Annotated in this window: 39 protein-coding genes, 1 tRNA gene and 1 other RNA gene (1 of these 41 only partly in view); 11 read left to right on the forward strand and 30 right to left on the reverse strand. The window is 52.9% G+C overall.

The features are described from left to right. From ACT3UM_RS20460 to betI, 5 genes are all read right to left on the reverse strand, one after another. Positions 1–684 carry the 5' portion of an ABC transporter ATP-binding protein gene (locus ACT3UM_RS20460; protein WP_498901913.1) on the reverse strand. 414 nt of this gene lie to the left of the window's left edge, so the window shows 684 of its 1,098 coding nt (coding positions 1–684); it begins with the start codon at positions 682–684; the stop codon falls past the left edge of the window. Between the two features lie 232 nt (positions 685–916). Continuing rightward, positions 917–3,403: an acyl-CoA dehydrogenase gene (locus tag ACT3UM_RS20465; RefSeq protein ID WP_498901914.1), complete on the reverse strand. Its 2,487-nt coding sequence runs from the start codon at positions 3,401–3,403 to the stop codon at positions 917–919. A gap of 222 nt (positions 3,404–3,625) precedes the next feature. Then, positions 3,626–5,299, reverse strand: a complete 1,674-nt coding sequence (gene betA / locus ACT3UM_RS20470) for a choline dehydrogenase (protein WP_498901915.1) — start codon at positions 5,297–5,299, stop codon at positions 3,626–3,628. Positions 5,300–5,523: 224 nt separating this feature from the next. Continuing rightward, a complete protein-coding gene (betB, locus tag ACT3UM_RS20475) occupies positions 5,524–6,993 on the reverse strand; it encodes a betaine-aldehyde dehydrogenase (RefSeq protein WP_498901916.1) in 1,470 nt (489 codons plus the stop codon). Between the two features lie 27 nt (positions 6,994–7,020). Continuing rightward, positions 7,021–7,641 (reverse strand): transcriptional regulator BetI, encoded by a 621-nt coding sequence (betI, locus tag ACT3UM_RS20480; protein WP_498901917.1) that lies wholly within the window; start codon positions 7,639–7,641, stop codon positions 7,021–7,023. Positions 7,642–7,803: 162 nt separating this feature from the next. On the opposite strand from betI, the gene ACT3UM_RS20485 reads away from it, so the two are divergent. From ACT3UM_RS20485 to ffs, 3 genes are all read left to right on the forward strand, one after another. Continuing rightward, positions 7,804–8,742: a choline ABC transporter substrate-binding protein gene (locus ACT3UM_RS20485; protein WP_081899056.1), complete on the forward strand. Its 939-nt coding sequence runs from the start codon at positions 7,804–7,806 to the stop codon at positions 8,740–8,742. A gap of 100 nt (positions 8,743–8,842) precedes the next feature. Next, positions 8,843–8,919 (forward strand) — tRNA-Met (locus ACT3UM_RS20490). A gap of 73 nt (positions 8,920–8,992) precedes the next feature. Then, positions 8,993–9,089, forward strand: an RNA gene (gene ffs / locus ACT3UM_RS20495) — signal recognition particle sRNA small type. 176 nt (positions 9,090–9,265) lie between these two features. Here ffs and ACT3UM_RS20500 read toward each other — a convergent pair. The 5 genes from ACT3UM_RS20500 to ACT3UM_RS20520 form a co-directional block, all read right to left on the reverse strand. Continuing rightward, complete coding sequence (locus ACT3UM_RS20500; protein ID WP_498901918.1) at positions 9,266–10,480, reverse strand: acetate/propionate family kinase; 1,215 nt, start codon at positions 10,478–10,480, stop codon at positions 9,266–9,268. After that, positions 10,477–11,907 carry a bifunctional enoyl-CoA hydratase/phosphate acetyltransferase gene (locus ACT3UM_RS20505; protein WP_498901919.1) on the reverse strand — a complete coding sequence of 477 codons (1,431 nt, stop codon included), beginning with the start codon at positions 11,905–11,907 and terminating at the stop codon, positions 10,477–10,479. Before ACT3UM_RS20505 ends, ACT3UM_RS20500 begins: the two co-directional genes overlap by 4 nt. Next, positions 11,894–12,703, reverse strand: coding sequence for an enoyl-ACP reductase FabI (fabI, locus tag ACT3UM_RS20510; RefSeq protein ID WP_498901920.1), 810 nt, complete (start codon positions 12,701–12,703; stop codon positions 11,894–11,896). The genes ACT3UM_RS20505 and fabI overlap by 14 nt, the downstream gene beginning before the upstream one ends. Next, positions 12,700–14,484, reverse strand: a complete 1,785-nt coding sequence (locus tag ACT3UM_RS20515) for a PHA/PHB synthase family protein (RefSeq protein WP_498901921.1) — start codon at positions 14,482–14,484, stop codon at positions 12,700–12,702. Before ACT3UM_RS20515 ends, fabI begins: the two co-directional genes overlap by 4 nt. 124 nt (positions 14,485–14,608) lie before the next feature. Beyond that, on the reverse strand, positions 14,609–14,845 hold the full coding sequence (locus ACT3UM_RS20520) for a hypothetical protein (protein WP_498901922.1): 237 nt from the start codon (positions 14,843–14,845) through the stop codon (positions 14,609–14,611). A gap of 155 nt (positions 14,846–15,000) precedes the next feature. On the opposite strand from ACT3UM_RS20520, the gene ACT3UM_RS20525 reads away from it, so the two are divergent. Beyond that, complete coding sequence (locus tag ACT3UM_RS20525; RefSeq protein WP_498901923.1) at positions 15,001–15,735, forward strand: Crp/Fnr family transcriptional regulator; 735 nt, start codon at positions 15,001–15,003, stop codon at positions 15,733–15,735. A gap of 45 nt (positions 15,736–15,780) precedes the next feature. On the opposite strand, the gene ACT3UM_RS20530 is transcribed toward ACT3UM_RS20525, so the two are convergent. Genes ACT3UM_RS20530 through atpD form a run of 9 tightly spaced genes read right to left on the reverse strand, consistent with a single transcriptional unit; the run spans position 15,781 to position 22,372 of the window. Then, positions 15,781–16,662, reverse strand: a complete 882-nt coding sequence (locus tag ACT3UM_RS20530; protein WP_498901924.1) for a F0F1 ATP synthase subunit gamma — start codon at positions 16,660–16,662, stop codon at positions 15,781–15,783. A gap of 16 nt (positions 16,663–16,678) precedes the next feature. Continuing rightward, positions 16,679–18,196: a F0F1 ATP synthase subunit alpha gene (locus ACT3UM_RS20535; protein ID WP_498901925.1), complete on the reverse strand. Its 1,518-nt coding sequence runs from the start codon at positions 18,194–18,196 to the stop codon at positions 16,679–16,681. Next, on the reverse strand, positions 18,186–18,923 hold the full coding sequence (locus tag ACT3UM_RS20540; RefSeq protein WP_498901926.1) for a F0F1 ATP synthase subunit B: 738 nt from the start codon (positions 18,921–18,923) through the stop codon (positions 18,186–18,188). The genes ACT3UM_RS20535 and ACT3UM_RS20540 overlap by 11 nt, the downstream gene beginning before the upstream one ends. A gap of 4 nt (positions 18,924–18,927) precedes the next feature. Next, positions 18,928–19,173: a F0F1 ATP synthase subunit C gene (locus ACT3UM_RS20545; RefSeq protein WP_498901927.1), complete on the reverse strand. Its 246-nt coding sequence runs from the start codon at positions 19,171–19,173 to the stop codon at positions 18,928–18,930. After that, entirely contained in the window at positions 19,173–19,886 is a 714-nt protein-coding gene (locus ACT3UM_RS20550) for a F0F1 ATP synthase subunit A (RefSeq protein ID WP_498901928.1), read from the reverse strand. Before ACT3UM_RS20550 ends, ACT3UM_RS20545 begins: the two co-directional genes overlap by 1 nt. Beyond that, positions 19,883–20,239 carry an N-ATPase subunit AtpR gene (locus ACT3UM_RS20555; protein ID WP_498901929.1) on the reverse strand — a complete coding sequence of 119 codons (357 nt, stop codon included), beginning with the start codon at positions 20,237–20,239 and terminating at the stop codon, positions 19,883–19,885. Before ACT3UM_RS20555 ends, ACT3UM_RS20550 begins: the two co-directional genes overlap by 4 nt. Next, entirely contained in the window at positions 20,194–20,502 is a 309-nt protein-coding gene (locus ACT3UM_RS20560) for an AtpZ/AtpI family protein (RefSeq protein WP_498901930.1), read from the reverse strand. Before ACT3UM_RS20560 ends, ACT3UM_RS20555 begins: the two co-directional genes overlap by 46 nt. Further along, positions 20,499–20,909 carry a F0F1 ATP synthase subunit epsilon gene (locus ACT3UM_RS20565; RefSeq protein WP_498901931.1) on the reverse strand — a complete coding sequence of 137 codons (411 nt, stop codon included), beginning with the start codon at positions 20,907–20,909 and terminating at the stop codon, positions 20,499–20,501. The genes ACT3UM_RS20560 and ACT3UM_RS20565 overlap by 4 nt, the downstream gene beginning before the upstream one ends. Further along, entirely contained in the window at positions 20,906–22,372 is a 1,467-nt protein-coding gene (gene atpD, locus ACT3UM_RS20570; protein ID WP_498901932.1) for a F0F1 ATP synthase subunit beta, read from the reverse strand. Before atpD ends, ACT3UM_RS20565 begins: the two co-directional genes overlap by 4 nt. A gap of 473 nt (positions 22,373–22,845) precedes the next feature. Here atpD and ACT3UM_RS20575 point away from each other — a divergent pair, with 473 nt between their 5' ends. Together ACT3UM_RS20575 and ACT3UM_RS20580 are read left to right on the forward strand one after the other, a co-directional pair. After that, the gene (locus ACT3UM_RS20575) at positions 22,846–23,790 is read left to right on the forward strand and encodes a DnaJ C-terminal domain-containing protein (RefSeq protein WP_498901933.1); all 945 of its coding nucleotides are present in this window, start codon (positions 22,846–22,848) and stop codon (positions 23,788–23,790) included. A 3-nt stretch (positions 23,791–23,793) separates the two neighbouring features. Further along, a complete protein-coding gene (locus ACT3UM_RS20580) occupies positions 23,794–24,099 on the forward strand; it encodes a chaperone modulator CbpM (protein WP_498901934.1) in 306 nt (101 codons plus the stop codon). Positions 24,100–24,295: 196 nt separating this feature from the next. Here ACT3UM_RS20580 and ACT3UM_RS20585 read toward each other — a convergent pair whose 3' ends face one another. The 5 genes from ACT3UM_RS20585 to ACT3UM_RS20605 form a co-directional block, all read right to left on the reverse strand. Then, positions 24,296–24,640, reverse strand: coding sequence for a hypothetical protein (locus ACT3UM_RS20585; protein WP_498901935.1), 345 nt, complete (start codon positions 24,638–24,640; stop codon positions 24,296–24,298). Between the two features lie 70 nt (positions 24,641–24,710). Further along, positions 24,711–26,381: a phosphoethanolamine transferase gene (locus ACT3UM_RS20590; RefSeq protein ID WP_498901936.1), complete on the reverse strand. Its 1,671-nt coding sequence runs from the start codon at positions 26,379–26,381 to the stop codon at positions 24,711–24,713. Between the two features lie 24 nt (positions 26,382–26,405). Then, complete coding sequence (locus ACT3UM_RS20595; protein ID WP_498901937.1) at positions 26,406–27,092, reverse strand: phosphatase PAP2 family protein; 687 nt, start codon at positions 27,090–27,092, stop codon at positions 26,406–26,408. After that, positions 27,074–27,451, reverse strand: coding sequence for a diacylglycerol kinase (locus tag ACT3UM_RS20600; RefSeq protein ID WP_498901938.1), 378 nt, complete (start codon positions 27,449–27,451; stop codon positions 27,074–27,076). Before ACT3UM_RS20600 ends, ACT3UM_RS20595 begins: the two co-directional genes overlap by 19 nt. Before the next feature lie 74 nt (positions 27,452–27,525). Beyond that, positions 27,526–28,719 (reverse strand): glycosyltransferase family 9 protein, encoded by a 1,194-nt coding sequence (locus tag ACT3UM_RS20605; protein ID WP_498901939.1) that lies wholly within the window; start codon positions 28,717–28,719, stop codon positions 27,526–27,528. 290 nt (positions 28,720–29,009) lie between these two features. Between ACT3UM_RS20605 and ACT3UM_RS20610 the strand changes: the two genes are divergently transcribed. Next, positions 29,010–29,672 carry a response regulator gene (locus ACT3UM_RS20610; protein ID WP_498901940.1) on the forward strand — a complete coding sequence of 221 codons (663 nt, stop codon included), beginning with the start codon at positions 29,010–29,012 and terminating at the stop codon, positions 29,670–29,672. Further along, positions 29,669–31,060, forward strand: a complete 1,392-nt coding sequence (locus tag ACT3UM_RS20615; RefSeq protein WP_498901941.1) for an ATP-binding protein — start codon at positions 29,669–29,671, stop codon at positions 31,058–31,060. Before ACT3UM_RS20610 ends, ACT3UM_RS20615 begins: the two co-directional genes overlap by 4 nt. A gap of 79 nt (positions 31,061–31,139) precedes the next feature. Here the strand turns inward: ACT3UM_RS20615 and ACT3UM_RS20620 are convergent, their stop codons facing one another. The 5 genes from ACT3UM_RS20620 to dctP form a co-directional block, all read right to left on the reverse strand. Beyond that, positions 31,140–31,298, reverse strand: a complete 159-nt coding sequence (locus ACT3UM_RS20620; protein WP_498901942.1) for a thioredoxin family protein — start codon at positions 31,296–31,298, stop codon at positions 31,140–31,142. A 421-nt stretch (positions 31,299–31,719) separates the two neighbouring features. Beyond that, a complete protein-coding gene (locus ACT3UM_RS20625; RefSeq protein WP_498901943.1) occupies positions 31,720–32,187 on the reverse strand; it encodes a type II 3-dehydroquinate dehydratase in 468 nt (155 codons plus the stop codon). A gap of 22 nt (positions 32,188–32,209) precedes the next feature. Then, entirely contained in the window at positions 32,210–33,502 is a 1,293-nt protein-coding gene (locus ACT3UM_RS20630) for a TRAP transporter large permease (protein WP_498901944.1), read from the reverse strand. A gap of 2 nt (positions 33,503–33,504) precedes the next feature. Next, positions 33,505–34,026, reverse strand: coding sequence for a TRAP transporter small permease (locus tag ACT3UM_RS20635; RefSeq protein ID WP_498901945.1), 522 nt, complete (start codon positions 34,024–34,026; stop codon positions 33,505–33,507). A 57-nt stretch (positions 34,027–34,083) separates the two neighbouring features. Continuing rightward, positions 34,084–35,073: a TRAP transporter substrate-binding protein DctP gene (dctP, locus tag ACT3UM_RS20640; protein ID WP_498901946.1), complete on the reverse strand. Its 990-nt coding sequence runs from the start codon at positions 35,071–35,073 to the stop codon at positions 34,084–34,086. Between the two features lie 211 nt (positions 35,074–35,284). Here dctP and ACT3UM_RS20645 point away from each other — a divergent pair, with 211 nt between their 5' ends. The 3 genes from ACT3UM_RS20645 to ACT3UM_RS20655 all read left to right on the forward strand — a co-directional run bounded on the left by ACT3UM_RS20645 (position 35,285) and on the right by ACT3UM_RS20655 (position 40,458). Then, positions 35,285–36,658: a GntR family transcriptional regulator gene (locus tag ACT3UM_RS20645; RefSeq protein WP_498901947.1), complete on the forward strand. Its 1,374-nt coding sequence runs from the start codon at positions 35,285–35,287 to the stop codon at positions 36,656–36,658. Between the two features lie 351 nt (positions 36,659–37,009). Beyond that, positions 37,010–38,731, forward strand: coding sequence for a hypothetical protein (locus tag ACT3UM_RS20650; protein WP_498901948.1), 1,722 nt, complete (start codon positions 37,010–37,012; stop codon positions 38,729–38,731). Beyond that, positions 38,728–40,458, forward strand: a complete 1,731-nt coding sequence (locus ACT3UM_RS20655) for a hypothetical protein (protein WP_498901949.1) — start codon at positions 38,728–38,730, stop codon at positions 40,456–40,458. Before ACT3UM_RS20650 ends, ACT3UM_RS20655 begins: the two co-directional genes overlap by 4 nt. 118 nt (positions 40,459–40,576) lie before the next feature. On the opposite strand, the gene ACT3UM_RS20660 is transcribed toward ACT3UM_RS20655, so the two are convergent. Continuing rightward, on the reverse strand, positions 40,577–40,990 hold a 414-nt coding region (locus ACT3UM_RS20660), incomplete at its 5' end, for a tyrosine-type recombinase/integrase (protein ID WP_498901950.1).

Genomic DNA, 40,990 nt, shown 5'->3' on the forward strand with positions numbered 1-40,990 from the left:
AAAGCGGCCATTAGGTTCGCGATAGACTTGCTCGGTCGGGCCGTATTGAAGCAGTTTCCCTTCATGGAGAACCGCCGTGTTGCCCCCCAATGCTAGCGCTTCATTGGGCTCGGTGGTGGCGTATACGGCGATGCAGTTACGCGCTTTAAACAGCTCGCGCAGTTCATCGCGTAGCTCTTCGCGGAGTTTGTAATCCAGGTTGACCAGCGGCTCATCAAACAGGATCAAGTCGGCGTCTTTGACCAGTGCCCGCCCCATGGCAGTGCGCTGCTGTTGGCCGCCGGAGAGCTCCTGGGGGTAACGATTAAGCAGCTGTTCGATATGCAGCATTTCAGCGATTTCGCCAACTCGCTTATCAATTTCGTTTTTAGGCTGCTTGGCTAATTTCAGTGGCGAGGCAATGTTGTCGTAAACGGTGAGGCTGGGGTAGTTGATAAATTGCTGGTACACCATGGAGACATTGCGTTTACGCACCGAGACGTTAGTGACGTCTTTGCCATCCATCATCACTTTGCCGCGGGTGGGTGGCTCAAGCCCCGCCATTAAGCGCATCAACGTGGTTTTCCCGGCCAGCGTTCGACCCAACAGTACGTTAAAAGAGCCTGGCTCAAGGGCCAAGTCTATTCCGCTGATATGCGGCACACCGTTAACGATGTGATCGATATTTTGCAAATGTAAGGACATGCCGATCTCGCTAGCGTCATTGTTGTTGGGAGTGTTGTTGGAAAGTTTTGTAGATTTATTAAATAGTGTAGATCGTTTTCGTTTACGAAAGGCTAGTTGATCGTTTGCGAACTTGCAACGCGTTTTTGGCGCATTTGACTACGCATTTAGGCGTATAAAGTGAACACAAAAAAGCCGACCCCTGGGCACAGGAGTCGGCTGTCTTTACAGATAATACCTTGAAAAATAAGTATTACTTAACGTTTTCTTGTTCCCGCTTAGGCGCTGGTTCAGGTTTCGCGTTGTGATCGATCAGTGTGGACTTGTTCTTGGCAAAGGCATCGTAGGAGAAATCGTCCACGGTGAGCATTTCCAGAACTTCGGCCTCGAAGGTGCGCATAAACTCGGCATCCTCGGTACTGATCAAGCCTTTTTCCAAGCCAGCCTCAACACGTGCTTCAGGGTGCAGCGCCGTTTGTGGCAGCTCGCCTTTAGCGTAAGCCTTGTTCACCGTGCGGTAGATCGCTTCAGCGCGGTCATAATCGACCAGCAGGGCGTTATAGCGTGCCAGCGGGTTACTCTGTTCACCGTCGTCCGCGTCCCAGGTATTCTCAAGCAGTTTTGTACGCAGGGCGCTGTGTGTAGAGACTCGGTGAGCAATATCACGGGCCAGGTCATCGTGGGGCTTATTCCAGCGGCGGCCAGTGGGCATCACCACGGCGTTAAGCGTTTTGCCCAGCGCACGGTTGGGTAGATTATCGAAAATCTCCACAAAGGCCTGCTCGGCACGCTGGAGCAGGAAGCGACAGCTGTAGTGCAGCAGGGCCTCTTCGCCTTCTACCTTGCTGCCTGACTGCCACTGCTTGAGTACCATGGAGGTGAGGTAGAGGTTAGACAGCACATCCCCGAGGCGAGCAGAGATCATTTCGCGTTTCTTAAGTGCTGAACCCAGGCTCGCCATGGCGGCGTCGGCACACAGGCCAAAGCCAGCGGAGAGGCGGGCAATATCCTGGGCGTAGACGGCGGCGGGGCCATCAAAGGGTACGCTGGCTTTACCGATGCCAAAGCCGAGGGTAAAGGCGCGCGCTGCGTTGCCGAAGATCAAGCCCGCGTGGCCGAAGAAGGCTTTATCAAACGCTTTCATATCGTTGGCGTCTTTCGCCGCCAACTCGTCAAGCACGTAAGGATGGCAGCGGATAGCACCCTGACCAAAGATCATCAGGTTGCGGGTCATGATGTTGGCGCCTTCCACGGTAATTGCCACAGGGTTGGCGCTGTAGCCGATACCCAGGTAGTTACGTGGGCCAAGGGTGACCGCTTTACCGCCATGCACGTCCATCGCATCACTTAGCAGCACGCGCTGGAACTCGGTCAACTGGCTTTTCAGGATCGCCGAAGGCACCGCAGGCTTTTCGCCGTGGTCGATCATATTGGCCGTTTGGTACACGGTGGCCTGGGAGATATAGGCCAGCGCCGTCATACGGGCGAGGGGCTCTTGCACACCTTCCATTTCCGCCACCGGCACGTTGAACTGGCGACGAACGCGGGTGAAGCCGCCGCTCCAGCCCAGGGCGTAGCGGGCGGTGCCGGTAGCGCCGGATGGCAGCGTGATACAGCGGCCGATAGACAGACACTCCACCAGCATGCGCCAACCTTGGCCGATCATATCTGGGCCACCAATAATGGTGTCCAGCGGTACGAATACGTCTTTACCGATAATCGGGCCGTTCATAAACGGGCTGCCGATGGGGTGGTGACGTCGGCCAATTTCCATACCGGCGGTATCGCGGGGAATCAACGCCAGGGTAATGCCGCGATCCGCTTCGTCACCTAGTAATTTTTCCGGGTCAAATAGGCGGAAGGCAAGACCGACTACAGTGGCGATGGGCGCCAGTGTGATCCAGCGCTTCTCGAAGTTAAGGCGCAGGCCAAGCACTTCCTCGCCGTTAATGGTTTGCTTACATACAACGCCCGTGTCTGGCAGCGAGGTGGCGTCAGAACCGGCGCGGGGGCCGGTTAGGCCGAAGCAAGGGATCTCGCGGCCATCGGACAAACGCGGTAGGTAGTGATCTTTCTGCTCTTGGGTGCCGTATTTCAGCAGCAGCTCGCCAGGGCCGAGAGAGTTAGGTACGCCCACGGTCACCATCAGGGTTTCATTGACGGAGAGCTTTTGCAGCACCATGGACTGCGCTTTGGCTGAGAAGCCTAGGCCGCCATACTCCTTCGGAATAATCATGCCGAAGAAGCCCTCTTTTTTCAGGAAATCCCACAGCTGTTGGGGCAGGTCAGCGCGCTCGTGGGTGATATCCCAGGCGTTGCACATGCCAGCGGCTTTGGCGCACTGATTAGCCAAAAAGGCTTGCTCATCGTCGCGCAGGCCATCGTCTTTAAAGGCGAGCAGCTTCTCCCACTGGGGTTTGCCGGAGAAAAGCTCGCCGTCCCAGGAAACGCTGCCCGCTTCCAGTGCGGTGCGTTCAGTGGCGGAAACTTTGGGCGCTACTTTTTTAAAGGTGGCGAATAGGCGCGGCGTGAGCCACTTGCGACGCAGTGCGGGCAAGCCAGACACTGCCACGGCGGCTGCGCCAATCAGCAGCAGCACGCCAATGACTTCGGCGTCAAACAGCAGGCCAACAAGGCCCAATACGCCAAGCACCGCTATTGCCGCGGGGGCACCTGCCTCGCGACGCATCACGACGAGCAGGCCAGCAATGGCGAGCACGATAAGAAGTAGGGTGAGCATAGTGTCTCTCTCAGTTGGTGGCCTTTATTGCTGGCCAGCTGTTGTTAGTAAAGTGTTGGTGTTGGTTAAAATGATCAATCGAACACTTGTTTGAATATTGGCAGATGGTACCCGCTTCGTGCAAGTATTTAGGCATGTTTAGCGCTACAAATGCGATGTGCTCATCAAAAAAACGCCATGGCAACAGGCCATGGCGTTTGGAGTAAAAAACCAACTAAATGTTCAGATGCGTTTTGCCGGTGCGCCGTTAGCGACGTAGTAGTCAACGCTGGCGCGGGGTAGCGGCTCATGGCCTTTAATACGGTCGGCGATTTTCTCCGCCAGCATAATCGTCGGCGCGTTTAGGTTGCCGGTGGGAATCACCGGGAACAGTGAGGCATCGACCACACGCAAGCCCTCAATACCATGAACGCGGCCCTGACCATCGGTGACTGCCATATCGTCATCGCCCATCCTGCAGCTGCCACAGGGGTGGTAGGCGGTTTCGGCGTGCTGTTTGACGAAAGCATCGAGCTCGGCATCGGTCTGGACGCCTGGGCCTGGCGCTATCTCGCGACCACGATATCTATCAAACGCTGGCTGGGCGATGATATCGCGGGTGAGGCGAATAGCGTCGCGGAACTCCTGCCAATCTTTCTCTTTGGCCATGTAGTTGAACAGTATGCTGGGTGCGGCATGGGGGTCTTTCGAGGTAAGTCGAATACGGCCACGGCTTTCCGAGCGCATAGAGCCAACGTGGGCCTGGAAGCCGTGAGCCTGCACCGCGCTTTTGCCGTTGTAGCTAATCGCGATGGGCAGAAAGTGGTACTGCAGATTGGGCCACTCTTCTTCATCGCGGCTGCGGATAAAACCACAGGATTCAAACTGGTTGCTGGCACCCACGCCAGTCCCTTTAAACAGCCACTCGGCGCCAATTTTGGGCTGGTTGTACCACTTCAATGCCGGGTAGAGGGAAATCGGCTCTTTGCATTCGTACTGGATGTACATCTCCAGGTGATCCTGGAGGTTTTCACCTACGCCGGGCAGGGCATGCACCGTCTCGATATCGAGCTCTTTAAGCAGTTCTGGGTTGCCGATACCGGAGCGCTGAAGAATCTGTGGGGAGGCGATAGCTCCACCACAGAGCAGCACTTCGCGCCGGGCGTAGGCCTGCTGTTTTTCGCCTTTCTGCTCATAGCGAACACCCACCGCACGCTTGCCTTCAAACTCGATAACGTCGGTGACGGCATGGGTTTCGATGGTGAGGTTGTGGCGCTGTTTGGCGGTATCCAGGTAGCCACGGGCCGTTGAGGCGCGACGGCCTTTGGGCGTAACGAAGCGATCCATGGGGCCGAAGCCTTCTTGCTGGTAGCCGTTAACGTCTTCGGTTTCCGGGTAGCCCGCCTGTTTGCCAGCTTCAATAAAGGTGCGGTAAAGCGGATTATTGTCGGCTTTTGGTGTGGTAATGCTGACCGGGCCATCGCCGCCGTGATAGCTGTTGGCACCCACGTCACGGGTTTCACATTTTTTGAAGTAGGGCAGGCAACTGAGGTAGTCCCAGTCTTCAAGACCAGGCTGTTTGGCCCAGTTGTCGTAATCCAGGGCATTACCGCGGATGTAGCACATGCCGTTAATCAGCGAGGAGCCGCCCAGGCCTTTGCCGCGGCCACACTCCATGCGGCGGCCATCCATATACGGTTCGGGATCAGTTTCAAACGCCCAGTTGTAGCGCTTGCCCTGCAGTGGAAACGCTAGGGCAGCGGGCATTTGCGTACGAAAATCAAGGCGGTAATCGGGGCCGCCCGCTTCTAACAACAGCACGCTAACGCTGCTGTCTTCGGTGAGGCGAGTAGCGAGCACATTGCCCGCGGAGCCTGCGCCGATAATGATGTAATCAAATTCACGTGCTTGAGGCATAAGGAATTACCGAGGCTAAAGATGGGACGGGGCTTCCTGGCGGTAACTTTTCGCGAGGGCGCTGTGAACCCATCCCTGGGCGCTACTTTTCCTATCTGCCCGCCACGGATGGCGGGCATGCCGAAACTGAAAGGAACAAGTTTCGGCCACGGGAAAAGACCCTCGCTACAAGCTACCCCCAGCGCTCTGGTCAGTTAATGCGCGGCAAGAGGTGCTTTTTTGATTTAAAACACCGACTCAAACGGCCCCATCTCAATCTGTACGGACTTGGTTTGGGTGTAGTGATTGAGCGTCTCGATGCCGTTCTCGCGGCCAATGCCCGACTCTTTATAGCCGCCTACCGGCATCTCGGAAGGTGACTCGCCCCAGGTGTTAATCCAGCAGATACCGGCTTCCAGCTGGTGAATAACGCGGTGGGCGCGGTTGAGGCTTTCGCTGAAGACACCGGCGGCAAGGCCGTAAGTGGTGTCATTGGCGCGGCGAATGACTTCAGCTTCGTCATCAAAAGCGAGTACTGACATTACCGGGCCGAAGATCTCTTCACGCACAATGCGCATGTCGTCGGTGCAGTCGGTAAAGACTGTGGGAGCTGCCCAGGCGCCATTGGCGAAGCTACCGGTGCTCCAGTCATCGCCACCCACTAGCAGGCGAGCGCCTTGCTCTTTGCCCAGGGCAATATAGGAGAGCACTTTCTCCTGGTGTTCAAAGCTGACCAGCGGGCCAAAGTTGACGCTAGGATCCATCGGGTCGCCTGCCTTGATGCGCTTAACGCGCTCCACCAACTTGGCTTCAAAGGCGTCTTTAACGCTGCGTTCGACAAATACTCGCGTACCGTTGGTACAGATTTGGCCGCTGGAGTAGAAGTTGGCCATCATGGCGGCGTCGGCGGCGCGATCAAGGTCGGCATCGGCGAATACCAACAGCGGCGACTTACCGCCCAGTTCCATGGTGACGTCTTTTAACGTCGAGCTAGCGGCGGCAGCCATGACCTTTTTGCCGGTACCCGCTTCGCCGGTGAACGAGACTTTGGCGATGCCGGGGTGCTCGGTGAGCATGGCACCTACGTGGCCGTCGCCCTGGACGACGTTAAAGACACCGTTGGGCAGGCCAGCTTCGGTGAAGATTTCCGCCAGTTTCATCACGGTGAGCGGGGTCACTTCGCTGGGCTTAAATACGATGGCGTTACCTGCAGCCAGCGCCGGGGCGGCTTTCCAGCAGGCAATCTGGATAGGGTAGTTCCAGGCGCCAATCGCACCGATCACGCCCAGCGGCTCACGGCGAGTGTAGACAAAAGAGCTATCGCGCAAGGGGATCTGGCTGCCTTCAATAGCAGGCGCCAGGCCAGCGTAGTACTCCAGCGCATCTGCGCCGGTCACGATATCGACACTAGCGGTTTCGCTGATCGGTTTGCCGGTGTTGCGGGTTTCAAGCTCGGCCAGCTCGTCATTACGCTCTCTTAATAGCGCAACGGCACGCAGCATGATGCGCGAACGCTCCATACCGCTCATCGCAGCCCACTCGCGCTGGCCGCGTTGGGCGGCGGCGACGGCTGAATCGACATCAGCTTGGCTGGCTTGGCCGATAGTGGCCAGCAGGCTGCCATCAAACGGGTTGGTGACGGTAAAGGTTTCACCTGAAGTGGCGTCTACCTGGCGACCATCAATATAGAGTGGCTGTACGTCTTGAGCGGCCATGTAGGACTCCTTAAATAAGATAAAAAATTAGCTGTAAGTGTTGGATGCGGGTTGTTGGCATCCATAGTGAACAAAAAGCTGATCGAGATGAGTGTGGGCAAGAAAACGCGCTTCTTCAGCATTAAGGCCTTCTGGTGTCAGTGCACCGCGTAGCCATAGCCCATCAATCATGGCGGCCAGACCGCGGGCGGCGTTACGGGCCTCTACGCGGGGCATCACACGTCGAAACTGGTGGCATAAATTGCTGTAAAGACGGCGGTCGTTGACGTTTTGCAGCCGCTGCAGCATTGGCTTATGCATGCTGCTGGCCCAGAACGCTAACCACGTTTTGGCGGCGGGGCCGGTGACCTGAGTGCGGTCAAAGTTGCCTTCAATAATGGCACCGATATGGGCGCGGGGAGAGTCGTCTTCCAATGCGTGGCGGCGCACCGCAACGGCCGTGGTCAGGTCGGTAAGGATTTGCCGCATGGTCGCTTCCAGCAGGCCATCTTTACCGCCAAAGTAGTGGCTGATAATGCCCGCTGAAACGCCCGCATGACGAGCAATGCGCATCACGGTGGTTTCGGCAAGGCCGACTTCGTCAATGGCGGCCATGGTCGCAGTAATTAACTGCTGGCGGCGTATCGGTTCCATTCCCACCTTTGGCACAGCGTTCTCCTAGAGAAGTTCTCCCAATTCGTTGAATGTCTACCAGGGCTGTTGCTTGAAACCCGAGCGTAGACATGATTACCTAAACATGATGGCATTTTTTTATTGAACGTTCAATCAATAAAAGGCGTCGACAATATTTATCGCTTTAAGGGGACAACGATGATGAGCAGAATTTCTTCACGCTACGCAGGTGCTTTATTACTGGCAGCGGGTCTGCCAACGGCGGCTTATGCCAATGAGTGCAGCAGCGTGCGCTTTGCCGAAGTGGGTTGGACGGATATCACCGCCACCACTGCGCTCGCCAGCGAAGTCCTCGAGGGGTTGGGTTACGAGCCGAGCGTGGACACAGTTTCCGTGCCGATTGCCTACGCCGGTATGCGCAACAATGATTTCGATGTCTTCCTGGGTAACTGGATGCCTTCCATGGCCTCTATCAGCGACCCTTATATCGAGCGCGGTGAAGTTGAGCGCTTGGTAGCCAACCTGGAAGGGGCCAAGTACACCTTGGCGGTTCCCCAATACGTTTACGATGCGGGCGTGACGTCAGTTAATGATTTAGCCGAGCACGCAGATCAGTTCGATAGCAGCGTGCACGGCATTGAAGCGGGTAACGACGGCAACGAGCTCATTGAGCAGATGATCGATGACGATGCTTACGGGTTAGGCGATTGGCAGGTGATCGATTCCAGTGAAGCGGGAATGCTGGCGGAACTGCGCGCTCGAGTGCCCAATGAGCAGTGGATGGTGTTTTTAGGTTGGGAACCGCACCCCATGAACTCCAACTTTGATATGGCCTATCTTTCTGATGCCGATGACTATTTTGGCCCCGATTTAGGCGGCGCGACGGTGCATACCAATACCCGTGCCGGTTTCGTGGATGAGTGCCCCAATGTGGGAGCGTTATTACGCAATATGACGTTTACACTGGAAATGGAAAATCAATTGATGAGCGCGATCATGGATGATGGTGAAGACCCTCGTGATGCCGCTCGGGAATACTTGAACGCCAACGATGGTGTGCTGGATGAGTGGTTGGAAGGTGTGACAACCCGCGATGGCGAGCCTGGAGCAGAGGCCGTGCGCGCCGCTATTCAGTAAGCCAATTTCGATACGCTTTGTTGACTAGCAGGGCAAGCCGGAATCCGGCTTGCCTTTCATATCTAAGATAGGCATAATCTGCACCCGTTGATGAGGAAAAGGCTACGTAGCTCAGCTGGTTAGAGCACATCACTCATAATGATGGGGTCCCCTGTTCAAATCAGGGCGTAGCCACCACATCAACCTCAGCACACTCGCTACTGCCTGTAAGCAGTAGGATAAATCACAGAGTGTGCCGTTATGGTGGCCCCTTAGGTCCTCCCGCAACGCTAAACTGCGAACCCCGCCAGGCCCGGAAGGGAGCAACGGTAGTGGTGGCTGCGTGTGCCGGGATGCGGCTTTTGGGGCCGCCTCCATTTCTGGGCTTGCTTGTTTGACCAGACATTAAATTTAGTCAAAGTGGCATAACCTATCTTTGTCATAATTTCACCAAAAGGTGACCGTTACTTACGGTTCCAAGTTTTTTCCCGCGTGTGTTAAAAACGAAAATTCTATTTTTATATTCCTGCCCAAAATAGGCCTATTACTGAATTTGAGGCCGACAACCCTTAACCCGCTGACCTGTTGCTCTGTGAGTGGCGCATGCAATCGTCATCTCCTCATTGGTGGGAATGACCATTACATCTACCGTCGATGATGTTGCGCTAATCTGTCGTGCATTACGCTCGTTCGCATGAACATCCAAGGTAACTCCCATCCAGGCCAGATGCTCACAGATAAGACCACGGGCGAGCGCGGAGTTCTCTCCGATTCCAGCCGTGAAAACAATAGCGTCGAGACCTCCTATCGTTGTACAGAGCGCGGTAAGTTCACACGCTGCGCGATAGCAAAAAAGCTCAATGGCTTCAAGGGCCTCGGGAGCAGGGCTTGATTGCAGTATGGCCATATCATTACTGATACCCGACACGCCCAAAAGGCCTGACTCTTCATAGAGCAAGTGATTAAGTTCTTGTGTCGTCATATCCAAGCCATCTAGCAGATATAGCAACACACCGGGATCGATTGAGCCACAGCGTTGGCCCATCATTAGGCCATCTAGGGCTGTGAATCCCATGCTGGTCGCAACACTGCAGCGAGCTTTCATGGCACACATGCTGGCCCCATTGCCAAGGTGAGCCACGATAACGCGACCTTCAGCCTTAACGCCGAGGTGTTGAGGTAAGGTGCGGGCGATGTAGTCGTAAGAGAGACCGTGAAAGCCATAACGAATAATACCTGCATCGGTCAGCCTGCGAGGCAGTGCAAATAGCTGGGCAAGACGGCTCTGGGTGCGGTGGAAGCTGGTATCGAAGCAGGCGACTTGAGGTAGAGCAGGTAGCAAAGAAGCGACGGCACGAATCGCCTTTAAATTGTGTGGTTGGTGTAGAGGGGCTAGCGGTATCAGTGTCGTCAGTTCGTCGAGTAGCGCATCTGTGACTTTTGCTGGGCCGCTATGGTTGCGCCCGCCATGCACCACTCGGTGGCCCGTAGCGATGATATTAACATCACCACAGTGGCTCTTTAGCCAGTCAAGAAGCGCGGGGACAATATCGTCAAGCGTACTCCCAGCGGTTAAACGCATCCCTTCGTTTTGCTGCAAGGCAAGGTCTTGGCGATCACGTGCTGAAAAAATAGGATGGCTGCCAATGCCAGCAATTTTACCTCGCAATAGGGCTACAGAAGGGTTTTCTTCATTCGGATAAAGGGCAAACTTAAGGCTCGATGAGCCCGCGTTCAAGACCAAGATCGCGTCTGTCATCGTGCTTTATTCTCTCTGTCGTTGATAAAGCACTGTGCTAGAGCGCATGAGGCAAGCCGAGCCATCGGGCTATCCGCTCGGCTGGTCAGAATAATTGGCACCCTTGCTCCCAATACAATGCCCGCCGCGTCGGCACCGGCCAAATAGATAAGCTGTTTGGCCATCATATTGGCTGCTTCGAGGTCGGGTGCAACTAGGATGTCAGCGTCGCCAGCCACTTGAGACACGATGCCCTTCGTCTTTGCAGCCGAAGCAGAGATGGCATTGTCGAAGGCCAGCGGCCCATCAATCAAACCGCCGGTAATCTGGCCCCGTTCAGCCATTTTACACAGCGCTGCTGCATCAAGCGTCGAGGTGATATGTGGATTAACAGTCTCTACCGCTGACAGTATCGCCACCTTTGGCTGGGGGATGCCTAGGGCGTGAGCAAGATCGATTGCGTTTTGGACGATGTCGCGTTTAGTGGTGAGGTCGGGATAGATATTGATAGCGGCATCGGTGATAAAAAGCGGCTTGGGGTAGGGGGGGACATCAAGTACGTAGACGTGGCTCATGCGACGTTCGGTGCGCAGGCCCGTGTCCGAGTTAACCACAGCATTCATTAACTCGTCGGTATGCAACGACCCCTTCATAAGCGCTTCCACACGAGCGGAACGCACCAGTGCAACGGCTGTGTCCGCTGCGGCATGGCTATGCGGCGCATCGATAATCTCGATGCCATCAAGGCTTTGTCCAGCGGCCTTGGCAACTGCCTGGATCTTGACCGTTGGGCCTACCAGGATGGGCACGATCATGCCTTGGCGCGCGGCATCAAGGGCGCCCGTGAGAGAAAGCTCATCGCAGGGGTGAACGACAGCGGTGCGGATAGCCGCGAGGTTGTGCGTCGCGGCGATTAACTTGGCGTATTGTGCACCTTGAACGTGCAAGTGAACGTCGGGCAAGACGACCCTGGGGCGCCGCACTTTTTCGCGCGGTGCGATCACTTCGGCGGTGCCACTGATCACCAAGGTGTTGCGCTCATTGAAGCATGTGCAGGCGAGGGTTAAACGGCCCTTATCATGTTTTTCGGTAACTTCCACTCTCACAACCACCGTATCGCCCAGTCCGACAGGCGCCAGAAATTTCAGGCTCTGAGTAAGGAAGATGGTGCCCGGGCCAGGTAATTGAGTACCAAGTACCGCCGAGATCAGTGCGCCACCCCACATGCCATGGGCAATGACGCCATGAAACATATCGGTTTTCGCGTATTCAGTATCAACGTGGGCAGGATTCACGTCGCCTGACATAACGGCGAATAGCTCGATGTCCTGGGTTTTCAATGTGCGGGTCAGTTCGGCACTATCCCCGATGGAAATCTCGTCGTAGGTTTTATTCTCTATATACGCAATCGTCGGTGTTGCCTCTACTACCTGCTCAAGCTCGGACATGGAAGCCTCCATCCACATAGGCGGTGTCGCCTGAGACGCAATGGGCTTGATCGCTGGAAAGCATCACCGCCATGGCGCCGACGTCTTCAATAGTGACTAGCGCTTGTTCCGGCGCGCGTGACCTTGCTGCATCAATCAATTCATCGAAGTGGGCAATGCCAGAGGCCGCTCTTGTTTTTAGCGGGCCAGGAGAGATCGCGTTGACACGAATTCCTTTAGGGCCAAGTTCGACCGCCAACGAGCGCATGGTGCCATCAAGTGCTGCTTTGACCGGGCCCATGATGTTGTAGTGATCGATGACCTTCTCACCCCCGTAGTACGTCATGGTGAGAATCGAGCCACCCTGGGTCATCAGTGGCTCGGCAAGTCTCGCCATGCGGATAAGTGAGTGAACGGATACATCCATCGCCTGTGCAAAACCGGCTCGTGAGCAATCAGTGACGCGCCCATGGAGATCATCGGCAGTACAGAAGGCGATTGAATGCACCAGAATATCGAGTCGTCCCCAACGTTGGGCCACTGCAGCAAATACCGCTTCCATTTCACCGTCCTGCTCTACGTCCATTGGCAGTAACAGCGCCGCTCCCATGGCCTCCGCCACGGGCGTCACGAAAGGCTTGGCCTTTTCATTGGCGTAGGTCAGCACAACCTCGGCACCTGCTGATCGAAATGCTTGAGCGCAACCGGCTGCAATTGAGTGTTGGTTGGCAACGCCAACGACCAGGGCGATCTTGTTGTTAAGGCAGTTTTCCTGACTGTTTTCAGTTCGGTTAAGATCGTTGACGAGAGTGCTCATGTTTGTTTCACATAGGTGCCAGGCGCATCACAAAGTACCGCATACTGCCCGGAGCGTGCGCCCATATGAGGAGGCTCGATGGGATCACTCGAATGTTGTGCAAGCCACTCCGTGAACGAAGGCCACCATGAACCTTCATGCGAGGCGGTCTCGGCACACCACTCTTCAGGGGAACGATAAGAGGCATCTGCAAGGGTATTGGCGATGCGGAAATGTCGGTGTTGATGTCCAGGTTCCGACACAATGCCCGCATTGTGACCACCACTGGTCAACACGAAGGTCACTTCTACATCAGCGAATAAGTGAAGTTTGTAAACCGATCGCCAGGGGGCAACATGATCTTCCTCAGTGCCAACGGCAAAGATAGGGGCACGAATATCGGTGACCGCGATCGCTTTGTTACCCACTTGGTAGCGTCCATCGGCCAAGTCATTATTCAGAAACAGCCAACGAAGATATTCTGAGTGCATCCGGTAAGGCATTCTTGTCGCATCAGCATTCCAGGCCATTAGGTCGAAGGAGTGGCCCTGTATACCCAGCAGATAACGCTCAATGGCAGGCGCCCACATTAAGTCTCGAGCGCGCAGCAGGGTAAAAGCACCCGCCATCTGTTCCGATGATAAATAGCCGGTCTGTGACATCATGTCTTCAATCATGGTCACTTGGGTGTCGTTGATGAACAGACGCAACGGCCCCGCCTCGGTGAAATCGATTTGCGCCGCGAGTAACGAGACCGTCGCGCAACGCTCGTCGCCATCGCGCGCCATGGCAGCAGCCGCTATGGCCAGTAGCGTACCGCCTAAGCAATAGCCCACTGCATGGATTTTTGGCGCTTGGGTAATCGCCTGAATAGCATCGATAGCCTCCATTACACCCAGCTTTCGGTACTCCTCCATGCCTAGATCGCGATCCTCTGCGCTAGGATTCTTCCACGAGACGATGAAAACGGTGAAACCTTGAGCTACCAGGAACTGAACCAGTGAATTCGTCGGTGACAGATCAAGAATGTAGTATTTCATGATCCAGGCAGGCACGATAAAAATGGGTTCGGGGCGAACATGTGCGGTGCTGGGGGTATATTGAATTAATTCAATCAAATCGTTCCGGAAAACGACCTTGCCGGGCGTTACCGCAAGATTCCGTCCGACCTCAAAGGGCTGTGGGGCCGAAGATTTCGGTGTGCGGGTTTTGTGGTAGAGATCATCGGCAAGATTTTTGGCACCCCGGAGAAAGTTCTGACCCTGTTCAGCCTGCGCTGCGGCGATAACGTCTGGGTTGGTGAAGGGGTAATTAGAGGGCGCTGATGTATCAACCAAAAGACCGGCCACAAATGCCATAAGATCTTCATGGGCCGGAGCAACGCCATGAACGCCAGTCATGGCCTCTTGCCACCATTGCCAGTGCTGACGATGTGCCTGCGACCAGAGATTAAACGGGTACTGCTGCCAGCGGTGACTAACAAAGCGCTTGTCCACCGGCGTATTGTTAGCGCCTGTTGCTTCATTCCCGGTAATCGACTGTAACCAAAGCGCCTGTGCATTGCGCATTGCCGATTCCATTAGTTGCCATTGCTTACCAGGAGAAGCAGCCATATGCACGGCCCAGTCCAACCAAGCTTCTCCAAGCACAGAGGGGGCAAGGCCCCCCGTCGTTTTAGCAACGGCGCTGTGGGTCAATTGATCCATGGTTTTATACAAAGAAGGTGGGCTGGCTTTTGCACCAGAACGGTTGCTATCTGCAGCTACTTCATCGGTACAGCTGGTCGCAGGACGCTTTAACATTGTTTCCCCTTTGAGGATGGCGTAAATATTCCATCCGTTTCCTGCCGTGAGATTAATGCCCGCCTGGATGTCCGGTACTGATCAAAGTTAGCGGTGCTTTTAAATAGGTTATTCTCAGCGTTTGTTACGGTCGTCGAACCGAGTTGCCACCACTGATGATACCGTTGATCAAGGCTGCCACAGCCAAGTGCGCATCAGGTTCGAAGTCGAGACTCGCCGCATGCTCATGTGCGCTGGCGGCGTCTTGTAGAATGCCGATAATGGCGCTTTCCGATAAAAGTTTTTGATCATTCATGGCAAGGAGAAGTGATTCGCAAATGGATAAAGCGGCCATTCCTTGGTATTCATTTTGTTTTGGCATTTTGGCTTCTCTTTGCAGATAGAGGAGAAACGATGATGGATCACCGTCTCGTTCACGAATGTCAGCAGGTTTACACAAAGCCCGCTATGCTGGGCTAACCCAAAGCAGCCTGTAATGAGGTTATTTTTAATAACGTTATCGAAAGGGAATAAAATTTGACGGCGATTGAAGATACTCCTCTGGCAAGAAAACTTGGGGCATTCGTGGCGTTATCGACGTCAGATCTGTCGCTTTTATCGGGGTTGCATAGGCGCCGCAAGACGTTAGTGGCGGGTAGAGATTTGGTGCATCAAGGGCAATCAGACCAAATAGCCTACATTCTGGCGGCGGGTTGGGTGTGCTCTTATAAGATATTGCCTGATGGTTCACGCCAAATTGTCGATTTCCAAATTCCTGGAGATTTTCTGGGTCTTCGCAGTGCATTACTGCATACGTCTGATCATGGCATTGAGTCGGTGACGGATATTGAAGTGTCTGAAGTGCTGGTGAAAGATTTGTTGGATGTTTTTGCTCAGAACCTGCGATTGGCGACGGCTATCTTATGGGCGGCATCACGCGATGAAGCAATGGTGGTAGAGCACTTGGTTAATATCGGGCGACGCAGCGCGGTAGATCGCATGGCGCATTTTCTGTTGGAGCTGGGCTCACGACTAACGCTGGTGGGGATGGGGGATAAAAGAGGGTACACCTGCCCGTTAACCCAATATCATCTGGCCGATGCGTTAGGCCTGACGGCGGTACATGTGAACCGTGTGCTTAGGCAGTTGCGAGAAAAGGGACTGCTTACTTTTCGAAATGGCGTGGTGACCTTCGATAACTATCAAGAACTTGCCACACTGGTTAACTTTGATCCAACGTATCTGGATCAAACGGGACCACTGCTTAAGTAATTAGCCAAGCGCCACGTCGAAACCTTTATTTCTGCGTAGTGGTTTTCAGTGGCTATTAACAGTGGCGAAGCCAGTGCCGAGTTCAATGATTTCCGCAGTAATCGTTTCCTGCCTTACCCGGCGTAATGTAGCTTGAAACACCTCTAGCTCTTGCTCAATCTGACTTCCCGCTGCTGACATGGCGGCCATGCGGGCTTCATTTTCGGCACTAAAGGCATGAAGCGCCGCCTTACACACCATGGCATGAAAATAATCCCTGCTCAGATCGTTGATCAGCGTGTCGATGGGAATTTGTATTAGCAAACGGTCATCCGTTTGCGGTGGGAAAACAGAGTGGTCAATGGGAAAAATAGCCTGACGCATGATCGAGCTGCGACCGCCTGTCCAGGTAGTGAAGAGAACATCCAGACAATCAATATTGCCCTGTGTCATTTCACGGTAGATTGCTTTGGTGATGTTATCCGCCAGCTTGGGTATGCCCAGCGTGCGTGCAGGCATCGCATGGCTCCAGCACGCCACTAATCCACGGGCCGCTGCAATGGATCCTCCCCGGGTGCCAATCATAAATAAGGGCGGGGCGTCTGATGAGCTAACGATGCTATCCAGCACACGCTCGCTAAACGCGCCAGCGAACCCCTGCTCTGCACAGAACACCAGCAAGCCCCGTTTGCATGGAGAGGTTTTTGCGGCTGTTTTTGTGATTGGTTCTGCGAATGTTTTTGTGACAGCTCCGATGGGAGTAGAAGTGGTGCCGATGGCGCTGGAAATCGCTTTGGCAATGGTGGCGACATAGCTGTCGACGGCCTTCATTTGTGTTCGTGCAACTTGAGCACGTGAGGCCGCGATGCCCTTCATAGCATTCATTACTGCGCCTAGTTGGCGGATGCCTTCTATCCTGGCACTAATATCAGCTAGTCGTTCAGTCATAACGTCTTAACACCTTTTAGGAAGGGATTTTTATTAAAGATTCAGCAAAGTGAGTTAGCGCCGCCATTAGCGCGTCCCGTGCCGAACTATTGACCTCGCCAGTGTCATCAATAAGACGTAAAACCTCTGGCACATCCTTATCGAGTAGGCCAGCCAGCCCCGCGCAAAAAGTCGCTATGACATCTAGCGGTAACGAATCTAACAACCCTGATTGTACGGCTAGCATGAGTCCGATCTCGTCAGCTAAACGATACGGTACATGCTGCGGTTGGCGCAGAATGGCTCTAATACGTGCACCACGGGTTAACTGCTCGCGCACTCGGCCATCGGGCATTCCTCCAAAGCGGGTGAACACCTCTAGTTCTAAAAATTGCGCATAATCGAGACGCAACGTACTGGCTGCCTCGCGCAGTGGTTTAGCTTGCGTTTTTCCACCCACACGGCTAACGCTTAGACCCACATCCACTGCAGGTTTTTGACCCTGATGGAACAAGTCAGCGCTGAGCACAATTTGTCCATCGGTGATGGAAATCAGATTGGTCGGTATGAAGGCAGAAAGATTGCCGGCATCCGTCTCGGCAATGGGTAGCGCGGTCAACGAGCCGCCTCCGCGTGCTTTCGACAGCTTAGCGGCCCGTTCCAGTAACCTTGCGTGTATATAAAAAACATCGCCCGGATACGCTTCGCGTCCAGGCGCCTGTCGCGTTAGCAAAGCGATTTCGCGGTGGGTGGCTGCATGTTTAGAAAGATCGTCAATGACGATTAGCGCATGCTGCCCTTTATCGCGAAAATACTCTGCCATCGTGACCCCGGCATAGGGGGCAATCCATTGCAGTCCAGGAGAGCTAGCCGATCCCGCTACCAGGACAATGCAGCGCTTGAAGTCTCCCTGAGCTTGCAGTGCATCAATCACGCGCCGAACGCTGGAACTCTTTTGTCCTACCGCGACATATATACAAATCATATCGCTAGACTTCTGGGCAATCAGCGCGTCGGTGGCCAGTGTGGTTTTACCAGTAGCGTGATCACCCACAATTAACTCTCGTTGGCCTCGGCCGAGGGCGAACAGCGTGTCGACAACCAGAATGCCGGTCTGAACGGGTTCGGTGACAAGGTCGCGCTCAATAATCGAAGGTGCCGGGCGCTCGATAGGTAAAAAAGTGGTTGTCTCGATTGGTCCCTTACCATCTAAAGGACGGCCGAGCGGATCAATCACCCTACCTAATAGCGCTTCACCCACCGGTACACTAATAACGTCACCGGTGCTGAAAACGGCATCGCCTGAGTTAACATCGGTGGCTGAATCTAACAAAACGCAACCGATCAAGTCAGGGTCAAGAACCCGAGCAAACCCAAGTTGACCGCCTTCGAACCTGAGTACCTCATCAAGACGAACATCGCGCAGTCCAGAAATCATCGCCACGCCGTCGCTGATTTCCTCGACGCGACCCTTATGCTCAGTTTGCGTGCCGATGGAGGTGGCGCGAATCACGTTTTGCGAGGCTTGAAGCCAATCTAGCGGACTACTCGGCATGGTTAAGTGCCTTGGCGATCGTCGTGAGATCCGACTGCCAGCTGTTGTGAAGCGCGAAGTGCGGGGTTTTTATCTCAAGGCCCGCGATCAGTTCGGGGTCGGAAAGAAAGGTCAGTGCTGGTGACTTGCCAAGTGCTTGGCCGAGAGCTTGCTTCAGGGTTGCCTTGTCCTGTTCACTAACGTCTAGTGTGCCGATCAGTTCTATGCCCTGGTCTGCCGTCAGTAATGACTGTCTTTCATCTGCGGACAGCGCGCCTATCGCTTCAACCAGCAAACCCACAAACGCACTTTGAACAACAGCGGTGTCCAGGCGGCTGAGTAATTTTTGCGCAATGTTGACGGCGAGCTGACTGGCTTGTGCCGTGAGTTCGGCGCGCAAAGCAGAGGACTCACGAGCGCTGTTAAGCTTGGCGGTATCAATGAGTGTCTGCGCTTGTTTGTGAGCATTAGCCAGCGCTAGGTTGGCGGCAATTTCCGCCGTTTTCGCGGTCTCGGTCAGCATTTCCTCGCGCTCGGCTGCGATGCCTTCACGGGCAGTCGTCAATTCAACAAGCAGGGTATCAGCATTGGTCTTGGCCGTTTGAGCGTCGCTTAGCAGAGTACTCACCGCGGTCTGACGTTGCTTAATTGCGGCAGCGACCGGCCGCCAAAAAAAATGGGACAGCAGCCAGACCAAAATGAGGACGTTAACGGCCTGTAACCCCAGGCTCCAAAAATCAATGCTCATGGGATTACCCAAGTAACGGGTTGGCGAACAGCAGTAAAAGCGAGATGACCAGACAGTAAATGGCGGTCGTTTCAATCATCGCCAAACCAACGAACAGGGTCCGTGAGATGGTATTAGCGGCCTCAGGCTGGCGCGCGATAGCATCCATAGCGGCTGCGACGGCGCGTCCCTCTGCAAGAGCGGGGCCGATAGCACCAAACGCGACGGCGAAAGCGGCACTAAAAGTAGTGACCATGCTGAGATAGTCCATCAAGATTCCCTCTCTAAAAGTGGCGATGCGGGGGGTGAGTCTTTCACTGTGGGTTGGCTTTCTTCGACTGTCGCTGTGATGAATACCATCGCCAGCACGGCAAAAATGTAGGCTTGTACCAGTCCCGTCAGCAGATCGAGTGCCATTAATGGAATGGGGACAAGAAGCCCCGCCAATGAGGCAACGATGCCAATAACGAAGACGCCGCTCATCACATTGCCGAACAAGCGTACAAACATCGAAAAAATCCGGGTGACGCTTTCCAGAATATTCAGCGGAATCATAATGAGGTTGGGCGCGGCGAAGGATTTTAGGTAACCCCGCACGCCACCTTTGCGGATGCCAAACCAGATGATCGATAAAAAAACCAGTATCGCCAACGCCGCATCGGTTTCGAGCTGGGCGGTTGGTGGTGTCACTCCCGGTATGAGCGAAGCCCAATTGGCGACCAGAATGAAGAGGAAAAGGGTGCCGATGAAGCCTCGATAGGGCGCTGGTTCTGCGCCGGTCGTCTCGCGTATCTGGGTATCCAGAGTGGCGACGATTAGCTCAAGCACGGCCTGGCGCTTACCAGGTAGCGTATCAAGGTGCCGGGTGAGCAAAAATGACCCAGCCAGGAGTATCACCATAATTATCCATGTCGTGATAATGCCTTGGGTGATTGGAAATGGCCCGAGTTGAAATAGGGCGCTGCTTTCAAGAGGCGAGTTCATGGGCTGGCGTGCCTTATTTTGCGAAACATAAGCGACTTGGCCGATACAATGCCGGCCAGCATGGCTAACAGCGTAAAACCACCCATCAACACGGCGAGATAGAGCGCCAAGGCCATAAACGTAAAGCGTCCTAGCGTTAATACCATTCCCATTATTGGGTGCCCGTTAGTAGTGCTTACAAAAAGGTCAACCGTCTTCTGCAGAGCGCTAAAGTAGGCATAACCAACCGCCAGTCCGCCTAGAAAGCATAATGCGATGGTGAGTGGTAGAAAGAGTGGTAAAGAGAGTGGCCAAGAGGGTGCATTGATCATCGTGCATTCATCCATTTCCAGGCTGACCAGCCGCCAAGGCATATGCCCAGCATCATCAGCGGCGTGGTCCAGAAGATGCCGCTGGTCAGTTGGGCATCCAGCCAACGCCCAAAAAATAGGCCTGCCAGGGTAGGCACGATAAATATCCAGCCCAGCACCCCGATTTGAGCAAGACGACGGCCAACGGACATGTCGCCTTCGCGCAGCCAACGTTCATGTCGTTGGTGCCGCCGCCTGGCTTCACTGACCAAGGGGTCATCGTTTATTGTCACCTCGTTAGGCTCCTTAGGATGATCCGTACTCACCGGAACTCTCCTGTATTGGCGCCAAGATGAAGCCGACTGATCATTTGCCGTATGGCGTTGATCTGTAGGCGCATGCTCTCAACATGCTCGACCTTTTCCTCTTCCGCCTCCGCTTCGAAGCGCGCTAAGACGTCGGCACCCAGTGTGGCAAGGTCATTGCCGATCACCGCTTCGCGTGTCGTGATCTCAATGGCGCCTCCTTTCGCGATAGTTAGCACACCGCCCCGAACCGCACAGAATCGTTCGGTGGTGGATACCCGCCAACTGAGAATCGAGAGAGTCAGTGACGTTAAGAAGGGGGCATGACGGTTAAGAATTCCGAAGCTACCGCTTGCATCCTCTGCACGCAGGCTCTCGATCTCCTCGTCCACGACAATCGCCAGCGGGGTGATGATTGTCAGTTTCATGTGGCACCCTCACCAAGGGAAAGCTTGGCGTCGTTTGCTATCGCCTGCGCCTCTTTGGCACGCGCCTGTTCAAGCGTGCCCACCATATACAGCGAGCTTTCGGACCATTCATCGGCGACGCCCTCTAAAATGGCTCGGCATCCGGCGAGCGTCTCTTCGAGAGGAACCCTTGCACCCGGCGTGCCGGTGAAGGCTTCGGTCACCATAAACGGTTGGCTAAGAAAGCGTTGTAGTCGTCGGGCACGTTTAACCATCAGCCGATCCGCCGCTCCTAATTCTTCAATGCCCAGTAAGGAGATGATGTCGCCAAGCTCCTTGAATCTTGCCAATGCTTGCCGGACAGCCTCGGCGATTTGATAGTGCTCGACGCCCACCACCGACGGATCAAGTAGCATCGACGAGGAGGCAAGCGGATCAATCGCGGGGTAGAACCCCTGCGCAGCCTGGGCACGTGACAGTACAATAACGCAATCCATATGGCTGGAAATGGTGGTCACCGCAGGGTCGGTGAAATCATCAGCAGGCACATAGACGGCCTGAATGGCGGTAACGGCGGCGCCTGCTACTGAGGCGATGCGTTCCTGAAGTTGGGCGACTTCGCTGGCCAGTGTGGGTTGATACCCCACGCGGGAAGGCAGTCTGCCCAATAAGCTCGATACTTCGGCGCCTGCTTGGACAAAACGAAACACATTGTCCATTAAGAGCAATACGTTTTGGTGTTTCTGATCACGGAAATACTCTGAGATTGTTAACGCTGTTAACGGCGCACGCCAACGTGCTCCGGGTGGCTCGTTCATCTGCCCATAGACTAAGACCGTTCGTTCTAAAACCCCCGATGCCTGCATTTCAGTCAGTAGTTCATGCCCCTCGCGTGAGCGTTCACCAATCCCTGCAAACACTGATATACCTTGGTATTTCTCAACCATGGCGCGAATTAATTCCATCACAAGCACGGTTTTGCCGACGCCCGCACCGCCAAACATGGCCGCTTTTCCGCCCTGGGCCATTGGCGTCAACAGATCAATGACCTTGATGCCTGTCTCAAAAATCTCCGTACTAGTGGATTGTGTTACGAGCGAAGGGGGGAGTGCATGTATGGAGCGGCGGGGCGTGTCGTCGGGCAACGGAACGCCATTGTCTTGTGGTTGGCCGATAACATCCAGAAGCCGTCCCAGCACTGCAACCCCGACAGGCACAGAGACTGAGCTGCCAGTGATATGCACCGGCACGCCACGTGAAAGCCCCGCGGTTGATTGAAATGCCACCGCGCGTAGCGTTTTCATATCAAGGTGACTATGCACCTCAAGCAGGAGCAATGAGGGCTGATCCCACGCCACCTTTAACGCGGCATTAATCGGTGGCAAGTCACCATCTTCAAACAAAACGTCAACCACCGCGCCTCTCACCGCATGCACAACGCCACAACTATTGATGCCTACTGATTCAACGCTATCGAGTGGCATGGCGAGATTCCTTAGGTGATCCCACTAGGCTATTTAGGGACAGTCATATAGCTATGTTGAATGCTAAGGCTGTTTAAAAAGCATTGCCCTGATCTGTGTTAGCGTTATGTGTAACCAGCCTATGCGATTTTATAAAAGGACGGAGCCCAATCGTCTCAGCACCGCTCTTTCGTCAGGCTCTTTCGTCGTGCTCTGCTCGGCAGTCCTGCCTGAAATAGAGCTCTTCAGCCGTTATCCAAATCACTGTGTGGGTGTTTATTGATATGGGTTAATTTACGGATCAATAAATACGCTAAATTGTGTTGGGGCTACGCTGCTAATGCAGAGTGCTCAAAGCTGGTTTATCACTAGGCGCCGAACCTGCAGGCGTGTAAGGGGGTTGTCGACTACCCTTGATTCAACAGCAGCTAATTACACGGGATACTTGGCGGATAAATGCCTGGAGCCCATTCCGACAATCGGAGGCTCTCAACGTGGAATTTAAAGATTACTATCAGGTGCTCGGCGTGGTGAAGACCGCAACGGCCGAGGAGATCAAAAAAGCCTACCGCAAGCTGGCCCGCAAGTTTCATCCTGATGTCAGCAAAGAGCCCGATGCCGAGCAGCGCATGCAGGAAATCAATGAAGCCAAGGCAGTGCTATCTGATCCCGAGAAGCGTCTCGCCTATGACCAACTGGCTCAACAGTATCAAGCTGGCCAGAATTTCCAACCACCGCCGGACTGGGATGCAGGTTTTGAGTACAGCGGGCGTGGCTTCGAGGAAGCCGATCTCGGTGAATTCAGTGATTTCTTTGCCAACCTGTTTGGACAGAGTGGCCGGGCAGGGCGAGGGCAGCGCGGTGCATATCAAATGCGCGGTGAGGATCGTCACGCCAAAGTTGTTATTGACCTCAAAGATGCTTACCTCGGCGCTACCCGTTCGATCACATTGCAAGTGCCTCAGGTCGATGCACAAGGTCGCGTCAGTTCTAGACAGCATACGCTTAACGTTGGGATCCCCAAGGGTGTTAAAGCGGGGCAGCATATCAGGCTCTCGGGTCAGGGTAGCCCGGGGAGTGGCGGTGGGCCGGCTGGGGATCTGTTCCTTGAAATCCACTTTACACCCGACCCCAGTTATCGGATAGAAGGCCGGGATGTGCACCAAACGGTACCGGTCACGCCTTGGGAAGCTGCGCTAGGAGCCAGCATCGAGACCCCTACTCCGTCTGGGATGGTGAAGGTGACGTTGCCTGCGGGCTCGCAATCGGGGCGACGGTTGCGCTTAAAAGGTCGCGGGATTCCTGGGCCTGAGCCAGGCGATCTGTATGTGGAGCTAGAGGTAGTGTTGCCCCCGGCGAATACCGATAAGGCACGGGAACTCTATGAAACCATGGCGCGGGAATTGGCTTTCAACCCGCGCCAACGGAAAGGAAGCTAGGCCATGGTACAGCGAGCGATTACCAGCGGTGAACTGATCGACGAGGCAACCTTGACCCTAGATGAGCTGGCACGTGCCTGCTCGGTAGAAACCAACTGGGTCATCGAGCGTATTGAAAGTGGTCTACTGGCCGATGGTTCGCCCTATGTGGCGAGCTGGCGCTTTACGAGTTATGACCTGACCCGGGCTCGACGTATGTGCCAGTTTGAACGTGATTTTGAGGCCGCGCCCGAACTTGCCGCGTTGGCGACTGACTTGATTGAGGAGAATCATCGCCTCAAGGAGCGATTACGCGCTGCGGGGCTGTGAGAAAATTATTTGCTGAGGGCGATAGAGGGGCTCCTCGTTGATGGGGAGTGAGATATGAACATGGGGTAATACACGTCATTGATAAAAATCTTAAGCCTTTTAGACACTTGCTTGGTTTTAATAATAAAGAAGGAATAATATCTGGAAGGCCCCTACTGAGCTGATAATACACAATAATAGATGTTTCATTGCTTGATTAAGCCAGTAGAAACAAAATAACCACAGTACCAACGCCTGCTACACCTATCGCATCCAGCGTATCTAAAACTTCGTTCTCTAATGAGTGAAGGGAGCAGCAACTCGTTTTGTTAGCACTGCGTAACCTCAATAGCTGAGACGTACTGCTGGCCGCGATGCTGAAAATAGCAATGATGATTTCAATGGATTCTATCTCAAATAGCGCAAGGAGAACGCTTACCAAGCTGGTTAAAACGATACATGCTTGGAAAGAAAACCATTGCAAGTCAATGAAAATATTATCATTACTAGACACCCAACTATCAGAAGCGGTTTTTTTTGTTGATAAGAGCGATATAAACATTCCGATGCACCTGAGTCGTGGTGAGGTTAAATTCATCTTGCCACCGAATACTTAACGATCACTTACATGTTTACCCGCTGTAGGGATTTCGGCACGTTTGGCTAATATCTTTTGCCTGCTGGTAAACGTCCGTTGCTACGTTAAGCAACCCCAGCACGCTGTGAAATAAGTTATCGTGCGAGGCAGTTTCATCAGCGACTTGTCGTAAGCAGCCCGTATTAAGCCCTTGCTGCTGTGAGAATGAACTGGACAGCCACCAAACCATAGGCACATGCGTCTGTTCGTCGGGTGCAATAGCGTAGGGAATGCCGTGCAAATAAAGCCCCTTTTCACCCAGTGATTCACCATGATCAGAGAGGTAGATCATCGCAGTTGCGTAGTCATCCTGAACCTTTAACGTCTCAATTACCTGATCCAACACGGTGTCGGTATATAGAATGGCATTGTCGTAGCTGTTGGTGATGGCGTCTCTTGAGCACTTGGCTAAATCAGCGGTGGTGCAAGCGGGAACAAAACGTTCGTAGGTAGCAGGGTAGCGCTGGTAATAGCTTGGCCCATGGTTGCCTAGCTGATGGAGCACGACCACCTGATCAGCTGAGGTAGCGCTAATTTGCGTCGTTAGGGCTTGAACCAATGCCTCATCCAGGCATCGCCCATCTTGGCACAAAGAAGTATCGTTCTCTGGCGAGAGTGTTTTTGTCGTTACTCCGTCGCAGACACCTTTACAGCCTGATTGGTTATCAAGCCAGGTGACCTCTAACCCAGCGTGGGCTAATACGTCCAGTAAGGATTCATGTTGCTGAGCATAGGATTTAGCGTAATTGGCACGTCCCGGTAATGAAAACATGCAGGGTAATGAGACTGCCGTGCTGGTTCCGCATGAGGAAACGTCTGAAAAATTGATAACGTCAGGCTGCTGGGCAAGTTTGGGCGTGGTTTGGCGCTCATAACCATTTAATCCCCAATTCGCCGCCCGCACCGTTTCGCCCACTACGATGACTAGCAGAGTGGGCTTGTCACCCTCCTGCGGGCTGATATAGGCATCCTCTCCTACTGGGGATCGCACCGTATTCTCGTTAGCGTGTTGGCTGTAAAGCGCCTGTGCCATCGAAACAATATAATTACCCGGGGTCACCAAGTAGCGAAGCTCTTTATTGTTGCGCATGAGTGACGACACTTCTTGGTAAGATAAGAAGGTCGCAAGCAATAAAATAGCCGCACTGGCGAGGCAATAAGCTGAGCGGTGCACAATAGCTTTCTTCCAGGATGAAGGCGCGATATCAATTCGCCAAATCATGAGGGTAGGCAGGCCAAAAAAGATGGCCAAATGAATCAGTAAACCAGGGGTGAGAAGTTCCTGGGCTTCGTTAGTATCTGTTTGAAGCACATTATCTAACATTGAGGTATCAAAATAGGTGCCGTAGTAAGTAGTAAAGTAACTGACAATGGCGGCAATCAGAAACAGTATGGTTAATAAGGGTTTTACCAACGGTCGAACAGCAAGGCTTACGAAGACCAAATAGTTAAGGCAGGTCATTACCAAAAACATACTGGCAAGAGTCAGCCACGTCTGGATTGCCAAAAGGTCATAACCAGCAATCGCTTGTTGCCAGAAAGGTAAATTATAAAAAACACTGAATATGACAACGACCCACAAGACAAGCTGCTCCGTGCTCAGTGTGGAGCAAAAATTAAAAACGGTGTTAACCATTTTTGAAGGGAATGACAGCAAAGGGGGCATCGAAAGGCTCACTGTATGAAAAGATTAACGAACGCTGGGGGGGAATAAGAAACTTGAAAGGGCAAAGCTTACCGTCCAGCAAATCATCACCGTCCAGAGGTCGTGAGATAGAAAGTGCGCCCCGCGCAACTGTTGAGCGATGCCAAACGTAAGGCCAAGCCCCAAACCAAGCGCAAGCCCTGCCCATCGCCAATTGGGCCATATGGCGGCAAAAAAGAAGTAAAGAGCTATCCACGTATAGCCTGCGCTGGCATGCCCGGCGGGAAAGCAAGCGGACGCAGGCATTGAGGGAGGGCGTATATCGAGCAAACCAATAAAGTCTTGATTGCCACCATAGCGCATTAAATCCCAAGGGCATTCCATGCTCACCAGGTGTTTAATAGTTGCTACCAGTAGGGCTGAAAGAAGCGTTGCGGAAAAAAGATATAAAAGCGGCGCACGATAATCCTTAAGACAAGTAACCGTGGTGCTTAGTATCAATAGAAGAAGTGTGGCTAAACCCATAGCCAAGCTTAGCCATTTACCCCCTTTGTGAAGAATATCTTGGGTAATCCAGGTATTTTTCCATGCCCAGATATTACCCTGAAGGCGATATAGAAAGTCAGTAAGCGTAAAGTCGATATTTAAAATACTGAAAACTGACATGCCGATTAAAAATAAAAGCCAAGTGGATATTATGGGTTTGAGAACGTTTAGTTGAGCAGCACGCATAGCCACACACCCATCATCATAAAAATGGTCATCATGACGGCGGCAGCCCCCATGTCTTTCGCACGTCCACTAAGTTCGTTATGTTCTAGTCCGATACGGTCAATGGTGCTTTCGATGGCGGAATTAATGAGCTCCACTATCACTACAAGAGTGAGTGAAGAAAACAGCAACGCTTTTTCAACAGAAGTGGCATTAACAAAAAATAAAAAAGGGTAGAGGATGAGGCATAGCATCACCTCTTGTCTAAAAGCAGATTCGTTTGTCCAGCAAGCTTTTAAACCCGATGCTGCATTGATAGAAGCACGGAAGATGCGTTTAGCACCCGTGCCATTAGGTTTTGATGTAGTTGAAATAGGCAAGACAGTGCACTCGGTAACGTAATAGTAGGGGTACTATAAAGTGCAAAACTTAACGGACAGTTATGCGCTTTAATTTAGTAGCTAGAATGCATCTGGGCTACACTTGGTAGTGGTGTTACCCACTGTGTTGGGTGGTTTGTTACCGAGCCAGCATTAACGAGTGCCGTTGAACCTTGTCCGTCCAGATTAGCTTGTATGGCTTCTATTACCGTGCTGATCTCTGGGCGCCACAGAATGGTGTCATAGGGCTCTCGTGGTACGAAGGCGAGTGATTTTTTCTGGCGCACCAGGGAAATGGTGGCGACATCGAGTGCTGCTGCTAAGTGCATTGGCCCTGAGTCGGGTGTCACGAGTAATCGCGCACGCTCTAAAACGGCGGCAAAGTGACGGATAGGTAGCGGTGGGCATAAGCTGCCATATAGTGCTGACATCAAACGCTGCTCAATCGGTGCTTGAAGCCTAAACTCCTCCGGCCCAAGGAAAACGACATAACGTATTTTGCGAGCTTCCATGGCATTGATGAGTGTTAGCCAAAATACCAACGGCCAACGTTTGTTTTGATGCCCTCCTACGAAGATCGCAATAAAGTCAGTTTCTGACGGGTGATCACTATTAAGGCTGACTAGCTGTTCTACCTTTACCATTGCGCGATAGCGTTCCTGCTCCGTTAGCTGGAGCAATGGCCGATTACGGCAAGCAACGCCGAGCGGGCGGGTCAAATTAACGATGGCATCATAGGCATGTGATGACTTCCCTTCCGCCTCAATGCTGTACCAGCGCTGGTGACCTTTACGTGACCCCATGCTGTACCTTGCGCCAATTAACTGTGTCACTATATAGCCGCTCGTGGATCCTCCGCTCACTTGTACCGCTAGGTCATAGCGTTGAACCCTTAGGCGTCGACATAATGTCACGCACTGCCAAGGACGGAGAATCGCAGTTCTCGACAGTAAATAAAAATGGTCAACGGGCCGTTGTTGCAACAGTGGCCATGTTTTATCGGTCGCTAGATAGTCTATGCGTGCGGAAGGAAAACGTTTACGCAAAGCATCGATGATAGGAGTGCTAATTAGCGCGTTGCCCAGTCTAAAATTGGGGCGAATAATCAAAATTTTCTCTATGCCCACAAGGTTATTGATGGTTTCTGGCGCGGGCGCTTTGACGATATAGCGTATGCCGCCCAGTAAACATCGCTTCATTTGTTTTTCTAAACCACGGGCCATTATTTTTAAATAAGAGTTTGTTCTAATAAATATTAGTAAGTGCATGTTATGGCGCTCTGTTTAGTTAATAGAAAATGATCCGCCCACGGCAGCGGCAGAGCAGTTTGAAAATCGCCGCCAGTAAATTCGCTGCTTTGGCTTTGCCTATGGCGAAAGAGGCAGCTTGAGCCTAATAACTTAAAGAAGAGTTAAACTGCGTAAGAGATGTGCAAAAATAGGGTGGTTGGATTGCTGGTTAAATTCAGATATGTATGCTTTGTGGTATAAGTTGCCGCATTTAAGAAAAGCTTAAGTTTTGGTAGCCAAGATAGCGGTTTGTCGATTGAGGAAGCAGCATGCGCGCACTGCTGATAGAAGATGACCCCTTGCTGGGGGATGGCATAAAAACGGCGCTGGAACGCGAGGGGTACACGGTTGATTGGTTTATGCTTGGCCGCGAGGCAATCAACGCTGTCAGTAGTGAAACCTTCAGTGTGATTATTTTGGATCTTGGACTGCCCGATATGGACGGTATGCAGGTACTGCATTTACTCCGTCAGCACTCCACTCTGCCTATTCTGATTTTGACGGCCCGCGATGCGATGGAAGACCGTATTGGCGGTTTAGATGCGGGGGCGGATGACTATGTGCTCAAGCCTTTCAATTTGCAGGAGTTACTCGCCCGTTTACGTGTCGTAATGCGACGCGCTGAGGGTCGTGCTTCGCAAATATTGACGCTGGGGGTGTTAAGTATTGATGAGGCGCGTCATGTGGTGAGTTGGCGGGGCAAAGACGTAAAGTTGGGCCGCCGCGAGTATGCCTTACTCTTAGAGCTAGCCAGGCACCCCGACAGAGTGCTGTCTCGCCCTCGTTTAGAAAATTTACTATACGGCTGGGGCGACGAGGTAGAGTCCAATGCAGTGGAAGTTCACATTCATCATCTGCGTAAAAAGCTTGTGAAGCACCTGATCATTAACGTGCGCGGGATTGGCTACCGGCTGGATAGCCAAGCACAATGAGATCGATACGGCGTTATCTACTCCGCACGCTGGCGATTACAATGGTTGTCGCCGGGGGCGTCGCGGTTACCGCGGCCTACTTGATTACGGATCATGAGCTAGAAGAAATTCTCGATACACAGCTCAGTCTGCATAGTCGGATTGTGGCTGGCCAACTCGATCCAAACGCGACCATTGACGACTATGCTCGCCTGGCGTCGCGCATGGGCCTTCCAGGCCATCCGACACAGCTATATCGCGACGGTAAAGCAGTGCCCGTGAGCAGCTCAGAATCAGGTCCCAAGCTTTACCACGAGGAAGAGCTTAAATTGGTACTGGGTTTTTGGAATGCAGATGGCTCACCTAAGCTGTTAGGAGGAAAATGGAATGATGCCGGCCCTTTCCCTCCACCATTAGAGGAAGGGTTTCGCTGGGAAAGCTATGATGGTCATCGTTGGCGGGTGTTCAGCATGTTCGATGTTGCCAGCGATACCTGGATTCGCATGGGGCTGCGAGGTTCGTTTCATGATGAAGTGGTGGAGCGCATCACCTGGAACAATTTATTGCCGATGCTCTTTTTGCTGCCACTCATCCTTTGGCTGATGAGCCGCATTATCCGGCGGGGAATTGCGCCCATCCAAGCGCTTTCCAGCCAGGTGCAAGGCCGCTCCGCCCACGACCTACGTAACATCGATAACCCGGTTCCTCAAGAACTTAATGAATTACGCCAATCGCTAAACGACTTTATCGCCCGGCTAAAAGCAACGTTAGAGCGCGAGAGGCGCTTTACAGCCGATGCGGCCCATGAGTTACGCACGCCCTTAGCAGCGCTGAGAATCCACTTAGATAATGCGCAGGCGGGGGGAGAGCAATCATTACAAAAGGCTTATGTCGGGGTGGAGCGGCTTCAGCGGGTGGTAGAACAATTGCTTATTTTGGCGCGTTTGGATCAAGTTGCCACAATCTCGCCGGCGACTATCGATCTCTATCCGATTATTGCTGAATTGGTAGCCGAGCTGTGGCCTCTCGCTGAAGAGCGCGATCAGCACTTGAGGCTAACAGGGTTAACCCGGCTGGAGGTTTGCGCCGACGAAGTCGAGGTGGGGATTCTATTTCGTAACCTACTGGATAACGCCTTGCGCTATACGCCGGAAGGCGGTGAAGTGGAGGTAGAATTAGCGGTTTGGGAAGGGTTGCCTCAACTCACGGTGAAAGACACTGGCCCCGGGCTCCCCGAGGCATTATTGGATAAAGTCACTGAGCGCTTTAGGCGCGCGTCGGGTCAGGGCACTACCGGCAGCGGATTGGGTTTGTCGATTGTTTCGGAGTTGGCTCAGCGCCAAAATGCACGCCTTACGCTTAGTAACCGCAAGCCTCATGGGCTAGCGGTCAGTGTGACGTGGGGGTAAAACCGGCGGCAAGATTGTTAATTATTGGTGTAGCGACGAAACGCGTCCTCCGCACTGCCTCCTTCTCTTATTGCGTAGCTCAAGCCTTCAACAACGACTCAATTTTGTGCCGAACCGGCACGCCGCCGCTATGCACAAGCTTGCCATCAATAGCAATACCTGGCGTTGCCATGACCTTATAACCCATGATGGCCGCCGGGTCGGTGCAAGTGGCAGGTGTCTTTGCCGTCGACGGCAAGACGCTGTGGCGCTCTTTAATACTTAATTCAACGCAAGATATGGGACATGCATCTTAACGAAATGCTCAGAAGGTGCACTCAGTTTCTGCGGCAAAGGGCTGACTCTCTGAATGTGTTTTAATAACGTCATTTAATTACCGGGGCGAACGTTTGTTTTACTTTATGTCAACAAGAAGTGGAAAAGTTATGTCATTCTGTGGTGGAATTATCTCTGTAAGTGGCTGTTTCTCCGTCCAGCTTATGCCAAACTCAAGTGAAAACGACATTTGTGCTGTTCCCTTCCAAACGTGATATAGACTATTCCTTAGTAAAATGACTAAGCCATGGTGATGTCATATATCGCCGCAAGCTTAGTCACTCCCGTACTGAATACCGCTATAAGTTCGCTACTGCCCCTCGCTCAATGAGATACATCGATCACTAGCTTCCCTCTTCTACAGCCTCTTCAACTGTCTCTTCTACTATCTGTAGCGCGGCTTCCACCGCAGTTCGATAACCGGTCGGCCCCAAGCCTGCAATCACTGCTGTCGCGATGCGTGACACGAGCGAGCGATGATAAATTTCCTCGCGCCGGTGAATGTTGGAAATATGCAGCTCGATAATCGGGCCGGGAAACATCTTGAGTGCATCGAGGATGGGAATGGAGGTGAAGGTCAAACCGGCCGGATTAATCACGATAGCGGCAGCGGGTTCATCGATGGCTTCATGAATCCACTCCACCAATTGCCCTTCATAAGCGGACTGGCGAAATACCACCGGCCGTGTGCCAGCGGCATGCCGACACATCGTCTCTACTTCCGCGAGCGTCGTATGCCCGTATATCTCCGGTTCGCGCCTGCCGAGTCGGTTTAGATTAGGGCCGTTGAGAATATAGAGAGTGTTAGACATGGGTATTACCTCTTATTTTTATTCAGCCGGTATAACCGAACTGTCGTGGCAACCAAAGGACAAAGTCAGGGAACAGCGTAATGATCGCCAGCGCCACAAGGAGCGAGGCAATAAAGGGAATGAGATCAACGAAGATATTGCGTAAAGGCGCGCGCGTTATGCTTTGCATGATAAAGATCAGTAGCCCGTAGGGCGGTGTCACTAATCCGATCATGATATTCACCACGGCGATGACGCCAAAGTGCACCATATCCACTCCCAGGGCATTCGCTGAGGGTATAAACACAGGAACAATGATCAAGATGATAGCTGTCCCTTCAAGCAGGCAGCCCAACAGCAACAGCACAATATTAACCAGTAAGAGGAACTGCAGTACCGTCAGGTCGTAATCGGCCAGGAACAAGCGCAGCACTTGGGGGATATTCTCGGACGTTACGACGTAGTTGAACACCAGCGCCCCTGCGATCAACATGCCAATAGCGACGGATGAGCGAGCACTGCTGACAAGGGAATCGTAAACCTTACGCACACTAATGCTGCGATACAGCAGAATCGAGACGAGAAAAGCATAGGCTGCGGCAACAGCCGCTGCCTCGGTCGGTGTCATCGCCCCACTGTAAATCCCGCCAAGTAAGACAACCGGCAGCAACAATGCTGGTAACGCGCGAAAGGTTATGCCCGGTAACTGCCTTACTGGTGTGGGCTCCTCCACTGGGAATTGCCGATGACGTGCTATCACCATCACCACAATCATTAGCATTAGCCCCATCAGCAAGCCGGGAATAATGCCCGCAAGAAACAGATAGCCAATGGACGTATTGGAAACCAATGCGTAAAGCACCATCGGGATCGAAGGTGGGATAATGGGCCCGATAACCGCCGCACTGGCCGTAAGGGCAGCAGCAAAGCTGCGGGTATAGCGTCCATCCTGAGTCATCATATTGGCAATGATGCGACCCGTACCGGCGGCATCGGCGAAGGCGGATCCGGACATCCCCGAGAAGATGATCGACTGCACGATGTTTACGTAGGCCAGCCCACCACGAAAGCGGCCAACCAGCGCATTACAGAAATGCAGCAAGCGGGTGGTCATGGCGCCCATGTTCATCAGCTCTGCAGCGAGAATGAACAGTGGAACCGCAAGAATGACATAGCCAGTAAGCATGCTGTTGAGCAACCGTTCGGCCACCAGTCCCATGTCCATGCCGTTCATAAACAGATAGACAACGGAACCAGAAATCATCGATAGCCCAATGGGCAGCCCCAACAGCGCCAGGCCGACAATCACCAGAAGCGTAAGCGTGAATGGATCCATCCTTAACCTCTCATTACTTCGTCGTCGGCGTCGCTGGTTGTCATTGGGTCATGCCCCAATACAGCGCGAATGCCAATCCATAGGTGGCGGATAATGACGGCCAGGGCGAAGACTACGTAAATCGAATACAGCCAGTCATAGCGGATACGTAGATAGGACGTACGCTGCACTTTCATAAAAGTGACATAGTCATAAACGGCGGGCAGTGAAACTAAAAAAAGCGCCACGACGCCAATACAGAAAATCACTGTCATTGCACGACGCAGGGGAGAAGAAACATTGCTATAAAGGATGTCGAAGCGAATTTCGTCTCGTTCTCGCAGGATAAATGCCGCCCCGAACAGTACCAGCCAAATCCACATGATAGAGCTGAGTTCCGAGGCCCAACCGGCAGGCCAGTTCAGAACGTAACGAAACAACACTGTGATCAGGAAGGAAAGAAACATGACCGCGAGCATGGTCGCCGCCACCGCTTCGGCACCACGGCGCAGCCAGGTTGCTAGCTGGGAAATCTTATAACGCATTTTTTACACCCCTAGGGTGGAACGGGATCGGCCGCAGTGCAGCCGATCCATCCGCCATCAAAGATTGTTGATGCGCTCAAGCATGCCTTCAGGCCATGCATCAGAAATTGACGACTCAAGATAGAGCTGCTGAGCATACTCTCGGAAGGCATCTACATCGGGTGTGTAAAGGTTGAGTCCTTCTTCCTTGAAGAAATCAGCCAGTTCTTCTTCGTTGCGTTGGTGTTCAGTCGTGCTCCAGGCGATCGCTTCATCTGCGGCGGTCTGGAAGGTTGCCTGCTGCTCTGGCGTCATGTCATCCCAGACCCTGGAAGAGACCATCAGCAGATCAAAGGCTACAAGGTGAGATGTCAGCACAATCTGATCCATGACTTCGTAGAAGCGCATGTTTTGGACATTCGGCAGGGGATTGTCCTGTCCGTCGATGGCGCCGGTCTGTAGACCGGTATAGACCTCGGCGTAGGCCATTGCGGTGGGGTTGGCCCCAATGGACTCGCCTAGGAACTGCCATGATTCGCCTGGTGGCATCCGTAACCGAATCCCTGACATGTTTTCAGGTGTGTCGATTTGTTTATCACCCACTAGCCCTACATGGCGGGTGCCAAAAAAAGTGGGGCCTAAAATGTGAACACCCAGCTGCTCCTCGGCCATGGCTTTCATTTCTTCGCCCGCATCACTGCTAAAAAACGACAGCAGATGTTCGGCATCGCGGAAAAGATAAGCGGAAGTAAGAAGCGACCAGGCTGGGATTTGGTTGGCAATATCCTGCGGCGCCACATTGCTCATCTCCAGGTTGCCCCGTTGAAGCGCAACCAGTTCGGAGCCCTGACTGAAGAGGGTTCCACCGTAGTGGAATTCCATCGTGAAGTCGTCGGCAACGGCCTCTTCGAAGCGCTGCATCATCTCTGCACGTATGTCTTGTTCAGAGAACACCGCCGAAAATCGCAGAGTGGGGTTGTCTTGCGCAACGGCAAAGCTTGCGGTGGACACCGCGACTAAGAGGGCGCCAGCGGTAAGAATGCCGCGGAATTTGGCGTTTATGGGCATGGAATGCCTCCTTTATATTGTCGTTGTAATTAGTTTGCGGCGAGGTTGCCTTTACCACGCGGCACTGTTTCGTTATCACATATTACATTTCACCGATCAACTGTTTTTATAAAATACTTAGTATATTGTCAATAATGTCATATGTAATTGGCTCGCTCTTGCCAGCCTGTTCGGCGAGGGACAGAATGCTCAATTTAAGAGGAGGCTAGCTTTGCTATCTGAACAACAAGAAACGGCGGGGGAGAGCGCTTACCGATCTATCCGCAGTGATATTATTGGCGGTCAATTGATGCCAGGCTCCCGGCTACGCCTTGAGGCCTTGAAGGAGCGCTACTCGGCGAGTGTCAGTACCTTGCGCGAGACGTTGTATCGCCTTTCCGCTGAAGGCCTAGTTCATTTCGAAGGGCAGCGCGGATTTGAAGTGGCCGCCGTCACCCAGAAGGAGTTCCAGCAGCTCGCAGCCTTGCGCGAACTGTTCGAAGGCTATGCGCTGCGCGAAGCCTTTCGTAAAGGCGATCTGGAATGGGAAGGTCGTGTAGTGGGCGCTTACCATAAGCTTGAGTCCATGGAGCGCCTAATGCTGAAAGGCGATACGACTCGCAGCGCCGAATGGAAATATTATGACCGCGAATTTCACCACACACTGGTCTCCGCTTGTGGTTCGTCAGAGCTATTCCAGGCTTATGGCGCTATTTTCGACCGTTACCAGCGTTATCAGATCATTGCCGTCATCTTCCGTGGCGAGCCAGCGGCGCAAGAGCACCGCATGCTGCTCGAAGCAGCCTTGGAGCGTGATGCTGAGCGAGCCATTGGCATACTGCACCAGCATATTTCGGCTTGCGTCACACACACGGTAGCGAGTGGGCAGTTGTCCTCCACGGAAGCGGAATTGCCGCTCTCCCTGTATGGAACGCTGGCTAAGCCAGAAACCTTGATATCGGTCGGTGAAACGGCCTGGCGGCGCATACGCACTGATATTATTGCGGGCAAACTCGAACCCGGGAAAAAGTTAAAGCTAAGCAACTTGCGTGGTGAGTATGGCGCCAGTGTAGCCACATTACGCGAAGTGCTTAACCGCCTAACGTCTGAAGGTTTCGTTATCGCGGAAGGCCAGCGCGGTTTTGAAGTAGCGCCTGTATCGGCTCAGAACGTACGCGAGTTGGCTGAATTGCGGCTTTTAGTTGAGAACCAGGCACTGGAAGACTCCTTCGCGTCTGGCGACATGGAGTGGGAAGCCAGAGTAGTGGCCACCTACCATAAACTTGCCACCATGGAAGAGAAAATGGCGAGCGGTGACCGCCAAGATGCTAATCTATGGAAGCAATATGATTGGCAGTTCCATCAAGCCTTAATTTCAGCCTGCGGCTCCCAAACGCTGATGCATCTGCATAACGCAGTTTTCGATAAGTATCTACGCTATCAACTAATCGCGCTCTCCTACCGAGGTCGCATTGCCGCCGACGAACACCAAGCGCTCTACAAGTTTGCACTGCAGCGGGACGCTAAAGGAGCCCAAGAAGTCCTCTACCGCCACCTATGGGGCGGCACAGATCAGGCGCTGGCGACGGGGACTATTGCGGCCTAATGTTATAGAAATCATGCTGATTTTTGGGTTGGCCAAGAGCAGTGGGGGTCTTCCATGTTAAATACGAGTCATCACGATGGTTGTTTGAGAACTGAAATAGATCGTTGCTTCATAGCCCAAGGGGAGTAGTTTACTTAGGGCAGCTAACGACCCAAAGCGGACCGTCATGCAGGGTGCGGCATATGTCGGATCATCGACGTGGAGGGCGGATAGCTGCCGTTCGCAGCAGGTAAAAAGTCGCGACAGTCTGTGTGAAAATTACTTGCACCTTGTTGAGAGGCAGTAGTTTCCAACGACTGGTCTGCGCGGTATGGTTGTGCAAAGAATGCATTGCTGAACGAGGCCGGCAGCGTGACAGAAAAAAGTGATTTAGCTCAGCTGATTATCGATGGCGATGCCGCCGGACGCCTTATCCCAATCATTCTCGACTTCGAATACAAAGACAGAAAACGTGATCTAGGCGGTTTCTTAGCTGACCTGCACAACTCGGGTGAAATCGCACTGCTCTCGAACGACAACCTTGAGGCCATACGACGGCTTGAGCACAATGAATTTTGGATGATATTCGGCGTGTTGTCTAACGCTATTGAGCACGTGGTCGATGATTATCCCGCTGTGCAGCAGTTTGCCGAGTGTCTGGTCGAGAGAGCGGGCAACGATGGGGCTTCTCACACTCCGTTTGTGTCATTCGTTCGTTGGTGCGAAAAACACCCCTCACAAGCCAGAAAAATTATAACAGGCGCAAAAGACGGCCAAGAGGATTGCCAACGTTCCTGTGTGTTTGCCTTACAAGGTCTCAATGACTTTGGATACTTGGTAGATTTCTTAGAGGACAGTAGAGCGGAATTCCGATCTATAGGATTTCGCGCCTTAGTAAGGCTCAAGAACATGACATCACAGGACGACCAAACTGGTATAGATGCTTGCCTTTCGGAAATTCAAAGCCCGTCTTCTGATGATGCGCGAAATGCTGCTATTGAGGCCGTTTTTCGCATTTGGGACAATGATGCGACCAAGGAAAAATATCGGCAAGACGAAGCGATAAAGTCCCTTCTCGCCCAGCCGACAGATGACGACTTGGTGCGCCTGTGCGCGATGCTTTTCTATCACAAGAATGCATCCACAGAGCAAACTATCAGTGCAGTATTGAGTAGATCACAAAGCATATCCTCCAGCTTCGAGACAGCAAGCCACTGGATAGATAACGCACTAACCTGGAAAGATGAACGCTGGTCATTCAAGGAGGTGATTGCGTTCATAGAGGCCATGGTTCCGCACTTCGAGCAGCCAGCAAAGAGCAAGCAGTTTCATAGCTTTTGCGAATGGGTTTGGGAAGAACCTGCAAACACTTCATACCTTTTCGCGCGCTGGCTTAATTCTGGCGACTTCTCCTTATGCAGCTTCTTGGCCGAAATGGTCAGCGGCGGAGATAAGGGAGCTGCGCTATCTCTCCTGCCGCAAGACTTACCTCCAGAAGCGGTAGATCAAGTCTTTCTAGCCCGAAAATGTATCGGCTTTCTTTGGCTGCATGAGATCACGGCGGCGTCAATTCTGCTCAGCCTAGTGGAACATGGACATTCAGATGCTGTTCCGGTGATCGAAGGGCTTCTTTGGGAGCCGCTTCTGCTTAGCTACTCAAGTGAGCTTAGACCATATCTTGAGCAGCAAGCGTCTAGTGCTTCTCCGATTGTGGCTAAGGTAGCTCAAGACCTGATAGCGCGACACAAGGCGTACATCGAGGGGCTTGAAAAGGCACAGGACCTTAGCGAACTTGAGCCATCAAATGAAGCGAGACGGGCCGCGGCGATCAAAGATCACCAGAGAAACACGGATATCCAAAAGCAAGCGCGCAAGATGTCTATACTTGGCGATCTGTTTCATACTGCGACGATGCTCTACGGTCGCAAAAGCTTCAGTATGATCACGGGTGCTGATGGCAAGAAGTTTCCAAGCATCACCCCGCTGAGCGAACACTCCTATAGCTATGAATTTCCTCGTTTGTCTGTAGTTGATCCGGTTGGATTTAATGCGCTTCTCACGGTTTGTAGGGTCGAGCAGAGAAAAACAAAATGAAACTGATACTCAAAGAATATCTTGCCTCCCTTAAGGAACGAGGTGACCTTGACAAAGCGTTGTTGCCCAACCTGCTTTCTGCGATGGGCTTGCAGGTTCTTAAAACCCCAATGATCGGGACGCGCCAAGATGGAGTTGATATTTCTGCTGTAGGTCAGTTGCCAGACGATGATCGGAAGTACCTTTATTTGCTCTGCGTCAAGGCAGGAGACGTAGGGCGCAGCGATTGGGATGCAGGGCCACAGTCAGTGCGTCCAGAGTTGCAGGAAATACTGGATGTCTACATAGGTTCGAAAGTTGCAAAAGAGCATCAAGGTTTACCGATCAAAATATGTTTGTGCATGGGGGGTGAGTTAAAAGAAACTGTTGAGGGCAACTGGGCTGGTTTCACGCAGAAAAACGCGAAAAGCGAAGTATGCTTTGAGCTATGGAATGGCGACCGCCTAGCTGGATTTATGGAAAAGTCTTTGTTGGCTCGGGAGTTGCTGGACGAAGCAGCGCGAAGGAATTTTCAGAAAGCCCTTGCAATGGTGAACGAGCCAGAGGCCTGCTACGAGTACACGAGAAGTTTTGTCGCCATCGTTCTCTCCGAAGAGGAAATGAAAGACAAAGAGCGCCTATTGAGGCTCAGGCAAGCGTATATTTGCCTCCACGCCATTTGCGCTTGGGCCGTTGAAGCAAAGAGCCTCGATGTTGTTTATCGGATATCCGAATTGGGCTTGCTGTTCTGCTGGGATGCAATGCGAGAACAACCAGTCAAGACGAAGCCCACCAAACATCAAGTCGCTCTGACGGAAATTTTGGATCAGTACGTCAGGCTCTATTTAATGATGTCCGAGATTTATTTTGACAAGGTCCTGTACCCTCATGCCGAGACGCTTCATGCCCTATCGGTTTCGGTAAAGTCGCGAGAAGCGGTCGATGCCAATCTTGCGATGTTCGACTTACTCGGGCGTGCGGCCACCCGTGCAATCTGGACGGATTTGTTCGGGAAAGCTCTCTCGGAGGCGAACCCCGAGTTGGCTCGCAGTCTGAACGAGCAGACAAAGAAAATGCTGGATATGTTGGTGGCCCTGATCAACAACAATCCGACTTTGGGGTCTCCGTTTAAGGACGATCATATGATCGAGGCAGCCTTGGTCATGTATCTCGCGCAACAAACATCGTCAGGGAGGCGATTTATGCCTTGGTTTCATGCCATGGCTGAGAATACATCGTTCGCGCTACTAACCAATGCCAGCTACCCGACGTGCTTTCGCGACTACAACGATCTGCTTGCTCATCCTGCGAGTAATGAACAGGAGTACCGTGATGAGGCTTGTGTTGGCAGTGTCCTTTATCCCTACCTATTCACTTGGCTTCAGTATTGCGCCGAACAAGTTTTCATTGAAGAATTCTCCAGACGACTTTCCCAAAAAATACCCGACTGCACACATCAGGCGTGGTTCCCCGATGAGGAGACAGACCAAAAAATCTGGCGTGGGGATACCTACCATGGGATTTGCGTGACTGACTTGTCGCCAGCACGTGGAAATGCGGAGATAGCAGATGCCTTGAACCTAGCAATCAAGGAGTGTGGGGCAATTTTTGAAATGACAGCGATGAAGCGAGGACTGGTTCCACTTTTCTTGACGGCCTGTAGGCACTACCGCTTGCCTATCCCGCCAACACTTTGGATGCCGCCGCAAAGCAATTCAGATGAGGCTCTGGTAGAGCCCCATTCATAGTAGAGCAAGAAGCCTTTTTGCCCTTTGGCGAAAGCTGCGCTGCAGCACCGTCGGGGGCCGTCAATGTCCGCATTTGGCCGGACAACGACTGCCCGAAATAGGTCGTCGTTTATCCTCATCAAACTTCTGTCTGTTCAGCCATTTCCAGCGCGTCATCTACCTCTATGCCTAGATATCTGACGGTGCTTTCCAGCTTCGTGTGACCCAGGAGCAGCTGCACTGCCCTTAAGTTTTTCGTGCGACGGTATATCAGCGACGCTTTGGTGCGGCGCATCGTGTGCGTGCCATAGATTGACGCATCTAAACCTATCTCGGTGACCCAGGCTTTCACGATACGGGCATATTGGCGTGTGGAGAGATGCTTTGCGCTATTGATTCGGCTGGGAAATAAGAAGTCTTCGTTTCGGAGCTGAGCCAGCTGTATCCAGTCAATAATAGCGATGCGCGTTTGCTCGGTTATTTCGAACTGAACAGGTCGATGCGTTTTTTGCTGCATCACAATCGCTCGTGGGGATATACACGCACCATGAGC

It is taken from the genome of Halomonas sp. AOP13-D3-9, from assembly GCF_052379125.1.
Taxonomy (GTDB): Bacteria; Pseudomonadota; Gammaproteobacteria; order Pseudomonadales; family Halomonadaceae; genus Vreelandella.

Excerpts from the sequence above, each read along its gene's own strand:
- betA (WP_498901915.1), bottom strand. The coding sequence starts at position 5,299 with ATGCCTCAAGCACGTGAATTTGATTACATCATTATCGGCGCAGGCTCC.
- ACT3UM_RS20500 (WP_498901918.1), bottom strand. The coding sequence starts at position 10,480 with ATGACAGACGCGATCTTGGTCTTGAACGCGGGCTCATCGAGCCTTAAG.
- ACT3UM_RS20610 (WP_498901940.1), top strand. The coding sequence starts at position 29,010 with ATGCGCGCACTGCTGATAGAAGATGACCCCTTGCTGGGGGATGGCATA.
- fabI (WP_498901920.1), bottom strand. The coding sequence starts at position 12,703 with ATGAGCACTCTCGTCAACGATCTTAACCGAACTGAAAACAGTCAGGAA.
- ACT3UM_RS20555 (WP_498901929.1), bottom strand. The coding sequence starts at position 20,239 with ATGCCTTGGCGGCTGGTCAGCCTGGAAATGGATGAATGCACGATGATC.
- ACT3UM_RS20625 (WP_498901943.1), bottom strand. The coding sequence starts at position 32,187 with ATGTCTAACACTCTCTATATTCTCAACGGCCCTAATCTAAACCGACTC.
- ACT3UM_RS20465 (WP_498901914.1), bottom strand. The coding sequence starts at position 3,403 with ATGCTCACCCTACTTCTTATCGTGCTCGCCATTGCTGGCCTGCTCGTC.
- ACT3UM_RS20530 (WP_498901924.1), bottom strand. The coding sequence starts at position 16,662 with ATGACTGAACGACTAGCTGATATTAGTGCCAGGATAGAAGGCATCCGC.
- ACT3UM_RS20545 (WP_498901927.1), bottom strand. The coding sequence starts at position 19,173 with ATGGACTATCTCAGCATGGTCACTACTTTTAGTGCCGCTTTCGCCGTC.
- ACT3UM_RS20485 (WP_081899056.1), top strand. The coding sequence starts at position 7,804 with ATGATGAGCAGAATTTCTTCACGCTACGCAGGTGCTTTATTACTGGCA.
- ACT3UM_RS20550 (WP_498901928.1), bottom strand. The coding sequence starts at position 19,886 with ATGAACTCGCCTCTTGAAAGCAGCGCCCTATTTCAACTCGGGCCATTT.
- ACT3UM_RS20635 (WP_498901945.1), bottom strand. The coding sequence starts at position 34,026 with ATGCGTTATAAGATTTCCCAGCTAGCAACCTGGCTGCGCCGTGGTGCC.
- ACT3UM_RS20605 (WP_498901939.1), bottom strand. The coding sequence starts at position 28,719 with ATGCACTTACTAATATTTATTAGAACAAACTCTTATTTAAAAATAATG.
- ACT3UM_RS20655 (WP_498901949.1), top strand. The coding sequence starts at position 38,728 with ATGAAACTGATACTCAAAGAATATCTTGCCTCCCTTAAGGAACGAGGT.
- ACT3UM_RS20595 (WP_498901937.1), bottom strand. The coding sequence starts at position 27,092 with ATGCGTGCTGCTCAACTAAACGTTCTCAAACCCATAATATCCACTTGG.
- betB (WP_498901916.1), bottom strand. The coding sequence starts at position 6,993 with ATGGCCGCTCAAGACGTACAGCCACTCTATATTGATGGTCGCCAGGTA.
- ACT3UM_RS20505 (WP_498901919.1), bottom strand. The coding sequence starts at position 11,907 with ATGTCCGAGCTTGAGCAGGTAGTAGAGGCAACACCGACGATTGCGTAT.
- ACT3UM_RS20580 (WP_498901934.1), top strand. The coding sequence starts at position 23,794 with ATGGTACAGCGAGCGATTACCAGCGGTGAACTGATCGACGAGGCAACC.
- dctP (WP_498901946.1), bottom strand. The coding sequence starts at position 35,073 with ATGCCCATAAACGCCAAATTCCGCGGCATTCTTACCGCTGGCGCCCTC.
- ACT3UM_RS20535 (WP_498901925.1), bottom strand. The coding sequence starts at position 18,196 with ATGCCGAGTAGTCCGCTAGATTGGCTTCAAGCCTCGCAAAACGTGATT.
- ACT3UM_RS20590 (WP_498901936.1), bottom strand. The coding sequence starts at position 26,381 with ATGCCCCCTTTGCTGTCATTCCCTTCAAAAATGGTTAACACCGTTTTT.
- ACT3UM_RS20615 (WP_498901941.1), top strand. The coding sequence starts at position 29,669 with ATGAGATCGATACGGCGTTATCTACTCCGCACGCTGGCGATTACAATG.
- ACT3UM_RS20520 (WP_498901922.1), bottom strand. The coding sequence starts at position 14,845 with ATGCCAAAACAAAATGAATACCAAGGAATGGCCGCTTTATCCATTTGC.
- atpD (WP_498901932.1), bottom strand. The coding sequence starts at position 22,372 with ATGCCACTCGATAGCGTTGAATCAGTAGGCATCAATAGTTGTGGCGTT.
- ACT3UM_RS20515 (WP_498901921.1), bottom strand. The coding sequence starts at position 14,484 with ATGTTAAAGCGTCCTGCGACCAGCTGTACCGATGAAGTAGCTGCAGAT.
- ACT3UM_RS20585 (WP_498901935.1), bottom strand. The coding sequence starts at position 24,640 with ATGTTTATATCGCTCTTATCAACAAAAAAAACCGCTTCTGATAGTTGG.
- ACT3UM_RS20540 (WP_498901926.1), bottom strand. The coding sequence starts at position 18,923 with ATGAGCATTGATTTTTGGAGCCTGGGGTTACAGGCCGTTAACGTCCTC.
- ACT3UM_RS20565 (WP_498901931.1), bottom strand. The coding sequence starts at position 20,909 with ATGAAACTGACAATCATCACCCCGCTGGCGATTGTCGTGGACGAGGAG.
- ACT3UM_RS20630 (WP_498901944.1), bottom strand. The coding sequence starts at position 33,502 with ATGGATCCATTCACGCTTACGCTTCTGGTGATTGTCGGCCTGGCGCTG.